The following is a 57,671-nucleotide window of genomic DNA, read 5'->3' on the forward strand; positions in this document are numbered from 1 at the left end:
GCCACTGGCTCCTAGCAAACAGACAATCTGCCCTTGTTCTACCTCAAGAGACAATGATTCGAGTACAGTTTGATCGTCATATTGGCACGTTAGGTTTTTAATTGATAATGCACAGCTCATCAGTGATTTTGCTCCAGTGAACGGTTAACAACAACAAGCGGGATCAACCCAACAAGAACCAACAGAACCGCTGGCAAAGCGGCCAATTCTAAATGCTCATCCGAGGCGAAGTTATAAACGTATGTGGCTAGTGTTTCAAAGTTAAACGGACGAAGTAACAAAGCCGCATTAAGCTCTTTCATCGACTCGATAAACACTAATAAAGCCGCAATCAGTGCACCGCGCTTAACCAGCGGAAAGTGCACGCGCCACAGCATGGCATTGGGCTTACAACCCATAGTGCGCGATGCCATATCTAACGACGGAGAAATTTTATTTAAATTACTTTCGATACTACCAATCGCTACCGCGGAAAAGCGCACAACCATGGCAAATACTAGTGCGAACATGGAACCAGAAAAGATAAGTCCCGGCCTTCCCCACTCCATGGCTTTAGCAACATCGTTGACACGATGATCCATAAACAGCACAGCGACCATCACACCGATGGCTAGTACCGTTCCTGGTACTGCATAGCCCATAGAAGAAAGACGCATAAATGCCAAGCTTTCTCGTTTACCACTGACTCGATGGGTAAAGTTAACGATCAGTGCGACAGCAACACCAATAATCGCAGCAATAACAGACACAACTAAGCTATTCCATGCGTATTCACGAAACTCTGAGGTCCAACTCTGCGCAAAATAAGTGATCGCATAATCAATCAGCTGTAGTAGCGGCAAAATAAAAGCGACTGAAACCAAGCCCCAACACCAAACCAGCGCGGTCCACTTTTTCCAGCCCGTCAACTCGTAACGAAAATCTTCGTGACTGTTAAATTGGCTTTGAAAAAGCTTTTGTTTACGGCGGCTGTATCGTTCGGCACTAAGAAGCAGTACTACAATGACGAGCATCATGGCAGAAATCTTGGCTGCCGCATTAAGATTAGAGTACCCCAACCAAGTATCGTAGACCGCTGTGGTTAACGTATTCACCGCGAAGTAACTTACCGTACCAAAGTCACCGATGGTCTCCATTGCGACCAATGATAAACCTACTGCGATAGAGGGTCTTACTAACGGCATCGAGATGCGCCAAAAGCTTTCCCATGGAGAGCACTTGAGCAAACGCGCGCTTTGCAATAAAGATACATTTTGCTCCATAAACGCAGCCCGGCACAATAAATACACGTAAGGATACAACACCAAAGCCAACACAAAGGTCGCACCAGGCAACGTACGAATGTCAGGGAACCAATACTCGCCAGGTCCCCATCCGGTTACATCACGCAAAAAGATCTGAATCGGGCCTGCAAAATCAAACCAATCAGTAAAAATATAACCAATGATATAACCTGGCATTGCAAGAGGTAGCACCAATGCCCACTGCAACCATTTTTCGGTCGGCAGTTTACACATGGCCATTATCCAAGCGCTTGGAATACCAAGAATTAAGGACAGCACCATTACGCCAACAGTTAGCGCAACCGTGTTAAAAATATAAGTCGGCATGACCGTTGCCATTAAATGAGCAAACAAATCATCCGTTTCACCAATTGCGGTGTAGAAGATCGCTAAGATCGGCAAAACCAGTAGCAGAGTTATTACCCCACTACTGGTTTTCCATAAAGAGTGTTTATCTTTCATCGCCTAATTACTGCAGGCTGTATGAAATACAAATGCTGTTGCAAATACATCTCATATCCTTTAATCAAATGGGGGTACTGTTATACCCCCACAAGGAATTAAAGGTCAAATTTCACTTCATCTAATAGCTTAATTGCCGCTTCGTGGTTGGCTGCAATATCGTCTAGAGAAAGCTTGTCTGCTTTAAAGTCACCCCAAGATTCCACAAGCTCAGAACGCTTCACGCCTTCTTTAACTGGGTACTCGTAGTTAACTTCTGCGTACATTTGCTGCGCTTTGTCACCCGTTAGGAATTCCATTAGCTTCACAGCATTGTCTTTGTTTGGAGAGTACTTAGCCATCGCCATACCAGAGATATTCACGTGAGTGCCTGTAGTCTCTTGGTTAGGGAAGTTGATGTAAACTGCATCAGCCCAAGCTTTTTGCTCTTTGTCGTTAACCATTTTACCTAGGTAGTAGCTGTTACCTAGAGAAACATCACATAGGCCTTCTTTGATCGCTTTAACTTGTGCACGATCGTTGCCTTGTGGTTTGCGAGCAAGGTTTGCTTTCACGCCTTCTAACCACTCTTTGGTTTCTGCTTCGCCATTGTGAGCAATCATTGCTGAAACTAGAGAAACGTTGTACGGGTGCTTACCGCTACGAGTACAAATTTTACCTTTGAACTCTGGCTTAGCTAAGTCTGCGTAGTTGAAATCTGCGCCTAGTTTACCTACGCGATCACGTGATGAATAAACGCTACGAGAACGTAGAGTTAGAGCAAACCACTCATTCTCTTTATCTTGGTATTGAGCAGGTACGTTTTCTTCAATGATTTTGCTATCGACTTTCTGAACTAAACCTTTGTTTGTCAGTTCAGCTAGACGGCTGATGTCTGTCGTAAGAATAACGTCAGCAGGGCTGTACTCACCTTCTTGAGCTAGCTTTTCTGCTAAGCCTTTTTTAGCAAATTTTACGTTTACTTTGATACCAGTTTCTTTAGTGAACTCATTGAACATAGGTTCAACTAGGAAAGGTTGACGGTAAGAGTAGACGTTCACTTCTTCAGCAGCCATTGCTGTTGGAGCTAGAGTAGCGCAAGTTAGTGCTGAAAGAGTTAGCAGTTTTTTCATTGTTTAATCCTTTACCATGCTAATGATAACGTTTATCAGTTGCGTTATTATATGTATGTTCAATAAGAAGACAATGACGAATATTAAAAAACCTGCTCATCGGAGCAGGTTTTATTGTGTTAAGTGTGTAACCATTTATTACAAGCTAATGATTATTTCACCGTAACAAACTCTGGGTAAGCACCAACACCACAATCATGCATGTCCATGCCTTCCATTTCTTCATCTTCTGTAACGCGAATCCCAACGGTTGCTTTCAAGATTGCCCACACAACTAGGCTGGCACCAAATACCCAAGCAAAGATAACTACGGCACCTAAAAGCTGTGCACCAAACGTTGCATCACCGTTGCTCAGTGGCACTACCATTAGGCCGAAGAAACCACACACACCGTGAACTGAGATAGCACCTACTGGATCGTCAATTTTAAGTTTATCTAGAGCAATGATACTGAATACAACTAGTGCACCCGACACTGCACCAATCGCAACCGCGTACAGTGGTGATGGCGATAGAGGGTCTGCAGTGATGGCAACCAAGCCAGCTAGCGCGCCATTGAGGATCATCGTTAAATCGGCTTTACCCCAAGTAGTTTTACAAACGAATAGCGCCGCAATTGCACCGGCAGCCGCTGCTGCGTTAGTGTTTAGAAAGATCTGACCTACCGCTGTAGCATTCTCAAAATCTGAAACCATCAACTGAGAGCCACCGTTAAATCCAAACCAGCCAAACCAAAGGATAAAAGTACCCAACGTTGCCAAAGGCATGTTAGAACCTGGAATCGGATAGATTTCACCATTTTTACCGTACTTACCCTTACGCGCGCCAAGCAGTAACACACCAGCAAGAGCAGCAGAAGCACCAGCCATATGTACGATACCAGAACCCGCAAAGTCACTAAATCCAGCTTCTGCTAGGAAGCCTCCACCCCATGTCCAGTAACCTTCCATTGGATAGATAAACGCAGTTAAAATCGCAGAGAAAATCAAGAAAGACCAAAGCTTCATGCGCTCAGCTACCGCACCAGAAACGACGGACATGGCAGTTGCAACGAAGACAACTTGGAAGAAGAAGTCAGACTCTAAAGAGTGGTCGGCCCCTTCACCTTGAGTACCAATTAACGTACCAAATGAAGGTAACCAGCCTCCTTCTCCATTATCGACATACATGATGTTATAACCGACAATCAGAAACATCGTACATGCGATGGCGTACAAACAGATGTTCTTCGTAAGAATTTCTGTTGTGTTTTTAGAGCGCACAAGGCCAGCCTCTAGCATCGCAAAGCCTGCTGCCATCCACATTACCAACGCACCGGAAATGAGGAAGAAAAAGGTGTCAAGTGCGTAACGTAACTCGGTTACTGTTGTTGCTAATTCCATAATAAGTATCTCCAATCCTTTGAATTCTTAAAGTGCTTCTGCGTCCATTTCGCCAGTTCGGATACGCACCGCTTGGTTCAGATCGTAAACAAAAATTTTACCGTCGCCGATTTTTCCGGTTTGCGCAGCTTTTGTAATTGCTTCAACAACACGATCTACATTGTCTGCGTGAGTCGCGATTTCAATTTTCACCTTTGGTAGGAAATCAACTTGATACTCTGCACCGCGGTACAATTCCGTATGACCTTTTTGACGACCGAACCCTTTAACTTCTGATACTGTCATCCCTTCGATACCGACATCAGCCAATGCTTCTCGTACATCGTCTAATTTAAACGGCTTAATAATGGCATTGATTATTTTCATTGAGTTATCTCCGAAGCTTTCATCCTGAAACACTTCTTATAATCCAATCTACGTGCCAAGTTTCTAAGTCATTGAATAATAAAAGCTAACCTCAATTTACATATCTATAAACAAAAAGAGCGCACCATATCGGTGCGCCCTTTTCACAAATTTAAAGCAACGGCAGAGAAGTTACCCAAAACTGTGCATTAAATGTTCAAAAAGTCTTTCCATTGTTCGATAAGTGTCATGAAATCCTCTATCCCACAACTTGCTGTACTTTCTGCATTGTAGAAGTCGAACTCACTTTCCATCTCGACATCATATTCATGGGCTAATGCGTTTTCTTGTACAAGAACTTCGTCGCCCTGAATCATCAAGCTAATTTCCGTGCCTGTTAGGTTATGCTCCTGAGAAGGCGCTAAAAATGACTGCTCAATTAGCTTTTCAACTTGTGCAATCTTCATCGGATCTTTGCCAATTTCTTCTTGCAACCAGCGCCCTACAATCTCATGTCCCATGCTACATTTTACGTAGTACTCGCCCATCAACGTGTTACGAATGAATTCAAATTCCACCGAGATTGCCTATTTCGTATCAATTTGGTGCGAGTATAGCGAATTGCTCCCATAAAAAAAGCACCTCATATGAGGTGCTTTCGAATTGTGCATTTCTGATTATGCCGGTTCTTGGAAGATCACTTCGTCCGCTTTCTTGGTATATTGATCCATTTTATGGAAGTTCAAGTAGCGGTACGTATCCGTTGCCGTAGCGTCGATTTGCTTCGCGTATTCTAGGTATTCTTCTTTGGTTGGAATCTTACCTAGGATTGCACCTACTGCAGCTAGCTCAGCTGACGATAGGTAAACATTCGCACCAGTACCCAGACGGTTCGGGAAGTTACGCGTTGAAGTCGACATTACTGTTGATTTATCTGCAACACGCGCTTGGTTACCCATACAAAGTGAACACCCTGGCGTTTCAATACGCACCCCTGCACGTCCGAAGATACCGTAGTAGCCTTCTTCAATCAGTTGGTCTTTATCCATCTTTGTTGGTGGCGCTACCCAAAGGCGCGTCGCTAACTGGCCATTGAACTTATCAAGCAATTTACCTGCTGCGCGGAAGTGACCGATGTTCGTCATACAAGAACCGATGAACACTTCATCAATCGCTGTGCCTTGTACTTCAGACAACAAACGAGCGTCATCTGGGTCATTCGGTGCACATAGTACTGGCTCATTGATTTCAGCCATATCGATTTCAATCACATGTGCGTATTCAGCGTCTTTATCTGCTTGCATCAACTCAGGGTTTGCTAGCCACTCTTGCATTGCAGTAATGCGGCGCTCGATAGTACGGCGATCACCGTAGCCTTCAGAGATCATCCACTTCAGCATCACGATGTTAGAGTTTAAGTACTCTTCGATCGACTCTTGAGACAATTTCACAGTACAACCTGCCGCCGAACGCTCTGCAGATGCATCAGAAAGCTCAAATGCTTGCTCAACCGTTAGAGTTTCTAAACCTTCAATCTCAAGGATACGGCCAGAAAATTCGTTGATCTTGCCCGCTTTTTCTACCGTTAGTAGACCTTGCTGAATCGCGTAGTAAGGGATGGCATGAACAAGATCACGCAGTGTGATACCCGGTTGCATTTCACCTTTAAAACGAACCAAGATTGACTCTGGCATGTCTAGCGGCATAACGCCTGTCGCAGCTGCAAAGGCAACCAAGCCCGAGCCAGCTGGGAATGAAATACCCAGAGGAAAACGAGTATGTGAGTCACCACCCGTACCGACAGTATCCGGCAGCAGCATACGGTTTAGCCATGAGTGGATAATACCGTCACCAGGACGAAGAGATACACCACCGCGGTTCATAATAAAGTCCGGAAGTGTATGGTGAGTGTTAACGTCTACTGGTTTTGGATAAGCCGATGTGTGACAGAAAGACTGCATGACAAGATCAGCAGAGAAGCCGAGACACGCCAAGTCTTTAAGTTCATCACGAGTCATAGGGCCAGTAGTATCTTGCGAACCTACTGTCGTCATTTTCGGCTCACAGTAGGTACCAGGGCGAATGCCTTCTACGCCACACGCTTTACCAACCATTTTCTGTGCAAGCGTGTAACCCTTGCCAGAATCTGCGATTTCACCAGGTTTACGGAATACATCCGAAGGCTCAAGACCTAGCGATTGACGCGCTTTGTCTGTCAAACCACGACCGATGATCAATGGGATACGACCACCAGCACGAACTTCATCAATCAGTACTTCTGTTTTTAGCGAGAACTCAGCTAGAACCTCACCAGTTTCGTGGTTGCAAACTTTACCTTCATATGGGTAAACATCGATAACATCGCCCATGTTGAGCTTAGTTACGTCAACTTCAATTGGTAGTGCGCCAGCATCTTCCATTGTGTTAAAGAAGATAGGGGCAATTTTGCCACCAAGCACATACCCACCAGCTCGTTTGTTTGGAACGTAAGGGATATCATCACCCATAAACCAAAGCACTGAGTTGGTTGCAGATTTACGTGAAGAGCCAGTACCAACAACATCACCAACGTAAACCAATTGATGGCCTTTGTCTTTTAACTCTTCAATTTGCTTGATCGGGCCAATAGTACCCGGTTGATCAGGGTTTATTCCTTCACGCTCGTTTTTAAGCATCGCCAGTGCGTGTACTGGGATATCAGGGCGAGACCAAGCGTCAGGTGCAGGTGAAAGGTCATCCGTGTTCGTTTCACCTGTTACTTTAAATACGGTTAGAGTGACTTTTTCTTCAAGCTTAGGCTTAGAAAGGAACCACTCAGCATCAGCCCATGATTGAAGTACTTTCTGTGCATGCGCATTGCCTGCTTTCGCTTTCTCTTCTACGTCATAGAAAGCATCAAACATCAGCAGCGTATGAGACAGCGCTTTTACTGCGATCTCTGCCAGTGCTTCATCATCCAATAGCTCAACTAGCGGTTCGATGTTGTAACCACCTTGCATAGTGCCTAGCAGTTCAGCCGCTTTTTCACGACTCACTAATGGTGATTTAACTTCACCTTTTGCTACTGCTGTTAGGAAACCCGCTTTTACATAAGCAGCTTCATCAACACCTGGAGGGATACGGTTTTCAAGTAGGTCAAGAATGACTTTTTCTTCACCTTGCGGGGGATTTTTCAGAAGTTCTACAAGTCCAGCAACTTGTTCTGCGTCTAGCGGTTTAGGAACAACTCCTTCAGCAGCACGCTCTTCGACGTGTTTACGGTAGGCTTCAAGCACGACTTTTTCCTCTCATTGCGGTTCCTCCTCTATTATTACTATTGTTAAAGTAAAGGAGTGAACATCCTTGGAAACTTGGCTCTCCATTGCCCTTGTTTTCATTCAATTATGATTGAGAAACAGCGCCGTAGAGGCCAAACTGTGGGCAAAATAATAGCAAATTTAACCTTAAATTAAAATCTTATCATTTTGACCAACATAGCAACTTACGACTAAAGTTCTGCTAATTTTGACCAAATATGCCAAGTTTTTGCTTTCTCATACCCGATTAATTAAACGATGTTCCTACGATCAAATACACAGCATCCAAATCTTGCTCGGTACGACCGTATGCCAACATTATTGGTCCTATTGGTGAGTCAACACCAAAGAAGATGGAGCCAGCATTGTAAAGCGGCGCTTCGTTTAGTTTCAGATCATTATCAGACCAAACACCGCCATATTCGACCGATGCGCCCAGGTAGACTGGAGCTTCAAACAATCCGAAATCATTATCAAACCACTTATATCGGTACACCAAACTGCTGAAAAATAAGTTCTGTCCGATCAGGCTATTTCTTGGGATTCCCGATAGGCTTAAGAAGCCGCCCAACTCTCTGGGATCAAGCGGTAAAGATGAGTTTTTACTCTCTACAAAACTATATTCAGCATGTCCGACTAAAGTATGACGCTGATGACTCACTGCACCTTTAAATCGTGCAGAGATTTCATAAACGGTATCTTCAATAATTTTGTCAGTTTCTAAAAGGCTAACGCCTTGAGGACTTTGATCATGAGACACTAAATATTCGAGATCGACTAAAAGCCCACGAGTCGGAAATGCGAAATCATCAAGTGTATCTAGGCGATAATTGGCAAACAGGCCACGACGTTCAAAATCCAATTTACCAGCAGAAGCCAAAGTAGAAAGCTCAATATCTCCGGTTGAGTAGCGAGCGCCAAATCGAAGTTCTTGCCACAATGTGGGTTGGATACCTATCGCTAACTCTGTTGTAAAATCATCGTAAGTGACCGGAAAAAAGTCATTTACTGACTCTAAATCTGGTGCTTGAGGCTCTGTTAAAGGTAAGTTTCGGCTCTCACTACCATAGGAAATTCGCCCCGATACAAAAAGTTCTTGGCTAGATAAAACAGGGGAATACAACTCAGCTTCAATCAGCTTATCCGTGCCCATTTCTACGTTGAACGCCAACTCCGCGCCATGAGAGTTCAAGTTGGTAAAGTTGGTCGATATTCCTATGCCGTACTGGCTATCTGTATCGAAGTCATCTTCAAGAAAAAATCGGAAGTTGAGATAATTAGGCCCCCACGACTTCTCGTTAACATCAAAAACCAACAATGTCTCACCATCAACCTCTTCAAAGTGATAAGTGATGAGCTCGAACCGATCTAACGCGTAGAGGTTTTCAACGGCTTTCTCAATTTCGGCCGTTGAAATACGACGTCCGGTTTCTAATTCAATACGATTCGTCAACAACACATCGCTGTAGTGCGTGTTATTAACAATCACTATGTCATCAACCACACGCTGATCGCCATAAATCAAAGTTTTACGAACTTCTTGTTTGCGATCGATGTATTTTTGATAGTCCGCATTGGACAAGCGCAACCCTTTCAGCTTGTCTTTTAACTGCTTGGTAATATCGTACCCAGCTTGAAAAGCCCAAGGCATTTTGTCGAACTCGACAGTTTCCATGGTGCCCACATTGGGACGAATATAGATATCTTGAGGTTCAAGCTCGTCCACTTGCTGTTGTGTACTACGACGAACGAGATAGTTAGAGAGTTGGTCCGCGACAGTAAACAGCCCCGTAAATTCATCTTCGGTTTTGTAGTCGGTGCTAATATCGACGGCAATAACGACATCAGCCCCCATGGCGCGAGCCACATCGACAGGCATGTTATTGACGACACCGCCATCGACAAGCATATGGCCATTGAGCTTATAGGGAGGAAGCGCTCCTGGTACAGACATGCTAGCCATCATGGCGTCCACAAGGTAACCATTGCCCAGTACGACTTCTTCTAGGGCAAGAATATCTGTCGCAACAGAACGATAGGGAATGGCAAGATCATCAAAAGAATCGAATCGCCCTAAGTTCCCTGTAGTCTCACGCAATACTCGCAACATGTTCTGGCCTTGCACCACACCCGTTGGTGCTCGTACCTCACCGAACCTTAAGCCGAGATCGGTATTAATTTGATAGCGGTCTTCATACTCTTTGTCACGAACTCGACGTTGGCTACGGTCAACACGATCTCGATAACCGCTGCCCCAATCGACGGTGTAGATAAAACTCTCAATTTCATCAGCACTCATCCCCGTGGCATAGAGCCCACCCACATAGGCGCCCATACTGGTACCGGTCACAATATCGACAGGGATCTGCATTTCTTCCAATGCTTTTAAAACCCCAATGTGTGCCGCCCCTTTCGCTCCGCCACCAGCGAGCACAACCGCCACCTTTGGTCGAGGTTCCAAGTCATCCGTTTTTGTTAGAGAGTTTGCGAGGGAAACAGAAGGAGTGATCATCAAAAAGGTACTAACCCAAAGCGCAAAGTTGCGAACCGATGGGCTTGATAACAGCTTTTTGAACATTCACTTCTTCCTTTATTGAATATCTGATCAAGTAGGGCGTGCTAGCAGTACTGTACTAACACGCCCTAATATGTACTAAGAATTAATCAGATAAACAAGCTAATGTTGTTGATTTGGCGATGCTACCAATCAAATATGCTATTTAACCAGTTTGATTTCTTCTCACACTGTTGCTTTATCTGACCGGTTTTATCCCAAACCGGCAGTTTGTAATCACTACGGCAGTTCATTTCTAAACCTCCATCAGATGTAGGCTTGAACCCTAATGTGGTGATTTCTCTTGGCCATGGGAGCTCTAAACGCTCAGGAATACGCTGCTTCAAGTACTCTGCGTACACTCGTAATGCACCACTCGACCCTGTTAGATTCACGGGTTTATTATCGTCACGGCCTAGCCAAATTGTCGTCACCTCACGACCATCAACACCGACAAACCAACTATCGCGGTTGTCATTACTGGTACCCGTTTTTCCTGCCAATGCAGCCCAACCAAACTGGCTTTGTAAGAAGCGGCCAGTGCCTTGAGCAACCCCTTGTTTCATCGCGTAGGTCGTTAGCCATGCAGCTTGTTCATCCACGGCTCTTGATGAACGAGGCAAGGATTGATACAGCACATTACCTTCCATATCCATGACTGAGCGCAGAGCGGTCAGTTTTGCACGCTTACCTGAATTCGTCAGAGTCTGATACATCTGTGCAACTTCGAATGGCGTCAAAGAAAACGAACCCAAAAACATCGAAGGCACTGGGCGAATTTCGTCTTTGTTCACGCCCAAACGCTCTAAAGTATTGGACACTTCAGGAATGCCAAGTGCCATACCTAAGCGCACGGTCGGTACGTTAAGTGATTTCGCTAAAGCAATGTAAAGTGGCACATCACCACGATATTTTCTATCGTAGTTGCGCGGCGTCCACACGTTACCTTTACTGCTCTTCAGACTTAACGGCGTGTCGTGTAGCGTCGTGCCTAGGTTGTATTTATCCGGTTGTTCTAGAGCCGTTAAGTAAATCGCTGGTTTCACTAAAGAACCAATCGGACGACTGGCATTGAGCGCGCGGTTAAAGCCTTCATAACCGACACGTTTACCACCTACCATCGCACGGATTTCACCACTATGGCGATCAACGGCCACAGCTGCGGCTTCTAACTCTTTACCACCCCGTTTAGCTAGTTCTGGGATCTTTTTCGCGATAGCTTGTTCCATTTTGCTTTGCGATACTGGGTCCAGAGACGTAAATACGCGCAGTCCGGTCTCTGCCTTAAATCGCTCCCCAACTTTTTCTTTTAATTCAATACTCAATTGTTGGAAATAAGCTGGCTGACGGCTCGCAATACGTGGCTTGCTTTGCGTATCGAGTGGACGACTTACAGCTTGTTCATACTGCTCTGAAGTCAACATGTTTTGCTGCATTAACAGGCGCAGAACGAGATCACGACGCTCTTTCGTTCTCTCAGGGTAACGAATTGGGTTGTAGTAAGACGGTCCTTTTACCATCCCAACTAACATCGCCAATTGATCGATTCGCAACTCCTGAATTGGCTGCCCAAAATAGTAACGCGACGCCAAGCCAAACCCGTGGATCGCTTCACCTCCACTTTGACCTAGGTACACTTCGTTTAGGTAGGCTTCTAAGATACGATCTTTGCTGTAACGGTAATCCAAAATTAGCGCGATATACGCTTCTCGAACTTTACGCCACAGTGTTTTATCACGAGTCAAAAACAGGTTTTTTGCCAATTGCTGAGTCAGCGTACTACCACCTTGAACAGTACGACCCGCCTTAATGTTCGCAACCAATGCACGTGCAATCGCCAGCGGTGACACCCCGTCATGTTGATAAAAATCCCGGTCTTCGGTCGCAAGCAGTGCATCCACCAAAATTTCAGGGAACTGATCACGACGTAAGAAAAGGCGCTGTTCATCACGGTCTTTCTCCAGCATGCCCAACATCTTCGGTTCTAGGCGCAAGTAACCAAGGTCTCCTCGAGATTCTAAAGACTGAATACGTTGCAAGCCGGAATCAGAGAAATGCAGCATAATGTGACGATCCGGCTCGGGACCATCGGCAAACTCGAATGGACGACGAATCAATTCAATCCGAGTGGAAGAAGAGGAATATTCGCCTGGGTAACGAGGTTGACTCACTTTACGGTAATTCAACACATCTAGCTCGTTGCGCAGTTCTTGGATGGTGATATTCTCACCAGGGCTTAGATTCAAGATACGGGCATAAACCACCGTTGGCAGCTCAAACAGCTGACCTTCAAAGCGTTCTTTCACCACACTATCTAAGTAAATCCCAACAAACAGCAAAACAGCGGCAAGTGCAACGCCAGCTTTCCAGCTAAACGACCACAGAACTTTCAACCACGAACGTTTCTCGTTAGTCGGCTTTTTACTCGGCGTACGTCGAGTCTGTTTTGCGGTTCCTTTATTGGTTGTACTTTTCTTCGCTGGCGCTTTTTTCGCGCTAGGCTTCTTGCTGTCAGTCATTATTCAATTGTCTTTTTGTTTTCGTTGTTGCTACATGATTGGCAGGATCATCTGGCCAAACGTGTTTTGGGTAGCGCCCTTTCATCTCTTTTTGAACGTCTTTGTAGCTTCCGTTCCAGAAAGCCGCCAAGTCCGACGTTACTTGCAATGGACGTTGTGCCGGTGAAAGCAGTTCAAGCACCAAACGCTTGCGGCCAAGAGCTACCGTTGGGGAACCACTCTCCCCAAATACTTCTTGCATACGCACCGATAATATCGGCTCGTGGCCATATTGGTAACGGATACGCTTCTTTGAACCTGTGGGTAGTTGGTAATGCTCAGGTAACCATTCATCCAGTTGTTGATTGAGTGGCCAACCTAATAGAGCATTAAGCGCTTCGACCAAGTTTATCTTGCTCAGGTCTTTAACCGAGCTGACAGACGTCATGTATGGTTCTAACCACTCCTCTAATGAATCCAGCAAACTGGCTTCATCAAACACTGGCCATGACTGCTCAGGTAACCATTCCACCGCACAACGAATCCGAGCCAACAAGCTCTCCGCTGCCGGTGTCCAGTTTAGACTCTGTAAGCCCTGGCGGCGGACATACGTGAGTAAAGCTTGTGTCATTTTTTCTTTGCCCGGGCTTGGCAACGGCTCGCGTTCAACGACCAGCAGACCGAGTTTTGTTTGTCGCTCAGCTATTAGACGGCCTCTTTTTTCATCCCAGTCCACTACTTCTTCAGACGAAAATAGCGTATCAAAGGTCGTTCGCAATATATTGACATCCAATTCACATGCCGAATGAATTTGACTTGAATTAGAATGAGAACGCATTAAGTCAACGGCAACCAAATACTCACAGCCACCTAGCATGTCTTCCTGATGACATTCTGCACCATGACCATTAGCCAAAGTAAATCGCCCAAATTGATTTGTGCGCTGCTGCGCAATGCGATCTGGAAATGCCAAACTTAACACCAGCGGTAATGCATCTTCATCCACGCCTTTCAGGTCAAATACCGTATCCAATTTGTACGCCAGAGATTGAGCACGCTTGAACAACATCGACTTTTTTGGATGAGTACCAACAAGCCAACGATGCAAGCTATGAGCGATATTGGTAACATTTCTCTCTGGCTCTTCAATCAGTGCGACCGCCGCCAAAGCAGCATTTAACATCTTATCACTGTAAGATAGCGCTTTAATTAGCATCGCAGCCGCACGAGGCTCAACGCCTAGTTCATGCGCCTGTTTTCCTTCGGACGTTAATTGCCCTTTTTCCGTCAGTAGTCCCAATGACACCAATAGCTGCTTCGCTTGTTCCAATGACGCATTAGCGGGAACATCAAGCCACTTTAGATCGTGGATATCACCCGTTCCCCAAAAGGCAAGCTCCATAACTAAACTAGCCAAATCGAAGTGCAAAATTTCGGGTTGGGGAACCAGCGGTTGCTGCTTGAACTGGCTTTCAGAATAAAGACGAACACAAATGCCCTCTTCTATTCGTCCCGCTCGTCCTGCACGCTGAATCGCTGAAGACTGTGCAATGCGTGTTTGCTCTAAGCGTGTTAAACCGTTTTTCAAATCAAAGCGGGCAATACGCTCTAACCCAGAATCAACCACGAGGCGAATGCCTTCAATCGTTAGTGAAGTTTCTGCAATGTTGGTCGCTAGAACGACTTTACGCTTACCTTGTTCTGCTGGCGTAATCGCTTTTTGTTGATCTGCAAAGCTCAGTTGACCATAAAGTGGGCATACGTCGATATCATCCGCTAAATGAGACAACCGCTCTTCAACTTGTTTTATGGCACCAACACCCGGTAGGAAAGCTAACAAAGATCCAGATTCTTTGTTCATAAGACTTTCTATTGTTTTTGCCATACTCGTAGGTAAATGCTCGTTCACACCTAACGGCTGGTAGCGCATTGCCACATCAAAGCTCCGCCCTTCAGATTCAATGTAACTGGCTTCCGGCAACAACGATTGTAATGCTTGTTGGTCAAGCGTTGCCGACATTACCACCAGCTTGAGATCGTCTCGCAATGCCTCTTGAACTTCTAAACTGAATGCCAAAGCGGTATCGGCATGAATGCTGCGTTCATGAAACTCATCAAAGATCAGTAGATCAACCCCATCCAGTTCAGGGTCAGTTTGGATCATCCTGGTCATGATCCCTTCGGTCACGATCTCCAGCTGCGTTGCAGAACTTACCTTTGCCTCGCCACGAACTCGATAACCCACGCGTTGACCAACTTGTTCTCCCAATTGCTCAGCAAGATAACGGGCAATGTTACGCGCCGCGAGTCGTCTTGGCTCAAGCATGATGATTTTTCCAGCAACCGAATGATTTAAGAGTAACTGCAAAGGGAAGTAAGTCGACTTACCGGCACCAGGCGCCGCTTTTAAGATCACTTGATGTTGATTTTTGACCGCCGTCAGCAACTCAGGCATCACGGCTTCAATCGGCAATTGTGACAAAGGAAATACCTTATGGTGTAATGGTGGCAACATTGTACATAAAAAATTTTTTGTCTAAATAAGCAAATGCATTTCACACCCGCTTTAGAGTCCGCCACTCTACTCAAACGTTATAAACGCTTTCTTGCCGATATCGAGCTCGATACTGGTGAAATCCGTACAATCCACTGCGCAAATACAGGTGCAATGACGGGTTGTGCAACGCCCGGAAACAAAGTTTGGTTTTCTACTTCCGACAACCCGAAACGAAAATACCCCAATAGTTGGGAGTTGAGTGAGACCGAACAAGGCCACCGTATTTGTATCAACACCGCGCGTGCCAATCAATTAGCCGTAGAGGCTATTGAAAATAATGTCATTTCAGAGCTTTATGGTTATGACACACTTCAAACTGAGGTGAAATACGGCAATGAAAATAGCCGAATTGATATCTTGCTCAGCGCAGACGACAAGCCAAAGTGCTATATAGAAGTGAAAAGCGTCACTCTTCTTGATGAGACCGACTCTACTGGACAAGGATACTTCCCAGATGCGGTCACGACTCGGGGACAAAAACACCTGAGAGAGCTCACAGAAATGGCACAAAATGGAAGTAGAGCCATACTTTTATTCACTGTTTTACATTCAGGTATTGAAAAAGTATCCGCGGCGCACCATATAGACGCGAAATATTCACTATTACTCAAACAAGCACAAGACGCTGGAGTGGAAGTTCTCTGCTACAAAGCTGAACTGAGCGATACTGGAATGAAGCTGATTTCCGCTATTGATTTTATCAATTAAGAGAAAAAATGATGTCGTCTTCACATTGACGATAACTTTGCGATTCAGTATTTGCTTGCACCGCCTCTTTTTGCTATAGATACCCGCCTTAAATTGACTGCGTAGCAGTTGACTAGGTGTAAGTAGGAGATGCTGTATGCCAGAATCAAAGAAGAAAACGATAGGCATCCTAGCCATTGCCGGCGTGGAGCCATATCAGGAAAAACCTGGTGAAGAGTACATGTCACCAGAGCAGGTTGAACACTTTACGAAAATCTTAACAGCTTGGCGCGACCAGCTAAGAGCTGAAGTGGATCGTACTGTTCACCACATGCAGGACGAAGCAGCAAACTTCCCAGATCCAGTTGACCGCGCCTCTCAAGAGGAAGAGTTCAGCCTAGAACTGCGTAACCGTGACCGCGAACGCCGTTTGATCAAGAAGATTGAAAAGACTTTGGATAAAATCAAAGAAGACGATTTTGGCTTCTGTGAGTCTTGTGGCGTAGAGATTGGCGTTCGCCGTCTTGAAGCACGTCCAACCGCTGACCTTTGTATTGACTGTAAAACACTTGCAGAAATCAAAGAGAAGCAAATGCAAGGTTAATCACCCAGCATTATGATTGTTGAAGGGAGCTCAGGCTCCCTTTTTGTTTTGGCTATCTTCGCACCCTATTTGTTTACTAAATTCGAGATACACGCATGACACGCTATGTAGGTCGATTCGCCCCATCTCCTTCTGGTCCACTGCATTTTGGTTCACTGATTGCCGCTCTTGGCAGTTATTTTCAAGCGAAAGCACAAAACGGAGCTTGGTTAGTACGTATTGAGGACTTAGACCCACCAAGAGAAATGCCAGGTGCAGCGCAACTTATCCTAGAGGCACTCAAGGCCTATCAGCTGCATTGGGATGGAGAAGTGGTATACCAGAGCGAACGTCACGACCTTTACCAAGCTCAAATAAACAAATGGCTCGAAAATGGGGAAGCCTATTATTGCCAATGTACTCGTAAGCAAATTAAAGAGCATGGCGGTTTTTATCCTGGCACTTGCCGCGATAAAAACTTGAAAGACGGCGCGATTCGCCTAAAAATGACCAAGCCTGTCGCTCATTTCCTCGACCAAAAGCGGGGAACCATTACTATTCCAGAGCAACTCGTTAATGAAGATTTCATTATTAAACGTCGAGATGGATTATTTGCTTATAATCTTGCGGTAGTATTGGACGACATCGACCAAGGCGTCACAGAAGTCGTGCGAGGTGCAGACTTAATCGAGCCGACAGGGCGTCAAATTAGCCTGTACCAAATACTTGGTCAGCCTGAAGTTAGCTACTTGCATTTACCATTGGCGATGGACAACAACGGCAATAAATTGTCGAAACAAAATCACGCGACGGCTATTGATATAGATACACCAAAACCTACTCTATTGCGCGCCATGACATTTTTAGGTTTCGAGATACCTGAAACCGTAAGGGCGGCCAACATAGAAGATATTCTTCGTTGGGGCTGCGAAAACTGGCGCTTGGAACAGCTTCCAGCAGAGATCGAGATCACACCGTGATTCTCAAATGGCATTGTGTAGGCTATCATTAGCCGCAAATTAGGCCCTAGAGGCGTATAAAACTAACCAAAGCAAGATTGGATTAAACCCAGTTATTGCCAGATGCACATGAATACAAACGACTATACACCAAGCGAACCTGCCACAATTCCAGAGCTCGCTCTCAATGTAATAACTCGTGAAGAGCACAACATTTCGCGTAAGCAGATCAGTGATAATGCGCTGAAGGTACTGTACCGCCTAAATGGTGCTGGTTTCGATGCTTTTCTTGTGGGTGGCGGGGTTCGAGACTTACTGCTTGGACAAAAACCAAAAGATTTTGACATTGCGACCAACGCAACGCCGGAACAGATCAAACAGCTATTTCGTAACTGCCGTTTGATTGGTCGCCGCTTCCGCTTGGCTCATATTATGTTTGGCCGAGACATCATTGAGGTTGCGACATTCCGTGGTCACCACCAAGAGCAAAAGAATAAGAGCATTTCTCAGCAATCAAAAGAGGGTATGCTGCTGCGTGACAACGTCTACGGCACCATCGATGAAGATGCTGAGCGCCGTGATTTCACGATTAACTCGATGTACTACAACATCGCAGATTACTCGATTCACGACTACGCACGTGGTATTGAAGATTTAGAAGATCGCCTAATTCGACTGATTGGTGATCCAGAAACACGCTACCGTGAAGACCCTGTGCGCATGCTGCGTGCGGTTCGTTTCGCGGTAAAACTAGACTTTGATATTGAAGAAGACACCGCAGCGCCAATCGAACACATGGCACCGTTGCTCGGTGACATTCCGTCAGCGCGTCTTTTTGAAGAGTCACTCAAATTATTGCAATCCGGTCATGGCTTAGAAACCTACCACCTACTGCGTGAGTACAACCTATTCCAGCAACTATTCCCGACGATTGCAGCGCACTTTACAGAAGATTACTCCTCTCACACTGAGCAGATGTTGGATCTTGTCCTAGATTCTACCGACATGCGCATCGAAGATGGGAAACGCATCAATCCAGCATTTATGTTTGCTGCAATGCTGTGGTACCCACTGTGTGCGAAAGCCGATGAACTGATGGAAGAGCGCAACTTAGGCCATTACGACGCCATTATGGAAGCGAGCAACATCATTCTTGACGAGCAAGTTCGCACAATTGCCATTCCAAGACGCCACACCGCAACCATTCGCGAGATTTGGCAGTTACAGCTTCGTCTTCCACGACGTAACGGTAAACGTGCATTCCGTCTTATGGAGCTCAATAAATTTAGAGCTGGCTTTGATTTTCTTGAAATGCGCGGTGAAATTGAAGGTGGTGACACTCAGAAGCTTGCCAAGTGGTGGGAAACTTTTCAAAATGCAGGCCGAGAAATGCGTCAAGCAATGGCTGCCGACTTAGACGGTCAATCACCGAAAACAGGCCAGCGCCGCCGTAAAACTTATCGCAAGAAAAAGAGTAAGCCCAAATCATGATTACAGCGTACATTGCGGTAGGCAGTAACTTGGCTGATCCTGTCAGCCAAGCAAAGCAAGCGATTGAAGCATTAAAAACGCTGCCTAAATCAGAGTTTGTTCAAGCTTCTTCGCTATACAGCAGCACGCCAATGGGGCCACAAAACCAACCGGATTACATCAATGCGGTTGTGTCTATTAACACCAGTTTGACGCCTATTGAATTGCTCAATTGCACACAAGCTATAGAGCAAGAACAAGGTCGTGTCCGTAAAGACGAACGCTGGGGACCAAGAACCTTGGACCTCGACATTGTGCTTTATGGCAATGAGGTGATTAATTCCGAGAGGCTGATCGTTCCTCATTATGGAATGAAAGAGCGTGAATTCGTACTCTACCCTCTTGCGGAAATTGCACCAAGTTTACAACTCCCTGATGGGACCGAGGTCTCTGAACTACTGGAACAAGTAGATAGAAACGGCCTCAGTATCTGGCAGTCATAGCCAACTCCTAGTAAGGATAAAACCATGAAAAAAATGACCATCAACGACCTAATCAAGTGGAAGCAAGAAGGTCGTAAATTTGCTACTTCAACCGCTTATGATGCGAGCTTTGCCCAACTGTTTGAAAGCCAAGAAATGCCAGTACTTCTTGTTGGTGATTCTCTAGGTATGGTTTTGCAAGGTCACAACGATACTCTGCCAGTAACGGTCGATGATATCGCTTACCATACTCGTTGCGTACGTGCTGGTAGCCCAAATTGTTTGTTGATGGCAGACATGCCATTCATGAGCTACACCACGCCAGAGCAAGCTTGCGAAAATGCGGCTAAACTGATGCGTGCTGGTGCCAATATGGTAAAAATTGAAGGTGGTGACTGGCTTGTCGACACGGTGAAAATGCTCACTGAACGATCAGTTCCAGTTTGTGCTCATCTTGGTTTAACTCCTCAAGCTGTTAATATTTTTGGTGGTTACAAAATCCAAGGTCGCGATCAAGAAAAAGCAGACCGCATGGTAAAAGACGCATTAGCGCTGCAAGAAGCAGGCGCTCAAATCGTCTTACTAGAATGCGTACCAGCTGAGCTTGCTGAACGTATTACGCAAGTGCTTGACGTTCCTGTTATCGGTATTGGTGCAGGTAACGTAACAGATGGTCAAATTCTCGTAATGCATGATATGTTTGGTATTTCTGCCAACTACATGCCGAAATTCTCCAAAAACTTTCTTGCTGAAACAGGTGATATGCGCAAAGCCGTTACTAAATACATTGAAGATGTAGCCAACGGTGTATTCCCAGACGACGCTCATACCATTGCCTAGAGGATAAATGCATGCAAACTTTTGCGGAAATCTCAGCAGTTCGTGAACACCTTAAAACCTTTAAACGTGAAGGTCGTAAAGTGGCGTTTGTCCCTACCATGGGCAACCTTCACGAAGGCCACTTAACTTTAGTGCGTAAAGCACGCGAATACGCTGATATCGTTGTCGTAAGCATCTTTGTTAATCCGATGCAATTTGATCGTGCTGACGATTTAAATAATTACCCACGCACGCTAGAGGAAGACTTAAGCAAGTTAACCTCTGAAGGGGTCGATGTGGTATTTACGCCAACACCAGAAGTTATCTACCCAGAAGGTCTGGATAAGCAAACCTTCGTCGATGTCCCTGGCCTATCAACAATTCTCGAAGGCGCGTCTCGACCAGGTCATTTCCGTGGCGTGACGACGATTGTGAATAAGCTGTTTAACATCGTACAACCGGATGTCGCGTGCTTCGGCGAGAAGGACTTCCAACAACTTGCTGTTATCCGCAAGATGGTTGATGACCTAGCAATGGACATTGAAATCATCGGTGTACCAACCGTACGTGAAATGGACGGTTTAGCAATGAGTTCACGCAATGGCTTGCTTACGCTGGACGAGCGTCAACGTGCGCCTGTACTTGCTCGTACAATGCGTTGGATCAGTAGTGCCATTCGCGGTGGCCGCGATGACTACGCATCGATCATCGAAGATGCAAGCGACCAACTTCGAGCTGCAGGTCTGCACCCTGATGAGATCTTCATTCGTGATGCTCGTACATTACAAGTGATCACACCAGAAACGACACAAGCTGTCATTCTGATGTCTGCGTTCCTAGGCAAGGCTCGTCTTATCGATAACCAAACGGTAGATATGGTTGTCGAAGCGAAGGAAGAAGCTGAATCTAACAATACAAACTCAGAGAGCGCAGAGTAAGCTCTGAGTCATAAAAGTAAAAAGGTCGACTCTTAGTCGACCTTTTTTATACTCTACGTATAGACGCAATCTAACCCTTCAGGGCGAGTTTTAAACCGCTTGTGCAGCCACATCCACGCTGGAATATCACGTTTTATCATTTTCTCAAGCTCTTGGTTCAAGATGCTTGCCGCTTTAACCGCATTACGTCTCTCGAAACACTCGCTAATGTCTTTTCCAATGTACAGCGTGTAATGGTGATTTTTACTCACTGTAACGCCAGATATAACCGCGCACTTTGTTGCATCAATGAGAACACTAGACCCGACGGTACTCGCCGCTTGTTCAACAGCAAAAAACGGCGCAAAAACAGAATGGTTAACGCCATAATCATGGTCGGGCAAATACCAAAGTCGATGACCACTCTTCAGAACTTTGATCATTGATTTCACGTCTTTTCGATCAATCATTTGATGTCCAAAACGAGTTCGACCTCGATGTTGAATAAACTCATAAGCAGGATTCGAATTTGGGCGATAAACGCCATAACCTTGGGCAAACCGGCTAAAAATACGAGCGGTTATCTCCAAGTTTAAATGGTGACTGCACACCACCAACACACCACGTCCATTCTTTTCCTCAGCGAGTAAACGATCTTTTCCAACAATAGAGGTTATCCGACGTATCCGCCAATCTGGCCAAAACCAGGCGATACCGGTTTCGATGATCGCCATTCCAGTATATTGAAAGTTTTTTCGTACTACGTCCTTACATTGCCAATCCGTAAAATCAGGGAAACACAGCTGGAGATTACGCAGAGCGATCTTGTGTCGGCGCTTCATTACATGCATCGCAATACAGCCGATGCTTCTACCTAAGATTCGTAATACTACGTATGGCAGTACATTAACAAGAATCGCTAAAGATCCAAATGCCAGCCATACAGACCAATATTTGGGCTTAAGTAATTGATAGGAGAAAGGCGGCGGCGGGACAATATTCATAGGATCACTCATTTATTACAAATGATTGAAACCTACCATGATAAAAACCGAAAAATTGTATGGGTATGTATTGTTATGCACGCGAAAGAGCAGCATGAGTCGCTGCTCTTTGCTTTATGAGAATGGCTTAGCTTCTTAGGCCAATCCCTTTGGTTACTAGGTAATGCGCAATGGCATACAGTGCAACAACAAACACTGCAAGTACACTAAATGAAGTGACAATGCCCACATCCGAGACACCTAAAAAGCCGTAGCGGAACGCATTCACCATGTAGACGATTGGGTTGATCTTAGAAACGCCTTGCCAAAATTCAGGCAGCAGACTGATCGAATAAAAGACTCCTCCCAAGTAAGTTAAAGGAGTCAATACAAACGTAGGGATGATCGAAATATCATCAAACGTTTTTGCGTAAACCGCATTGATCAAGCCACCGAGAGCAAATACAACCGAAGTCATGAAGACAGTCGCGACAATAATGCCCCAGTGCTCCACGTGCAAATCAACGAACAAAAGTGACACACAAGTAACAATTGCACCGACCAACAAACCTCGAGTCACGCCGCCCATCACATAGCCAGCAATAATCACATAGTTTGGTACCGGTGCCACCAGCAGTTCTTCAATATTCTTCTGTAGCTTTGCACTAAAGAATGACGACGCCACGTTCGAGTATGAGTTAGTGATCACCGACATCATGATCAAACCTGGAACAATGTACTCCATGTAACTAAAGCCGCTCATCTCACCAATTCGAGAGCCAATAAGATTGCCGAAAATGATGAAGTACAACGTCATCGTAATGGCTGGCGGCACTAAGGTTTGCACCCAAATACGTGTAAAACGAGTGACTTCTTTGCTCAGCAAGCTGCGAAATGCCGTCCAATATAAACCGTACATTTAATTACTCCCCTCTCTTACAATGCTGACAAACAACTCTTCAAGTCGGTTGGCTTTGTTACGCATTGAGAGAACTTTAATGCCATGCTCTGTTAACTGACTGAATACCGAATTCAATCCTTGGCTTTTATCTAGTTCTATCTCTAAAGAGCCATCAACAATACTTTGTCGATTAACACCTTCAAGCTCAGGCACCTCGACTTCTGACTCAATATCCAAGATAAATGTCTCGACGCTTAGCTTACCTAGTAACGCCTTCATGGTGGTATTTTCAATCAGCTCACCACGATTAATAATGCCGATATTTCGACACAGCATCTCCGCTTCTTCTAGGTAGTGTGTCGTTAAAATAATCGTAATTCCTTGCTCTTGGTTGATCTCTTTCAGAAACCCCCACATTGAGCGGCGTAGTTCAATATCCACTCCAGCCGTTGGTTCATCTAAAATGAGTAATTGCGGCTCGTGCATCAAAGCTCTTGCGATCATTAAACGACGCTTCATCCCACCGGATAGGTTACGAGCACGTTCTTGGCGTTTTTCCCATAAATCCAATTTTTTCAGGTATTTTTCTGCTCTTTCTTTGGCTAACACTTTAGACACACCGTAATAGCCAGCTTGCTGCATCACAATTTGCTCAACGGTTTCAAACTGGTTGAAGTTGAACTCTTGTGGCACCAAGCCTAAATTCTGCTTGGCCAATTCGAGGTCGGTATCAATGTCATAACCGAAAACTTTCGTCGTTCCTGAGGTTTTATTCACTAAGGAGGAGATGATGCCAATCGTGGTCGATTTTCCTGCACCATTGGGACCCAGAAGCGCGTAGAAGTCACCCTTTTTCACTTGGAGACTTATACCTTTTAACGCCTCAAAGCCACCTGCATACGTCTTGCGCAGTTGTTCAATTTCTAATGCGTACATAAGGTCTTGATTGCCGTTTGTTTGTGATTACTAATACCGACTCATATTTAGCAGCGGTTTACTACAAAATCGCCTTGGGTATCGTATTGGAGGTCCATCAGTTTATCGTTGAATGACGATGATTACAAATAAACCTTTCGATAATATTGGAAATATAACCCTTACCTCGTAAAGGTTATCTCTGAGTAAGACAAAATAGAGCATAAAAAAACGCAACAGGACACTGTTGCGTTTTTAACTGTCAGAATGATTACGCCGTTATGCGCTGATACTGGTCTGCCTCAACATGTGCCACCGCCGCATTCAATGCTTCGTAACGGAATTGGTACATATTTTCATCAGGCACAAGGTCAATCACATGGAATTTCTCTAGCTGTTCTCGTGTTCGCTCATTCGGGCATAATAAATACACGGCACAATTGGCATCGAGAGCATCCTTAATCGCATTCTCTAACGCCAAACCGACGGTCACATCAATCATTGGTACATCCGTAAGATCGAGAATCATCACGTCATAGTCCGAAATACTAGAGTGCTGACGTGAAATGGCTTTAGAAACACTAAAGATCATCGGACCGGAAAGATAAAAGAACAGCACTTTACCATTAGCACGATCCAACAAACCACGCTCGCTGTCAGTCAGCGGCACATCATCTTCATCCGCGTCGCTGATCGCTTTTACTTGTCGCGCCTGCTCTCGGCTCAAACGCTCGATGATGATAATGTTCGAGATAAAGACGCCTAAACCCACCGCAACGATAAGATCAACGAATACTGTAAGCAACATAACGCCATACATCACCGCCATTCCGGAAAAGCTTACCTTATGTGCCCTCTGAATAAAGCTCCAGTCTAGGATGTTAAAGCCAACATACACCGCAATGCCTGCTAACACAGCCATCGGGATTGGCTCTGTTAACCCGCCAGCAACCAGTACAACCAACGCCAACATTAGTGCACGAATCACACCAGATAATGGCGAACGAGCCCCAACTTGGATATTCGTTACCGTCCCCATGGTAGCCCCCGCCCCCGGCAGCGCACCAAACAAGCCTGAGATCATGTTAGCTAACCCTTGACCTCGCAGCTCTTTATCTGAGTCGTGTTCTTTACGAGTTAATGAGTCACCGATAACCGCCGTTAACAAAGTATCAATACAACCTAATGTGCCGAGCACTAATGCATCAATGACCATCTCGACAAACATATCTGTGTCAATATAAGGGGCGACGAGAGAAGGTAACCCAGCAGGAATTTCACCGATACGACGAATATCTTCTGTATCAAAGAGAATCACAGACAATAAAGTCACCGCGACCAATGCCACGAGCTGTGCAGGAACGTATTTACGATATTGCTTAGGGAAGAAAAAAAGAATCCCCAAAGTCAGTAGTCCCAAAAACAACTCACTGAACTTAAGGTTAGAAATGGTCTCCGGCAAAGCAGATAACGTTCCGAGTACTCCCCCTGAAGGCGCAGCATGCCCCATCAAAGGCGATAACTGCAGAATGATAAGAATCACACCAATGCCAGACATAAACCCGGAAATAACGCTATAAGGCATTAAGGTAACGTATTTACCCAGTTTTAACGTCCCCAATAGGATTTGGAACGCGCCAGCCATCATGACAACCGTGAAAGTCATAGCCATGCCCGTTTCTGGGTATTTCGCCATCATACTGGTTAATACTGCGGTCATGATTACCGTCATTGGCCCTGTCGGTTCTGATATTAACGTATTAGAACCACCAAATAACGAGGCAAACAAACCGACCATTATTGCTCCCCAAAGGCCGGCCTCAGCACCGGCTCCGGATGCAACACCAAACGCTAACGCCAGAGGGAGAGAGATAATCGCCGTGGTTACCCCGCCAAATACATCCCCTTTGAAATTGATATCTTCAAAACGACTACCGAACACTGCTGATTTTCCCTGCATTCAATTTTAAAAAGTAAAATATCACTACTTTAACGAGCTAGGCGAAAATTTAAACCATAAATAGATTAAGGCTAAATTCACACCACAAATAGTTTCACCAGATTTTACTTTTTTCTTAATGAAAACTAGTCAGATGAGTCCTATCTGACGAATATTTAACGAGATCAAAATTGTAACATTGTGTATAGTTACAACACTGATCGCTTGCATGTGCACACAAACAGCGGCAGCGATTTTGTCTTTTAAGGGAAGTAGTTTGCAAAATGCCGGAAATAAAACAGTTATTTGAAAACAATTCGAAATGGTCTCAAGAGATCAAATCTGATCGACCTGAATACTTCGCAAAACTCGCTGAGGGGCAAAAGCCTGATTTTCTTTGGATTGGCTGCTCTGATAGCCGCGTCCCTGCCGAGCGACTAACCGGACTATACTCAGGTGAACTCTTTGTTCATCGGAATGTTGCAAACCAAGTTATCCATACTGATCTCAACTGTCTATCCGTCGTCCAGTACGCCGTAGACGTTCTTAAGGTTAAACACATCATTGTCTGTGGACACTATGGATGTGGTGGCGTAAATGCAGCCATTGATAACCCTAAGCTAGGTCTTATTAATAATTGGCTGTTACATATCAGAGATATCTATTTCAAACACCGCACTTACCTAGATCAAATGCCGCAACAAGATCGAGCGGATAAACTAGGCGAGCTTAATGTTGCAGAGCAAGTGTACAACTTGGGTAACTCAACCATCCTGCAAAACGCTTGGGAGCGTGGACAAGATGTTGAAATTCATGGTGTGGTATACGGAATTGAAGATGGTCGCTTAGAGTACTTAGGCATTCGTTCTAACTCTAAGGAAACCGTAGAAGCGTCTTACCAGAAAGCTCTTTCGACGATTCTAAATACAGATAACAAGCTGCTTTGTCGCTAAGTTATATCTAAAAGTTGAACAAAAAACGCCCATCTGAGATGGGCGTTTTTTTATATTTTTAATGCTGCTCTCAATGATTATTCTTGAGGTACAACTTTACCGATGTATGGTAAGTGGCGGTATTTCTGCGCGTAATCAATACCCACACCAACGACAAACTCATCTGGGATTTCGAAACCAATCCAATCCACAGGAACATTCACTTCGCGACGAGATGGCTTATCTAGGAGCGTACAAATCGCGATAGACTTCGGCTCACGCAGCGATAAGATCTCACGGATTTTATTTAGTGTGTTACCTGTATCAATGATGTCTTCAACAAGCAAAATGTCTTTGCCTTTGATGTCATCATCCAAATCTTTCAAGATACGAACGTCACGTGAACTTTCCATTGTGTTGCCGTAGCTTGACGCAGTCATAAAATCAACTTGGTGAGTCAGTTCGATAGCACGTGCCAAGTCTGCCATAAATACAAATGAGCCACGCAATAAGCCTACCAACACAAGATCTTCACTACCTTGATAACGCTCTGTAATTTGTTTGCCTAATTCACGAACTCGTTCCTGAACTTCTTGCTCAGAAATCATGACTTCTATTGTATGTTTCATACTGTGCTCAATCTAATTTGTGGGTTGAGGTAAGTCGCACGCAAACGATCACCTAATCTTACGGCGTGTAGTGTATCACCACGTTCATTGGGTTGAAAGTCACATCCTGTTGCCAAAAAATCTTGGAAGAAGGTCTTAGTTTTATAAAGTTCATAGCTAATTTTATCAATAATAATGACATTACTGTATATAAATTGTTCTACAGATGTTGACCTTGTTGATATGCACCATTACACTCATCACTGCTTTAAGCAACTATTAAAATAATCAATTAGGGGGTTACCCCCAATATCAACTCAAATGGCAAGGAAAATGGATATGGACTCAATTGCAAAGAGACCTAGAACTAGGCTTTCCCCGATTAAGCGTAAGCAACAGTTAATGGAAATCGCATTGGAAGTGTTTGCGCGCCGCGGCATCGGTCGTGGTGGTCACGCAGATATCGCAGAAATTGCTCAAGTTTCTGTGGCGACCGTTTTTAACTACTTCCCGACTCGTGAAGACTTAGTGGATGAAGTACTCAACCACGTCGTACGTCAGTTCTCGAACTTCCTATCGGATAACATTGACTTAGACTTACACGCACGTGAAAACATCGCCAATATTACTAATGCAATGATCGAGCTTGTCAGTCAAGACTGTCACTGGCTAAAAGTTTGGTTCGAGTGGAGTGCTTCAACACGTGACGAAGTATGGCCATTGTTTGTTTCAACTAACCGTACTAACCAGTTGCTGGTACAAAACATGTTCATTAAAGCGATTGAACGTGGCGAAGTGTGTGACCAGCACGATTCAGAACACTTGGCAAACTTGTTCCACGGTATTTGTTACTCACTGTTTGTCCAAGCGAACCGTGCAAAAAGTGAAGCGGAACTTAAGCACCTTGTTAGTTCATACTTAGACATGCTTTGCATTTACAACCGTGAACACTAAAGCTTAACTCGCAATATATGTCAGCCCACCGTTTGGTGGGCTTTTTATTGTCTGCTGTCAGCCGAGCACACGTTTATATTCCTACCTAACAAACATAAAAAAACCGCTGCAATGCAGCGGTTTCTATCATTAAGTCAGAAAAAGCTTACTTCTTCTTAACTGCTTTTTTGTTTGGCAGGTCAGTGATTGAACCTTCAAATACTTCAGCAGCTAGACCTACAGACTCGTGTAGAGTTGGGTGAGCGTGGATAGTCAGAGCGATATCTTCTGCATCACAGCCCATCTCAATTGCAAGGCCGATTTCACCAAGTAGTTCACCACCGTTAGTACCAACGATAGCACCACCGATTACGCGATGAGTTTCTTTGTCGAAGATTAGCTTAGTCATACCGTCTGCACAGTCAGATGCGATTGCACGACCTGATGCTGCCCAAGGGAATGTTGCCACTTCGTACTTGATGCCTTCTTCTTTCGCTTCTTTCTCAGTCTTACCAACCCAAGCCACTTCTGGCTCAGTGTACGCGATTGAAGGAATAACTTTAGGGTCAAAGTAGTGCTTCTTACCAGAGATAACTTCAGCAGCTACGTGACCTTCATGCACACCTTTGTGAGCAAGCATTGGTTGACCAACGATATCACCGATCGCGAAGATGTGAGGAACGTTAGTACGCATTTGCTTATCAACGTTGATGAAGCCACGCTCGTCAATTTCTAGACCCGCTTTTTCACCGTCGATTAGCTTACCATTTGGTACACGACCGATAGCAACTAGAACCGCATCGTAACGCTCAGCTTCAGCTGGCGCTTTCTTGCCTTCCATTGAAACGTAGATACCGTCTTCTTTTGCTTCAACTGCTGTTACTTTCGTTTCTAGCATTAGCTTGAACTTGTCTTTGATACGCTTAGTAAATACTTTCACGATATCTTTGTCTGCTGCAGGAATTACCTGGTCAAACATTTCAACAACTTCAACTTTAGAACCTAGAGAGTGGTAAACCGTACCCATTTCTAGACCGATGATACCGCCACCCATGATAAGCAGTTTTTCTGGCACTTCTTTTAGTTCAAGAGCGTCAGTGGAGTCCCAAATACGTGGGTCTTCATGCGGGATAAATGGCAGTTTGATTGGACGAGAACCAGCCGCAACGATTGCATTGTCAAAGTTAACAACTGTTGGCTCACCTTCGCCTTCTACAAGGATAGAGTTAGGGCCAGTGAACTTACCGTAACCGTTAACTACTGTAACGTTACGCATCTTAGCCATGCCGCTTAGGCCGCCAGTTAGTTGGTTAACAACTTTTTCTTTCCAGATGCGGATTTTGCTGATGTCTGTTTGAGGCTCACCGAACACAACGCCGTGGTCAGCCATCGCTTTCGCTTCCTCAATTACTTTAGAAACGTGAAGCAGTGCTTTAGATGGGATACAACCCACGTTCAGACATACACCGCCAAGCGTGCTGTAACGTTCAACTAGTACAGTTTCAAGACCTAAGTCCGCACAACGGAATGCAGCGGAGTAACCAGCAGGACCAGAACCAAGTACAACAACTTGGGCTTTAATTTCTTTGCTCATTTTGACCTCTTGTAGTCATTATCCCTAACAGGCTGAGTGGGTATCGATTTTTTATGTTTAAGAGAGATTTGTTTTAAACAGTTATTTTCAGACCGCTAACAGTTTACAGAGATGTTAATGGTGTGAAAAGTAAATCAATTTAGCCTGTGAGCTAGACAACAATTCGATTGTGAAAACCCTGAACGAAGCAAGGCTGATAACCAAATTGTCGGTAATTATGATTAGCAGAGGCGGCTAAGTTGCCGCCTCTCATTCATCTAATTTCTATTACAGAACTAGACGACGAATGTCAGATAGACATGAGTTTAGGTAAGTGATGAAGCGCGCACCTTCAGCACCATCGATCACACGGTGGTCGTATGATAGAGATAGTGGAAGTTGTAGACGCGGTTCGAACTCTTTACCGTTCCATACCGGTTTCATTTCTGACTTAGACACACCTAGGATACCAACTTCTGGCGCGTTTACGATTGGAGTAAACGCCGTACCGCCGATACCGCCTAGGCTAGAGATAGTGAAACAGCCACCTTGCATGTCTGCCGCAGTTAGCTTACCAGCACGTGCTTTCTTAGAAACAGCCATTAGCTCTTCAGATAGCTCGTAGATGCCTTTCTTGTTCACATCTTTAAATACAGGAACAACTAGACCGTTTGGTGTATCTACCGCGATACCAACATTCACGTATTTCTTCAGAATTAGGCTCTCACCGTCTTCTGATAGAGAAGAGTTGAACGCTGGGAACGCTTCAAGCGCTTTAGCTACCGCTTTCATGATGAACACTAGTGGCGTGATCTTCATGCCAGTGTCTTTCTTCGCTTCAATCGCGTTTTGCTCTTTACGGAATGCTTCAAGAGCCGTGATGTCTGCGTTATCCCACTGTGTAACGTGCGGGATCATTACCCAGTTACGGTGTAGGTTTGCGCCAGAGATCTTCTTAATGCGAGATAGCGGTTGAACTTCTGTCTCACCAAACTTGCTGAAGTCCACTTTTGGCCATGGTAGTAGACCAAGAGCCGCGCCGTCGCCTTTACCAGATGCTGCTGCACCTGCGCCAGACTCAAGACGCTTAAGTGCATCTTTCACGTAAGCTTGAACGTCTTCTTTTAGGATACGGCTCTTACGACCAGAACCTTTAACCTTAGAAAGGTTAACGCCAAATTCACGCGCTAGACGACGAACAACTGGAGACGCGTGAGCGTACTCGTCGTTCTCTTTGAAGTCGCCAGTCGCTGCTGGAGCTGCTGCCGCTGGAGCTTCTGCTTTAGGAGCCGGAGCCGCAGGTGCTGCTGCTTGAGCTGGAGCCGCTGCAGGAGCTGGAGCTGCGCCCGCCACTTCGAATACCATGATTAGTGAGCCAGTAGACACTTTGTCGCCAGCTGCAATCTTGATTTCTTTCACTGTACCAGCAAATGGTGCAGGAACTTCCATAGAAGCTTTGTCACCTTCAACAGTGATTAGAGATTGCTCTTCTTCCACTGTGTCGCCAACGGCAACCATGATCTCAGTAACTTCAACTTCGTCGCCGCCGATATCTGGAACGTTCACTTCTTTTGCCGCAGACGCTGCTGGTGCTGCTGCCGCAGGAGCTTCAGCTGCCGCTGGTGCTGCTGGAGCACCTGAACCTGCTGTTTCGAATACCATGATAAGTGAGCCAGTCGATACTTTATCGCCTGCTGCAACTTTGATCTCTTTTAGAATACCTGCGAATGGCGCTGGAACTTCCATAGAAGCTTTGTCGCCTTCAACAGTTAGAAGAGATTGCTCTTCTTCGATGCTGTCGCCAACAGCAACCATGATTTCAGTAACTTCTACTTCATCACCACCGATGTCTGGTACGTGAACTTCTTTTAGTTCTGCCGCTGCTGCTGGAGCTGGAGCTGCTGCTGGAGCTGCTTCTGCCGCAGGAGCAGGTGCAGCGTCAGCTGCACCCTCGGCTTCGAAAATCATGATTAGAGAACCAGTAGAAACCTTGTCGCCTTCTGCAACTTTGATTTCTTTAACGATACCCGCTTGAGAAGCAGGAACTTCCATAGAAGCTTTATCGCCTTCAACTGTGATCAGAGACTGCTCTTCTTCAACCTTGTCGCCAACGCTTACAAGAATCTCAGTAACTTCAACCTCATCCGCACCGATGTCTGGTACATTAATTTCGATTGCCATTTCTTATCTACCTTCTTAATTAAGCGTATAGCGGGTTTGTTTTCTCTGTGTCGATGTCGAATTTCTTAATTGCTTCTGCAACTACAGATTTCTCAACTTCGCCACGTTTCGCTAGTTCAGTTAGCGCTGCTACTACTACGTAACCTGCGTTCACTTCGAAGTGACGACGTAGGTTTTCACGGCTGTCTGAACGACCGAAGCCATCAGTACCAAGCACTTTGAAAGACTCAGCAGGAATGTATGCACGAACCTGCTCTGCGTAGTTCTTCATGTAGTCAGTTGCTGCGATAGCAGGCTCAGTACCCATTACTGTTTGGATGTAAGGTACTTTCGCTTCCGCTTCTGGGTGAAGCATGTTGAAACGCTCTGCATCTTGGCCATCGCGAGTTAGTTCGTTGAATGACGTTACCGAGTAAACATCAGAAGCAACACCGTAATCTTCGCTTAGGATTTGAGCTGCTTTACGTACTTCATTCATGATAGTACCAGAGCTCATTAGCTGAACTTTCGCTTTGTCGCCCGTGTAAGTTTCTAGCTTGTAGATACCTTTACGGATGCCTTCTTCAGCGCCTTCTGGCATTGCTGGCATTGCGTAGTTTTCGTTCATTAGCGTTAGGTAGTAGAACACGTTTTCTTGTTCTGGACCGTACATACGACGGATACCGTCTTGCATGATTACTGCTACTTCGTACGCGAATGTTGGGTCGTAAGAAATACAGTTAGGAACCGTACCCGCCAAAATGTGCGAGTGGCCGTCTTCGTGCTGTAGACCTTCACCGTTCAACGTTGTACGACCCGCAGTTGCACCTAGTAGGAAACCACGTGCTTGTTGGTCACCAGCCATCCACGCCATGTCGCCAACACGTTGGAAGCCGAACATTGAGTAGTAGATGTAGAACGGGATCATTGGTAGGTCGTTTGTCGAGTATGAAGTCGCAGCAGCAACCCATGAAGACATAGCACCTAGCTCGTTGATACCTTCTTGTAGAACCTGACCTGAAGTCGCTTCTTTGTAGTAAGAAACAACGCCACGGTCTTCTGGTGTGTAAGTTTGACCGTGCGGGTTGTAGATACCGATTTGACGGAACAGACCTTCCATACCGAATGTACGTGCTTCGTCAGCAATGATAGGAACGATGTTCTTACCAATGTTCTTGTTCTTAAGTAGAACGTTTAGTGCACGTACGAATGCCATAGTAGAAGAGATATCACGCTTCTGTTCTTCTAGTAGTGGCTTGAATTCTTCTAGCTCAGGAACGATGAATTCTTGAGTGAATTTTGGTAGACGCTGTGGCGTGTAGCCGTGTAGCGCTTTACGACGAGCGTGTAGGTATTCGTACTCTTTTGAACCTTCTTCAAGTTTCAGGTACGGAAGTTCTTTCACTGCTTCGTCAGTTAGGATGTCTTGAAGACCTAGACGATCACGTAGGTGTAGTACGTGAGTCATGTCCATCTTCTTAACTTGGTGCGCGATGTTCTTACCTTCAGCCGCTTCACCCATGCCGTAACCTTTAACAGTCTTAGCTAGGATTACTGTTGGACGACCTTTAGTTTCTGCCGCGTTTTTGTATGCCGCGTATAGCTTAGAAGACTCGTGACCACCTCGCTTAAGTGCGAAGATTTCGTCATCAGTCATGTCAGCAACAAGTGCAGCTGTCTCTGGATACTTACCAAAGAAGTGCTCACGTACGTACGCGCCATCTTTTGATTTGAATGTTTGGTAGTCGCCGTCGATCGTTTCATTCATAAGCTGTAGAAGCTTACCAGTCGTATCTTTAGCTAGTAGTGAATCCCAGTTGTTACCCCAGATTACCTTCACTACGTTCCAACCAGCACCTTTGAACAGACCTTCAAGTTCTTGAATGATCTTACCGTTACCCATTACAGGGCCATCTAGACGCTGTAGGTTACAGTTGATTAGGAAGCATAGGTTGTCTAGTTTCTCACGCGCAGCGAAAGAGATAGCACCACGTGATTCTGGCTCATCCATCTCACCGTCACCTAAGAACGCGTAAACGCGCTGCTCTGAAGTATCTTTAAGGCCACGGCCTTCTAGGTACTTAAGGAAACGAGCTTGGTAGATAGAAGCGATTGGACCTAGGCCCATCGATACTGTCGGGAACTGCCAGAATTCAGGCATCAGTTTAGGGTGCGGGTATGAAGGAATACCTTTGCCGTCTACTTCTTGACGGAAGTTGTCTAGCTGCTCTTCAGTTAGACGACCTTCAACGAATGCGCGTGAGTAGATACCTGGTGAAATGTGACCTTGGTAGTAAACTAGGTCGCCACCATCCTTCTCGTTTGGTGCACGGAAGAAGTGGTTGAAACATGTCTCGTAGAACGCAGCAGAAGACTGGAAAGACGCCATGTGGCCGCCTAGCTCTAGGTCTTTCTTAGATGCACGTAGAACGATCATGATAGCGTTCCAACGAATAATTGAGCGAATACGACGCTCAAGTGTTGTGTCACCTGGGTATGCTGGTTCTTGGTCTGCAGGAATCGTGTTGATGTAGTTAGTTGTGATACCTGTTGGCATATCAACACCGTCTAGACGTGCTTTATCTAGAACTTGCTCTAATAGGAATTGAGCACGCTCTAGACCTTCTTCACGTACAACTGACTCAAGCGCTTGTAGCCATTCTTGAGTTTCCAGTGCATCTACGTCATGCTTCATATCAGACATGGCGATCTATCCTTCTGTTGGTTGGATCTACTTATTTAAGTAACGCTCTTACGAGTCATTACCCTGCTGAATTCGACGTAGAGAACGCTCTCGTCGAGACTCTTCTCGAGTCAAATCCAACAATGTTTCTTCGATGTAAGCCAAGTGCGAGTGGGACATTTCTCGCGCCTTTTCAGGCTGACCAGAAACAATCGCATCCACGATATTGGCTCGGTGTTTACTGACTTTCTCGACCGCTTCTGGGCGGCGACGTAGTAATTTAAAATTTTGTAGAATATTTTGCTCAAGCAAAGGTGCTAAGCTTCGAACAATGTGCAACAAAACCACGTTGTGCGCGGCTTCTGTCAAAGCGATCAAAAATTGCATCACTTCCGCAGATTCAGCTTCGATATCGTTGTTTGCTTGCTCTTGGCTAATGCGCTCAAGGCAACCTTGAATACGCGCAAAATCTTCTTCGGTACCACGTAAAGCTGCAAAGTAGGCTGAAATTCCTTCCATCGCATGACGAGACTCAAGCACATCAAGCTGGGTTTCAGAATGACTAGACAACAAATTCAACAAGGGATCTGAAAAGCTCTTCCAGATATTCTCACTTACGAATGTTCCGCCACCTTGGCGACGAGTCAACAAACGCTTCGCTTCCAAGCGTTGAATGGCTTCTCGGACTGAAGGACGAGACACATCGAACTGTTTTGCCAGTTCACGCTCTGGAGGCAGTTGTTGCCCCGGAGACAATGTTCCTTCCACTATCAACCTTTCTAACTCTTGTTCTATAACATCAGAGAGTTTTGGCTGACGAATCCTTTGATAAGCCATAATTTATTGTTCTTCTACTCTTGCAGGTAATTGGTAATACCAATTTTAAGTTGGTGCAGAAATTAACATAATTAAAACGCCACTGTCCAGCCGAAAATTGACCTAAATCATAGAACGAGCTTACTTCCAACACTCTGATAACAATCGACTGTTAAAACAGCAATAGAATTGGTATGACCAATTACATAAAGCATACAAATGGGAAGTCGACGTGCTAGCAGTTTTGGAAAAGAAATACAGAAAATGACAAAATTATCAGTCTATTTATTCACCAAAACGGCATGTGCGAGCGTAAAAATGTAGTTAACTTTTAACAATCATTAATATTTCTGGTATCAAAAAAAGGCATACCTGATCGTATGCCTTATTTATTTCGCTTTTTTGAATTTACACTTTCGCTACAAATCAACGCTGTATAAGCTGTCTGTATTTCACCCAATCAAAGCTTAGACCAGGATCGCTTTTTCTCAAGGGCGCAATATATTGATGACCGGTAATTCGTGGCGGGGTGATTTGAGGATAAGATTGCATAATCACCTCAGTGATCTCTGCAAGTGATTGATATTGCGCTTCTGTGTAGGCAGTAAATTCTGTCCCTTCAAGCTCGATACCAATGGAATAATCATTACAACGCTTCCTGCCCGCGAAACTGGATTGACCGGCATGCCATGCTCTATCGAGAAAAGAAACAAATTGAACAACCTCGCCGTTTCTTTTAATCAAGCAATGTGCAGAAACGCCCATTTTGTGAATAACTTCAAAAAATGGATGTGCATTTGGGTCTAGCTTGCCAGTGAAGAAGTCCTCAATATACGTTCCACCAAACTGCCCAGGAGGCAAACTGATGTTGTGTACCACCAGCAGAGAGATGTCGTTTGTATCAGAGCGAGCATCAAAAAATGGTGACGGAACATGCTTTGCCTGTGTCAGCCAGCCATTCTCGATAATTGGGCGCATATCAACCTCTCTACTTTGCAAATTAACTGCTGAAATTATTGACATCGGAGAGTATCATTCGTTGCCATCTCCCTTTCAAGACAAGATTTGCGATGAAGAACACACACAACATTCAAGAACGCCTAGAATACCTTAAACAACAACTCCCTTTAGAGATCACTCGCTCTGTCGCTGATACCTTAAAAGAAGATCTAGGTGGCAGTGTCGACGCAGATAACGACATTACTGCATCTTTGATCCCTGCCGATGCGGTTAATACCGCAACGATTATTACTCGTGAGCATGGTGTGTTCTGTGGTCAAGCATGGGCTGATGAAGTTTTTAAACAGCTCGGTGACAAGGTCAGTATTGAATGGCACGTAAAGGACGGCGATAAAGTCGAGCCTAACCAAACCCTTTGCACGCTGACAGGCCCTGCTCGTGACTTGTTGACTGGTGAACGTAACGCAATGAACTTCATCCAAACGCTGTCTGGCTGCGCAACAGTTACCGCAGAGTACGCTGAAAAAATCGCGCATACTGAGTGCCGTCTACTAGACACACGCAAAACCATTCCTGGTCTGCGTAGCGCACTAAAATACGCCGTGACCTGCGGTGGTGGCTTTAATCATCGCATCGGTGTGTTCGACGCTTACCTTATTAAAGAAAACCACATTATTGCTTGTGGTGGCATCACTCAAGCCATCCAAAAAGCGAAAGAGCTTAACCCAGGCAAACCGGTAGAAGTCGAAACGGAAAGCTTAGAAGAGTTGAAACAAGCGATAGAGGCTGGTGCCGACATCATCATGCTCGATAACTTCACAAAAGAAATGATGCGTGAAGCCGTAGCGATTAACGCAGGTCGTGCCGCTTTAGAAAACTCCGGCAATATTACGCTAGAGACCATCGCAGAATACGCAGAAACCGGTGTCGATTACATTTCGGTAGGCGCGTTGACTAAGCATCTAAAAGCGATGGATCTTTCGATGCGCTTCAAATAATAAAAGCAACAAATCTGAAATTACTTCAACTAACTCAGTGAGTTGTGAGCAATTCATCATTTAAAAGGGCCAATTGGCCCTTTCTTTTTATCCACTAAAAAAATAGTACTACTCGCAAAACTCTGCATGCGATATGCAACTTTTCACCAAAGAGTTTTATCTCACTCGAGAGCCCATCCCTTCCCCATTTTCAACCCACCTTAACTCTCCATAATCTTTCGCCAATGCAAGAGCATTATTAATTTTTAGGAAAGGGTTAAAAATGAAAAACAGTAAACAGAAAAAACAGCAAGGTTTTACCTTGATTGAATTAATGATTGTCGTCGCGATTATTGGTATTTTGGCCGCATTTGCCGTGCCTGCATATCAAAATTACACCAACAAAACTCATGCTTCTGAAATGCTCAGTGCTGCATCAGCGATGAAAGCGGGTGTAGGCGTCTGCCTATTAAGTGGTGGCACTGATTGCGGAGCCGGACAGCCTAATGTTCCCGCAAGTCAAGAATTTGATAAAGGTGCCGGAAACCATTTTGCAGTTACCTCTGATGTCAAAGTAACTGCTGCAGCTACCTCGTCAGCAGCAGCTAGCATCACAGGAACCGTTACCGCAACAGTAGATGCAACTGACGGTAAAGCAGGTCTGAAAAAGAACGGGACCATAAATCTAGCGCCAAAATTGACTATGTCAGGGGTGACTTGGGAGGTTACCTGTGATCTTGGCAGCAATGACTACTGTCCTAAGAGCTAATGCTAACCAATCTCTCCACGGTTCTTCGCCAGGCCGGATTACTAACATTTTCCCAAGAAGAATCGTTGCTTGAGCAAGTCAAAGCTTCTGGCATTTCGATGCCAGAAGCTTTACTCAGTTCAGGGTTATTCACGTCAAGCGAACTCGCTGAGCACTTAAGCTCTCTCTTTGGTTTAAATCAGCCCGAGTTATCTCAGTACGAGTACGCTTCGCTTTGTCAACAACTCGGTCTACGTGAATTAATCACTCGGCATAACGCACTCCCACTCCAACGTACGCCTTCAACGTTATTATTAGCGGTTGCCGACCCCACGAACCAACAAGCAGAAGATGACTTCCGCTTTGCGACAGGGTTGCAAGTAGAACTTGTTCTCGCTGATTTTCGCGAGCTGACCGCTGCGATTCGGCGCTTATATGGCCGCGCACTTGGGCAGGAAAAGTCTGGGTTAAAAGAGATCAACCAAGAAGAGTTAGCCAACCTGGTTGATGTGGGCGCAGATGAAATCGACAACATTGAAGACTTGAGCCAAGACGAGTCACCCGTCAGCCGTTACATAAACCAAATTCTGCTGGACGCTGTGCGCAAAGGCGCATCCGATATCCACTTTGAGCCTTATGAAAAGATGTACCGCGTTCGCTTACGCTGTGATGGCATCTTAATTGAAACACAGCAGCCACCAAGCCACTTAAGTCGCCGCTTATCCGCTCGTATCAAAATCCTCTCTAAGCTTGATATTGCAGAGCGACGTTTACCACAAGATGGGCGTATAAAGCTCAAGTTGAATCAAGACACCGCGATTGATATGCGTGTATCCACACTACCGACTCTATTCGGAGAGAAAATTGTATTACGACTGCTCGACAGCAGCTCTGCGTCACTGGATATCGACAAGCTTGGTTATAGCGAACAACAAAAACAATTGTACTTGGATGCGCTCCGTCGCCCACAAGGCATGATTCTGATGACAGGCCCAACTGGGAGCGGGAAAACCGTTTCTCTGTACACTGGGCTGAGTATTCTCAATAAACCAGAAATCAACATTTCCACGGCAGAAGACCCAGTAGAAATTAACTTATCGGGCATTAACCAAGTTCAAGTTCAGCCTAAGATTGGTTTTGGTTTTGCCGAAGCCCTGCGCTCTTTCTTACGTCAAGACCCCGATGTAGTAATGGTCGGTGAGATTCGTGATTTAGATACCGCCGAAATCGCTATAAAAGCATCGCAAACCGGTCACTTAGTACTTTCAACCTTGCATACCAATTCTGCGGCTGAAACGGTGATTCGTTTATCAAACATGGGCGTAGAAAGCTTTAACTTGGCCTCATCTCTTAGTTTGATTATTGCCCAGCGCTTGGCCCGAAAACTGTGCTCGCACTGCAAACAGTCGCAAGAGCTTACCGTTCAGCTACAACATCTCGGAATTCAAACAAGCGACAACATTTTTAAAGCCAATCCCGATGGATGCAATGAGTGTACCCATGGTTATTCCGGCCGAACGGGGATTTATGAAGTGATGCGCTTTGATGAATTTCTTTCCGAAGCGCTTATTAAAGGCGCCTCGGTACATGAACTAGAAAAACTCGCCATCGCAAATGGTATGAGCACGTTACAAATGTCGGGCATAGAAAAACTCAAACAAGGGATCACAAGTTTTAGTGAACTACAGCGCGTACTTTATTTTTAATCCTTTAATCAGCAGTCACCTCTATGAAAAGCACTACACCACAACTTAAAAACTTCCGCTGGAAAGGCATCAACAGTTCAGGCAAAAAGACATCTGGGCAAACCCTCGCGATGACAGAAATTGAAGTACGCGAGCGTCTAGACGCACAGCACATCAAGATCAAGAAGTTAAAGAAAAGCAGTATTTCGTTTCTCACTAAACTCAGCCATCGCGTGAAAGCCAGAGACATCACGGTGTTTACCCGTCAGATTTCGACGATGTTGATAACCGGTGTACCCTTAGTTCAGGCTTTAAAATTGGTATCAGAAAATCACAAAAAAGCAGAGATGAAATCCATTTTGATGAGCGTGACACGCGCCGTTGAAGCGGGGACGCCCATGTCAAAAGCCATGCGCACTGCAAGTGAACACTTTGACCCACTCTATACCGATCTTATCGCCACAGGTGAGCAATCCGGTAACTTAGCGGAAGTGTTCGAGCGCTTAGCCACCTACCGAGAAAAAAATGAACAACTCCGTGCGAAAGTGATCAAAGCACTGATCTACCCAGCGATGGTAGTACTAGTCGCGTTAGGCGTGTCGTTTATCATGCTCACCAAAGTCATTCCCGAGTTTGAAAAAATGTTTGTTGGTTTTGGTGCTGACTTACCTTGGTTTACCAGGCAAGTATTAGATCTTTCCGCCTGGACACAAAACTGGAGTCCGTTTATCGCACTAGGCTCCATTAGTTTATTCATCTCGGCGAGAATCCTCTCTAAGCGTTCAGATTCTTTTCGCTTAACGCTCAATCGATCTGTGCTTAAATTTCCTGTCCTTGGGCCTGTATTATCAAAAGCAGCGATCGCCAAATTTAGTCGAACACTCGCCACAAGCTTTACAGCGGGCATTCCAATTTTAACCAGTTTAAAAACTACATCAAAAACATCAGGAAACTTGCACTATCAACTCGCCATAGAAGAAGTTTACCGTGATACCGCCGCAGGTATGCCAATGTATGTAGCTATGCGCAACTGTAATGTGTTCCCTGAATTGGTGTTACAAATGGTTATGATCGGTGAAGAGTCTGGTCGACTTGACGATATGCTCAATAAAGTTGCAACAATCTACGAGTTTGAAGTCGACAACACCGTCGACAACCTTAGTAAAATTCTAGAGCCACTAATTATCGTTTTTTTAGGTATCGTTGTTGGCGGATTAGTGACAGCAATGTACTTGCCAATCTTTAACTTAATGAGTGTATTGGGCTAGAATGAGCTGTTAACTCCTTTAAAACAGCATCTTGCTGATTTCACTCATCGCTCAAGAGACAAATATGGAAGTATTCCAGTACTACCCTTGGCTATTCGTTGTGTTTGCCACCATCTTCGGTCTGATCGTGGGTAGCTTCCTCAATGTGGTTATTTATCGACTACCTAAAATCATGGAACTAGAATGGCGACGCGAATGTGCCGAGTCATTTCCTGAATACAAAATAGAACCTCCTAAAGAAGTGCTGACCTTGAGCGTCCCACGCTCCTCCTGTCAGAAGTGCGCAACGCCGATACGTATTCGAGACAACATCCCTGTGATTAGCTGGCTGCTTTTAAAAGGCAAATGCCACAACTGTCAGACAGCCATTAGCGCACGCTATCCACTGATTGAACTGCTCACTGCGTTCTGCTCAGGCTTTGTCGCTTACCACTTTGGTTTTAGTTACTTTACCGTTGCCCTACTCTTTTTCACTTTTATCTTAATCGCCGCAACATTTATCGATCTCGATACTATGTTGTTACCTGACCAATTAACATTACCATTAACTTGGGCTGGCATTGTCTTAGCATTAGTCGAAATAAGTCCTGTTACTCTACAAGATTCTGTCATTGGTGCTATTGCTGGTTACCTATGTCTCTGGTCCGTTTACTGGGGCTTTAAGCTACTTACTGGTAAAGAAGGAATGGGGTATGGTGATTTTAAACTACTGGCGGCACTAGGAGCTTGGCTAGGTTGGCAGTCACTGCCGATGATCATTCTACTTTCTTCTGTGGTTGGCATCGTATTTGGCATCATTCAACTACGCTTGCAAAAGCAGGGAATTGAAAAAGCTTTCCCTTTCGGTCCTTACTTAGCAATTGCTGGTTGGATAAGCTTAATTTGGGGCGACCAGATTTTAAACTGGTACTTTACTTCAGTTCTAGGAGTGTAAATGGCTTTGGTTATTGGTTTAACAGGTGGTATCGCTAGTGGAAAAACAACCGTCGCGAATCTGTTCAAACAACAATTTAAAATCGATATCGTCGATGCCGACATTGTAGCAAGAGAAGTTGTCGAGCCAGGTACTCCCGGCCTAAACGCGATTATTGAACACTTTGGTCACGATATCGTTCGTGAAGACCAAACTTTAGATCGCGCAAAGCTGAGAGAAAAAATCTTTTCGAATTCAGATGAAAAAGCATGGCTCAACGCACTGTTGCACCCGATAATTCGTGAAAAAATGATCGAAGATTTGCAGCAAGTCACTTCAGAGTATGCGTTACTTGTGGTGCCGTTGCTCGTAGAAAACAGGCTAGATAGTTTGTGTGATCGCGTTCTTGTCGTCGATGTAGAACCGAATACACAGATATCTCGCACGATGAAACGAGACAATGTGAGTGAAGATCAAGTTCGCGCCATCCTTGCCTCTCAAGCATCAAGAGAGCAAAGGCTCGCGCTTGCAGACGATGTGGTTAAGAATAATCCAAGTGACCCTGATCTTTTGCTTCAAATCACAGATTTGCACGAAAAGTACCTAGCCATGTGTAAGAAAAATCTGCGAAAATAGGAACGAAACTCACAAAGGCTTATGTCGATGACCACGCACAAATTTGAACATCCGTTAAATGAGAAAACTCGTATTTATCTAAGAGTGGAGTCTCTGCTGCGTCAGGCTCACTTGGCCTCTGGGTTTAGCGAAAATCATCAGTATCAACTGTTTTTCCGTGCGTTATTCGATATGGTTGAGATCTTCGAACAAATCCAACTGAAAAGTGAACTGGCTAAAGATCTTGAGAAGCAACGGCTGTCGTACCGCCATTGGCTAAATATTGATGGTGTCGATCAAGACGCATTAAATACCTTGCTACAAGAGATAGATGTCGTTCATAGCCAACTAATGGGTGCTGAACGTTTTGGCCAAGCATTAAAAGAAGATCGCTTCTTAAGCTCTATCCGCCAACGCTTTAATCTACCGGGTGGTTCATGCTGTTTTGATTTGCCAGCGTTACATTACTGGCTTCACCTACCCATTGAACGTAAAAAGCATGATGCGCAGCAGTGGCAAGCAAGCTTAAAGCCCTTATCTGATGCGCTTTCGTTATGGTTAAAGCTCACTAGAGAGACCGGACATTTCAAAGCTCAAATCGGTCGTGCAGGTTTCTTCCAAAGTGACGCTGATGAAGCCAACATTCTAAGACTTCACATCCCAATGGAATATGGCGTGTATCCTATGATTTCAGGCCATAAAAACCGCTTTGCGATCAAGTTCATGTCGTTTGAAAACGGTCAAGCGTGCACACAAGATATTGAATTTGAACTTGCTGTGTGCAGCTAAGACGACACTACGCCTCGCCTCCATAATCTAAAATTCAACGCTTTATTGCGCTTATATTTGATAAAATTTCGTAGCAGCAATAGCGCGTTGAATAAGCCATCTTTAATTCGTTTAGGTATACTACCCTTTAACACCAATTAGTAATGGGACGCTCAACTATGTCTAAAGTTACCATCGTTCAATGTCCACAATGTGGCGCCGACGTAGAATGGGGAGAACAAAGTCCTCATCGCCCTTTCTGCAGTAAACAATGCCAAATGATTGATTTTGGTGAATGGGCAGATGAAGAAAACACCATCCCAGGCGCACCCGATATGTCCGATAGTGATGGCTGGTCTGAAGATCAGTACTAAATTGAGACCTAGGGTAAAGGAAGATCCTAGGTTCCTTCTTGGGGAATCTGAATCACGCTCCTTCGTCGCTGTCCAGAATGACGAATTTTAACCACGGTACTCTATAATCTTTGACCATCATTTCCTGTCATTCCGAGGAGCCATAGCGGCATCAGGAATCTACGCATAGCAAGGATGAAGCTAACAACGTAAACAATTGCATGCTCGACTAGTAGATTCTGAATCACGCTCCTTCGTCGCTGTCCAGAATGACGAATTTTAACCACGGTACTCTGTAATCTTTGACCATCATTTCCTGTCATTCCGAGGAGCCATAGCGGCATCAGGAATCTACTCATAGCAAGGATGAAGCTAACAACGTAAACACTTGCATGCTCGACTAGTAGATTCTGAATCACGCTCCTCCGTCGCTATTCAAAATGACGAATTTTAACCGCGGTACCCTGTAATCTTTGGCCATCATTTCCCGTCATTCAGAGGAGCTATAGCGACATTAAGAATCTACTAACAGCAAAGATGAAGCTAACAACTTAAACAATTGCATTCTCGACTAGTAGATTCAGAATCACGCTCCTCGTCGCCTTCAAAATGACGAATTTTAACCACGGTACTCTATAATCTTTGACCATCATTTTCCGTCATTCCGAGGAGCCATAGCGACATCAGGAATCTATTCACAGCAAGGCAGAGGCGTGGAGTGTACATCAGTGCATGAGCATCGACAGTTCAGGTCGGGTGAAAAGAAACGAGCAAGCTAATTACACAAATAAAAAAACGGAGCCCTAAAAGGACTCCGTTTAAGATGAGAACGCTAGTTATAGCATTACTTCTTAGCAAGTTTCTCTTTGATACGAGCAGACTTACCAGAACGCTCACGTAGGTAGTACAACTTGGCACGACGTACTGCACCACGGCGTTTAACTTCGATGCTATCAACGATTGGAGAGTGTGTTTGGAACGTACGCTCAACACCTTCACCGTTAGAGATCTTACGTACAGTGAAAGCAGAGTGTAGACCACGGTTACGGATTGCGATTACAACGCCTTCGAAAGCCTGTAGACGCTCACGGTCACCTTCTTTTACCTTAACTTGAACTACAACAGTGTCACCTGGTGCAAATTTAGGTAGGTCTGATTTCATTTGCTCTTCTTCAAGAGCTTTGATGATGTTACTCATTTTTTAAATTCCTAGAATAAACTGATACTAAATAAATTAGGTTACTTTGCGTTATGTTCTTTAATGGCTTTATGCTCATTAACAAACTCAGCAAGTAATTGTTCCTGTTCGTCAGTCAGAGCTAGGTTTTCCAGGAGCTCTGGTCTTCTTAGCCAAGTACGGCCCAACGACTGCTTGAGTCGCCATTGACGAATATCCTTGTGATTGCCTGACATCAGTACCGCTGGTACCTCTTTGTCATCCAATACTTCTGGACGCGTATAGTGAGGGCAATCTAACAAGCCATTTGCAAAAGAGTCTTCTTCTGCTGACGCGAAATCCCCTAGTACACCCGGAACAAACCGAGAGACAGCGTCGATTAACGTCATGGCTGGTATCTCACCACCCGTCATCACAAAATCACCAATCGACCATTCTTCGTCGACTTCAGATTGAATGATGCGCTCATCTACCCCTTCATAACGACCACAAATCAGAAGCAAGTTCTCATTCGTTGCCAGTTCTTCCACTCCTTTCTGGTCGAGCTTGCGACCTTGAGGAGAAAGGTAGATGACTTTCGTCTTGCCCGGTGAGGCTGCTTTCGCGGTATGAATGGCATCGCGCAAAGGCTGAACCATCATTAACATACCAGGGCCACCACCGTAAGGTCGGTCATCGACTGTGCGATGTTTGTCGTGAGTGAAATCTCTAGGATTCCAAGTTTCAATCGACAAAAGACCTTTTTTAACCGCTTGACCTGTTACTCCAAAATCAGTAACAGAACGGAACATTTCTGGAAAAAGGCTAATAACGCCAACCCACATGTTTATCTCGCTCTGTAATTTTGGAGATTAGAATCCAGGATCCCAGTCAACTTCGATCCGTTGAGCTTCGCGATCAACATTAATGATCACTTGCTCTTCAAGGAACGGGATTAATCGTTCCTTCTGCCCGAAAGCATCTTTAAGATTTGCTTTAACAACCAGAACATCGTTTGAGCCAGTTTCTAGCATGTCAGTAACAACACCTAGATCGTAACCTTTAGTGGTTACAACTTGCATCCCAAACAATTCGCGCCAGTAGAACTCATCTTCTGACAATTCAGGAAGTACCGCAGGGTCAATAGCAATTTCAAAGTTCGTCATTAGATGCGCGTCTTCACGAACATCCATGCCTTCCAGCTTAGCCACCATACCTTTGTTATGGCGCTTCCAGCTTTCTACTTTGTACTCAACCCACTTGCCCTTTTGGTTAATGTACCAAGGGCTGTAATCGAAAATGCTTTCAGCATTGTCTGTGTAGGAAAAAACCTTAAGCCAACCACGAATGCCGTAAGTAGCACCAAACTTGCCTACAACAATCTTTTCGTTGCTCATTGTTTCTTTACCTTTCATCGACATAAACTAGTTTCTACTTTTCAAGTAAAAAATTAAGCCGCTTTTTGAGCGTCTTTAACTAGCTTAGCAACACGGTCAGATACTGACGCGCCTTGACCAACCCAGTGGTTAACGCGGTCTAGGTCTAGACGTAGACCTTCTTCTTGACCTTTAGCAGTTGGGTTGAAGAAACCAACTTTCTCGATGAAACGGCCAGTTGCAGCGTTGCGGCTGTCCGCTACTACGATTTGATAAAATGGACGCTTTTTAGCGCCGTGACGTGCCAAACGAATGGTTACCATGTCGTCCTCTTTGCTTTCTCAAAAATAAAATTAACCCCAAAAACCATTCAAGAAATTAAACAGTTTGGGGTCTCGTGCCAAAATAAAGCTCCGGAATTTTACTCTTCTCCCGGAGCAATGCAAGGAGTTTAGTTACTTTTTCACCAACATAAATTGAATTTAAAGTTTGTGACGAACCTAACACCCTGAATCTATGCGTGATCGATTAATTAACGACCAAATGGGTTGAAGCCACCGCCGCCACCCATGCCGCCCATCATGCCTTGCATGTTGCGCATCATGCCTTTCATGCCACCTTTTTGCATCTTTTTCATCATTTTCTGCATTTGGGTGAACTGTTTTAGTAAGCGGTTTACATCTTGAACCTGCACACCAGAACCAGCCGCGATACGCTTCTTGCGCGAGCCCTTGATAATTTCTGGGCGTTGACGTTCTTTCATTGTCATGGAGCTGATGATCGCTTCCATCTGTTTGAACATCTTGTCATCGACTTTGTCTTTCACATTGTCTGGTAGCTGGGACATTCCTGGAAGCTTATCCATCATCCCCATCATGCCGCCCATGTTTTGCATCTGGCCTAGCTGTTCACGGAAATCTTCAAGGTCGAAACCTTTCTTCTCTTTGAACTTCTTCGCTAACTTTTCTGCCTTTTCTTGGTCAACGTTGCGTTGTAGGTCTTCAATCAAAGACAGAACGTCACCCATGCCAAGAATACGTGAAGCAACACGATCTGGGTGGAACGGTTCTAGCGCGTCAGTTTTTTCACCGACACCCAAGAATTTGATTGGTTTGCCCGTGACATGGCGTACTGAAAGTGCCGCACCACCACGAGCATCACCATCAACCTTAGTTAGAACTACACCGGTAAGAGGTAGCGCATCGCCAAAGGCTTTTGCTGTATTTGCTGCGTCTTGACCCGTCATGGCGTCAACAACAAATAGCGTTTCTACTGGGTTGATAGCTGCGTGAAGATCTTTGATCTCCCCCATCATCTCTTCATCAATTGCCAAACGACCTGCGGTATCGACAATCAATACGTCGTAGAATTTTTTCTTCGCATGGTCAATCGCTGCATTGGCGATATCAATAGGCTTTTGGTCTGGTGATGATGGGAAGAAGTCAACACCGATGTCTGATGCCAGTGTTTCAAGCTGCTTGATTGCCGCAGGACGGTAAACGTCGGCAGACACAACCAAGACTTTCTTCTTGTCACGTTCTTTTAGAAGCTTAGATAACTTACCTACCGATGTGGTTTTACCCGCACCTTGTAGACCAGCCATAAGAAGCACAGCAGGTGGTTGAGCAGCAAGGTTTAGCGCCTCATTCGACTCACCCATTACGGCTTCAAGTTCTGTTTGAACGATCTTGATAAATTCCTGACCTGGAGTCAGAGATTTAGAAACTTCTACGCCCACCGCTTTTTCTTTAACGCGGTTCACAAATTCACGAACGACCGGAAGCGCAACGTCAGCTTCAAGTAGAGCCATTCGGACTTCACGTAGGGTTTCTTTAATGTTGTCTTCGGTCAGACGACCTTTACCACTGATATTTTTCAGCGTTTTGGATAATCGATCCGTTAAATTCTCAAACATCTTTGTCTCTTCGCTAAAATGGCGATTAATTAGTGTGAGTATACATTAGCCAAGGTCTGAGTCATACCCGTACCGCTGTCCTATTCTTGTCTCTATTTATATATGGTGCGGTAACTTATTAATTTCAATATCTCATCTCTCACGATTGATGTCGGATATAACGTAGCCCCAAAGTGTAATGCAAGGTATAATTTCTCCATCGTGCACAATAATATTTAGGATTCATGGATAGCTTAATAGCCATCGCGGCCGCCATACTTTATGTCTTGGCGATTGCGACCATCATACCCGGACTCTCACAACAGTCAGGAATCAAAGCAAAAACAGTGTTTGCTAGTGCTGCCTGTGCGCTTGTTTTTCATGCGTGGATTTTGAGTGATCTGATCTTTGATGGTTCAGGTCAAAACCTGAGTATTCTCAACGTGGCTTCTTTGATCAGTTTTATTATTTCTCTGGTCATGAGCCTTGCTATGTTGAAAAACCGACTGTGGTTTTTATTGCCTGTCGTTTATAGCTTTGCTGCCATCAATTTATCTGCTGCCACATTTTTGCCAAGCACGTTTATAAAGCACCTAGAGAATGACCCTAAGCTACTCATTCATATTTCATTTGCGCTCTTCTCATACGCGACTTTAACTATCGGGGCACTATATGCGCTTCAGTTGGCTTGGCTAGATCACAAACTGAAAGCAAAAAAATCTTTGGCGATTAACCCAAACCTGCCGCCTCTATTAATGGTGGAGCGTCAACTCTTCAAAATTATTTTGATCGGTAACTTATTGTTAACTGCCACGCTCATTACTGGCTTTGTCTTTGTGCAGGATATGTTTGCCCAAGGTAAGGCACATAAGGGCATTCTTTCTTTCATCGCTTGGGTGGTGTACTCAATACTGCTTTGGGGTCACTATCAAAAAGGCTGGCGTGGTAGAAAAGTCACATGGTTCGCTGTTGCAGGAGCAACACTGTTAACTCTGGCATATTTTGGCAGTCGCTTTGTAAAAGAAGTCATCTTGAATTAAGGAGCTCTAGGGCTCCTATCCTTTATATTTTAGGCTAGATAAAATACAGTACGCCTTAACTCTTTGACTTAACGGACTTACTCAACCGTTATATAACCCAATACTTACAAGGAACAGCAACGTTTTGGACGACATCTCTACGGGTATCTTGTTTGCGCTACTCGCGTGTCTTATCGTCATATCAGGTTACTTTTCCGGTTCAGAAACAGGGATGATGTCTCTGAATCGTTATCGCTTAAAACACTTAGCCAAAAACGGGCATAAGGGTGCTAAGCGAGTCGAAAGACTATTAGACCGTCCAGATCGTTTGATTGGTCTTATTCTTATCGGCAACAACCTCGTTAATATTCTCGCGTCCGCGATCGCGACCATTATTGGTATGCGTTTGTATGGTGATTTAGGTGTCGCTATCGCAACCGGTGCACTAACTATGGTTGTATTGGTTTTTGCCGAGGTTACCCCTAAAACAATTGCAGCGCTTTACCCTGAACGTGTGTCCTACGCGAGCAGTATATTATTGACCATACTGATGAAGTTACTGTCGCCTTTAGTGATGCTTGTTAACTTTATTACGAATGGCTTTATCCGCTTACTTGGTGTAAGAGCGGATCACTCAGCAGAAGATCATCTTAGCTCCGATGAGCTGCGTACGGTGGTAAATGAAGCTGGCGGTTTGATCCCTCGCCGACACCAAGACATGCTAGTGTCTATTTTAGATCTTGAGCACGTCACCGTGAACGACATTATGGTCCCACGCAATGAAATTACCGGTATTGATATTAACGACGACTGGAAATCCATTGTTCGCCAGCTAACACACTCACCACATGGACGCATAGTTTTCTATCGTGACCAAATTGATGAAGTGGTTGGCATGCTGCGCTTGCGTGAAGCTTATCGTCTGATGTTGGAAAAGAACGAATTCAACAAAGAAACGCTATTACGTGCTGCTGATGAGGTCTATTACATCCCAGAAGGCACACCACTGAACGTGCAAATGTTGAAATTCCAACGCAACAAGCAACGTATCGGTCTGATCGTGGATGAGTACGGTGATATCATCGGTCTAATCACTCTTGAAGATATTCTGGAAGAGATCATTGGTGAGTTCACGACGTCAATTTCTCCAAGCCTCTCTGATGAAATCAGTCCTCAAGGTGACGGAAGCTTTCTTATTGAAGGCAGCACCAATATTCGAGATATTAACAAAGGCCTGAAATGGGATTTACCAACGGATGGCCCAAGAACGTTAAACGGTCTTATTTTGGAGCACCTGGAAGATATTCCAGAGAGCCATTTAAGCGTGAGAGTAGCGGGTCACCCAATGGAACTTGTTGAGATTGAAGAGAACCGAATCAAGCTCGTTCGTGTTTATCCGAAGAAGAAAAAATCGACATCCAAATAACCAAAAGAAAAGCCTGACTCATGTCAGGCTTTTTTACTTATTGGGGCAATATGCTTCTTAATGAGCACCTAGTCGATGCGCAACTCTTTTAACATCGACTCAGGCAAAGCAAGTTCATCATTTTTGTTCACCGAAACACCAGCATCCAAAATGTTCTTTGCGATCTGTTGTGCTTCTTTTAAAGAGTGCATTGCTGCCGTGCCGCATTGGTATTCGTTAAGTTCAGGGATCTTATTCTGACTTTCTACCTTCAGCACATCTTCCATTGCTGCAATCCAAGCATCTGCGACTTGCTGCTCTGATGGTGTGCCAATCAGGCTCATGTAAAAACCTGTGCGGCAACCCATAGGCGAAATATCGATGATCTCAACAGAATCATCGTTTAGGTGATTACGCATAAAGCCTGCATAAAGGTGCTCTAGGGTGTGAATACCTTTTTCAGAAAGAATGTCTTTGTTTGGCGCAGTAAAGCGTAAGTCGAAAACAGTAATCGTATCCCCTTTTGGGGTCTGCATGGTTTTCGCCACTCGTACAGCGGGTGCATTCATACGAGTGTGGTCCACGGTAAAACTATCGAGTAAAGGCATTACATCTCTCCTGATTGTAACTCCAGTACCTTTCGGTAATGGATAAATGTCATTCATCCCTACAGCACATGAACTGACTGTGGGCTAAAAGAACCAGCTGCTGTTGTCTTCTAATTCCTGACGACATTGCTTCAGCTGCCAGCCATAAGTTTTCGCTGTTTGTTCAACACGTCGAGCGACTTTGATTAAACTAGGCTTTCGATTATAAGTACCTCGCTTATACCCACCTCGCCCTTCATGATAAGCCAGATACTGGTTATAGGGATCCCATAATGAAATCCCTAGCTGACGCCGTGTTTCATGAGTATACCAACCGACAAACATCATAGAATCATCGAAGTTGGTACGAGAGCCACCCTGACCTGTGGCATCTTGGAAGTCTTCCCAAGCAGGGTCTTGAGCTTGAGCGTAACCATACGCACTGCTGACTCGTCCCCAAGGAATAAACCCTAGCAAATAATCTTTAGGTGGTTTTGCATCGTGCCGAAAGCTGCTTTCTTGTTTAATGATGGCCATAGCGACATGAATAGGGGTCCCCCATTCATCTTCCATATCTTTGGCATCATCGTACCAACCGGATTTCTCTCGGAATATCTCGCATAAGTTATTCTGCTGCTTTGGCGGTGCCGTAGCACAACCTGCAAGTAACACGCTTCCAAGTACCGCTACTACTGACGACTTAATGTTCAACCGCACCAATCCTTAGTTAGTCATTACTGCTTCAGGTAAGCAAAGTAATCTTCCAAAAAATCATTAAAAGAAAGCGTGTCACTCTGCTCTGCTTGCTTTTGTTTTTCCACGGACGACGCTACTTCCGTTTCCATCGTATCTTGTGAGTAGTACTGATAACCGTGAGCTAGGTTTTCATCACGGTACTTCATACCAAGAGTACAACCAACTTTACCTAGCCCACCCAGCTCTTTCGTTAGCTCTAATAGTTGACCAGAGATCGTTAGTTCTGGGTTATCAATCCATGTCTCGAGTTGATTACACACATCTTGGTATGCACTGCCACCAGCGGTCATATCCATTTGCTGTGCTATTTGACGTAACTCGACGAAAACTCGGTGTGCCCAATCTTGTAGAGATAGACGCTCACCTTGGCAACCAATTTGCAGCATTAGACCTTTTTCACGGCCTGAAACAATGACTTTATTCCAGTTATCGCGCCAACACTCTAATTCACAGTTATCCATAGGGTCTGAGTCTGACAAGGCCGCCCAGGTAAGGAAGAGATCCAAGAATCGTACTTGCTCTTCATTTAAGCCCACTGCGCTGAATGGGTTAACATCTAGAGAACGAACTTCAATGTATTCGACACCACCGCGTCGTAACGCATCTGAAGGCTTCTCACCACTTTTCGATACACGTTTTGGACGAATCGGAGCGTACAGTTCATTCTCAATTTGTAAGATATTGGAATTAAGCTGGCGGTATTCACCATCCACTTTTACCCCAATTTTCGCAAACTCTTCTGATGGGTGGCGAATCGCATCACTCAAACCATCGAGGTATTGGTCAATGCTGTTAAAACCAATTTTCAGCACACTTTGAGCACTATTGGTATAGCCAAGATCGCTCAAACGCAAAGACGTCGACTTCGGCAAATATAATGTCCCGCCAATCTTCTCGAATGGCAGATCGGTTTCACGACCTTGAATAAAAGAGCCACATAACGCTGGTGATGCACCAAAGAAGTAGGGAATCATCCAGCCAAAGCGGTAGTAATTACGGATCAACGCAAAGTACGCATCAGACTTAGCATCTTGGCGGGCTTGTTCATCTTGCTCGCCATAGAGCGCATCCCAAAATGTTTCAGGAAACGAGAAGTTAAAATGGACACCTGAAATAATTTGCATCAGGCTGCCATAGCGACGCTTTAGGCCTTCTCGGTACAGCGTTTTCATTTTCGCTGCATTCGAAGAGCCATACTGGGCTAACTGAATATCATCCTCTGAGCCTACGTAGCAAGGCATTGATAGTGGCCACATTTTCTCTTCACCCATTTTGGTTTGAGTGAAATGATGGATATCTTTCAGCTGTGCCATCAGTTCTGGAATTTCATGTGACACAGGCGTAATGAACTCTAACAATGATTCCGAAAAATCCGTTGTGATCCATTGATTTGTGAACGCAGAGCCTAACCCTTCAGGATGAGGAGTTGTAGCTAGATGTCCATCCTGACGATAGCGCAAAGTTTCTCGCTCAACACCGCGTCCAAACTGCTTAAATACTTCGGGGTTTGATGCAACTTTTTTTAGTCGCGCAGCAAAATCAGTCAAAATGAGGTTCGCTTATATTGGGAGCAGGACACTTGTCACATAACACAAGTGTAAGCTAAGTTATTGATAGTTAATGCATCTAGATAAATAACCCACGAAAAGTTGCTTATCTAGATGAATAGCGGAGAAACGTTTCTCCGCTATTAAATGTGTACTCTATCGAATGATTTCAAGCTCTTCTACGTCTTTCCCCAACTTTTCTAATTGAGGACGCAACGATTTAGCATCACCAACGACGATAATTTGATAGTCATTTGGATCAAACCATTTCTGAGCCAGCGCATTCAACGTCTGCTTATCGACTTTTTCTACGATAGCGTTTCTTTGCTGCAAGTAATCATGATCGAGGTTGTACTTAAGAATATCACTGATGAGCTCCGCTTTTTGTGTTGGCGTTTCATATTTCAGTGCATCTTTTTGACCGACCGCTTGACGCATAAATTTCATCTCTTCATCAGTAATACCTGACTGCGAGTATTCATTTAGCTCATTTTCCATCTCAATGATCGAAGCAACCGTTGCATCCGCTCGTACTTGCGCGGTGAAAACCACCGAGCCTGTTTCTGGATTACCAGAGAAGTAGCCGTAAGCACCGTATGTGTAACCCTTGTCTTCACGTAGATTTTGGTTAATGCGGCTATTGAAGTTCCCAGCTAAGTTGAAGTTTGCCAGTTGGCTTAGGTAAAAATCGCCCGTTGCGTCGTAAGGCATACCTTGACGAACCATCATGACCACACTTTGCGGCGCTCCTGGTTTATCAACAAGATGGATCTTTTGCCCACCTAATGCAGCAATGCTTTGCGGTGCATACAATGGCGCAGCTTCATCTTGCCAGTTTTTCCAGAACGTCAGTTGCTGCTCAATTTCCTGTTTATTGATGTCACCAACAACGACGATTTGCGCACTTTGTGGCGTGTAATGCTTCGAGTAGAATTCACGGACATCATCCAACGTTAATGCACTGACACCTGCTTGCGTGCCGTCTTTTGGTCGAGCAAAAACCGAATCCCCATAGAGCACCTGACGACTCGCTTGTGACGCCATCCAACTTGGATTTTGGTGCTCATATACCAGGCCTTCTAGCGCTTGCATTTTTACACGCTCGAAATCATCTTGATTAAATGCAGGAGACAGCAACATCTCTTCGACAATTTTTAACGTCGGCTCTAAGTTCTTTTCTAGAGCAGAAACACTGATGTTTGTTGTATAACCTGTGGCATTAACAGAGATAACACTACCCAGTTTATCAAGCTCAGCTTGAATCTCTTCGACACTGCGTTTCGTTGTACCTTCTTGCAACATCGCAGCGGTCAATTGGGCAAGACCTTCTTTACCCTTTTCAACAAAACGTGTCCCTGCAGGCAGACTAAATTGCATCATCACCGTCGGCGTTTCATCGCTAACTGCACCAAGCAGCTCTGAGCCATTCTTGAAATGTAACTCGTACAGCTCTGGCATCGTCGCTTTCACTGGTTCTCCTACTGGCGGTTGCACTGAGCGATCGAAGTCATCGGTCGCACGACGATACGCCAATTGGTCATCGGAAATTTTTTCATATTCTGGCAGCGTACGCTTTGGCGTCACAAAGGTCGCAGGTTTTACGACAAGGTCTGTTTTTCCTTTTGGGACCACGCTTAGGGTCACTTTGTTCTTACCTTGGATAAAGTCCGTATACGCTTTTTCTACCGAAGTCGGCGTAACTGCACGGATTTGCTCAAGCTGTTGCTCAAGACGATCAGGATCGCCGAAAAATGTCTCGTTGGAAGCCAACTGAGTCACTTTACCTTTAACGCTTTCTAGCGCAAAAATAGCATCCGCTTCCGCTTTACCCTTCAACTGCTCAAGGCGATCCTCTGTCACGCCTTTTTCCGCAAACTGATTTAGTGATTGTAAAAGCTCGTCGTACAGTTTTGATAGGTCGCCTTTGTCTCCAGAATCACCCATTGCGTAAACGTAAAAGTTACACGCCAGTTCAGCACAGTCATGGAATGAACCAGCATCGACCGCTTTTTGAGTCTTCACTAGGTCTTGATAGAGCACGCTGTTGGTACCGCCACCCAATACTTCCGATAATGTATCGAGAGACGCTTGGCTTTCTTCGCCGTTGTAGGTTGTTGGCCACGCGATCATCACCATAGGTTGTTGAATACGATCTTCTAGCGTGATGTATTTGTCTTCTTGCAGTTTTGCAGGTTGTTTCGGCGCATTTTCAACCTCAGGACCACGAGGAATCGAACCGAAGTACTTATTTACCCACTCTAGAGTTTGTTCAACGTCTAAATCACCACCGATCGTGATAGTCGCATTGTTTGGGCCATACCAACGCAAGAAAAACGCTTTGAGGTCGTTCACATCAACACGATCAAGATCTTCAACATAACCAATGGTTTGCCACGAATACGGATGACCTTCAGGATATAGCGCTTCGGACATGCGCTCCCAAATTAAGCCATAAGGACGATTATCGTAACGCTGAGCTCGCTCATTTTTTACAGTAGAACGCTGAATTTCAAATTTGCGTTGAGAAACCGCATCCAACAAAAAGCCCATACGGTCAGACTCTAACCACAGCATTTTCTCGAGCTGGTTAGCAGGGACAGTTTCAAAGTAGTTAGTACGATCGCGGTTTGTTGTACCATTTAACGTGCCGCCAGCCTCTGTGATGATTCTGAAGTGCTCTTGGTCACCAACGTTCTCTGAACCTTGGAACATCATGTGCTCAAAGAAATGCGCAAAACCAGACTTACCCACTTCTTCACGAGCTGAACCAACATGGTAAGTCACATCCACATGGACCAATGGGTCAGAATCTTCAGGAGCTAAGATCACCGTTAAACCATTATCGAGTTTATACTTTTGGTATGGAATCTTAACTTTGCCTTCTTCAGCTTTCGATGACTCAACGAAAGTTACCCCTTTCGGCAGTGATGAAACTGGCGTATTTGATGCACAGCCCGTGATCACCAACAGTGAACACGCGCCAACCCAAAACATCTTCATGTACTTTCCTTAAAATAATCCGAGATAGATGGCCGCAAGTAAGCTATACCTAGCAGCCTTTCCTAAAAATGTTAAAATCACGCAAGGCAGAAACTTCATTCTTAGCCACCCTGCGGCTAAACACAGCGGGTCTCCTATTACAGGTAACCAGCTAAAAAACAACCCCCAATAGCCATACTTAGAGAGCCACTTTAATGCGGTATGACCGTGCTTTTCCTCTTGTGCTTTGTTGGGAATCCACAAGCCAAGCCAATAATTTGTTAAGCCACCAAGCGTATTACCGATAGTAGCGACCATAACAATTGAAGAAACGGAGTATTGATTTAATGAGAGAGTGGCAACTAAGCCCGCCTCAGAACCACCAGGCAACAACGTGGCACTGAGAAAACCGGTCATGAAAAGCACCCATAATGCTGAATCTGAAAACCAAAGCGCTAAACTTTCAAAACTCGTGTTAAATGCTTCTAGCATGTCATATCAAGCAACACCTTGCCTCTGGTTCTTCCTGATTCGACCTGCTGGTGAGCACCAATGACATCACTCATAGGATAAACCTGTTGAATTTCAGTCTTCAGTAAGCCAACGCCCACCATGTACAACAAGGTATCTAACTGCGCAGGGTCTGGTTCAACCAACATGCCACTAGCCTCAAAGCCTAGGAGTTTGGCCTTTTCACAAATCAGCTCAGCAGTTATGGTTGGAACGGTGATGACTCTCGCATTGTCTTTCAGGCATTTAAGCGCATCTAACGCAGCATCTCCGCCTACTAAATCAATCAAAACATCAACATCTTCA

At 44.9% G+C, this 57,671-nt stretch carries 50 protein-coding genes (2 of these 50 cut by a window edge); 19 read left to right on the forward strand and 31 right to left on the reverse strand.

All coding sequences use genetic code 11. From position 1 onward, the window contains the following. The 10 genes from R7Q46_RS07885 to hrpB all read right to left on the reverse strand — a co-directional run. Window positions 1–120, reverse strand: the 5' end (the start) of a protein-coding gene (locus R7Q46_RS07885) for an ABC transporter ATP-binding protein (protein ID WP_005380055.1). The gene continues 912 nt to the left of window position 1, outside the view; 120 of the gene's 1,032 nt are visible here — the first part of the coding sequence; the start codon lies at window positions 118–120; the stop codon falls past the left edge of the window. Beyond that, window positions 120–1,745, reverse strand: coding sequence for an ABC transporter permease (locus tag R7Q46_RS07890; RefSeq protein WP_025768193.1), 1,626 nt, complete (start codon window positions 1,743–1,745; stop codon window positions 120–122). Before R7Q46_RS07890 ends, R7Q46_RS07885 begins: the two co-directional genes overlap by 1 nt. A 98-nt stretch (window positions 1,746–1,843) precedes the next feature. Then, on the reverse strand, window positions 1,844–2,857 hold the full coding sequence (locus tag R7Q46_RS07895) for a Fe(3+) ABC transporter substrate-binding protein (protein ID WP_005386566.1): 1,014 nt from the start codon (window positions 2,855–2,857) through the stop codon (window positions 1,844–1,846). 152 nt (window positions 2,858–3,009) lie between these two features. Beyond that, window positions 3,010–4,239: an ammonium transporter gene (locus R7Q46_RS07900; RefSeq protein ID WP_047102648.1), complete on the reverse strand. Its 1,230-nt coding sequence runs from the start codon at window positions 4,237–4,239 to the stop codon at window positions 3,010–3,012. 27 nt (window positions 4,240–4,266) lie between these two features. Further along, a complete protein-coding gene (locus R7Q46_RS07905) occupies window positions 4,267–4,605 on the reverse strand; it encodes a P-II family nitrogen regulator (RefSeq protein WP_005386570.1) in 339 nt (112 codons plus the stop codon). Window positions 4,606–4,793: 188 nt separating this feature from the next. Further along, the gene (locus tag R7Q46_RS07910) at window positions 4,794–5,162 is read right to left on the reverse strand and encodes a YacL family protein (protein ID WP_064368753.1); all 369 of its coding nucleotides are present in this window, start codon (window positions 5,160–5,162) and stop codon (window positions 4,794–4,796) included. Window positions 5,163–5,261: 99 nt separating this feature from the next. Next, window positions 5,262–7,859, reverse strand: a complete 2,598-nt coding sequence (acnB, locus tag R7Q46_RS07915; RefSeq protein ID WP_047102649.1) for a bifunctional aconitate hydratase 2/2-methylisocitrate dehydratase — start codon at window positions 7,857–7,859, stop codon at window positions 5,262–5,264. A 268-nt stretch (window positions 7,860–8,127) separates the two neighbouring features. Next, complete coding sequence (locus tag R7Q46_RS07920; protein WP_005380018.1) at window positions 8,128–10,458, reverse strand: patatin-like phospholipase family protein; 2,331 nt, start codon at window positions 10,456–10,458, stop codon at window positions 8,128–8,130. Window positions 10,459–10,580: 122 nt separating this feature from the next. Continuing rightward, window positions 10,581–12,953: a penicillin-binding protein 1B gene (gene mrcB / locus R7Q46_RS07925; protein WP_005380020.1), complete on the reverse strand. Its 2,373-nt coding sequence runs from the start codon at window positions 12,951–12,953 to the stop codon at window positions 10,581–10,583. Continuing rightward, a complete protein-coding gene (gene hrpB, locus R7Q46_RS07930) occupies window positions 12,946–15,414 on the reverse strand; it encodes an ATP-dependent helicase HrpB (RefSeq protein WP_213871668.1) in 2,469 nt (822 codons plus the stop codon). The genes mrcB and hrpB overlap by 8 nt, the downstream gene beginning before the upstream one ends. 66 nt (window positions 15,415–15,480) lie before the next feature. Between hrpB and sfsA the strand changes: the two genes are divergently transcribed. The 7 genes from sfsA (at window position 15,481) to panC (ending at window position 21,427) form a co-directional block, all read left to right on the forward strand. Continuing rightward, on the forward strand, window positions 15,481–16,197 hold the full coding sequence (sfsA, locus tag R7Q46_RS07935; RefSeq protein WP_005380023.1) for a DNA/RNA nuclease SfsA: 717 nt from the start codon (window positions 15,481–15,483) through the stop codon (window positions 16,195–16,197). Window positions 16,198–16,333: 136 nt separating this feature from the next. Then, a complete protein-coding gene (dksA, locus tag R7Q46_RS07940; protein WP_005386584.1) occupies window positions 16,334–16,780 on the forward strand; it encodes an RNA polymerase-binding protein DksA in 447 nt (148 codons plus the stop codon). A 95-nt stretch (window positions 16,781–16,875) separates the two neighbouring features. Beyond that, window positions 16,876–17,739 carry a tRNA glutamyl-Q(34) synthetase GluQRS gene (gene gluQRS, locus R7Q46_RS07945; protein WP_005386586.1) on the forward strand — a complete coding sequence of 288 codons (864 nt, stop codon included), beginning with the start codon at window positions 16,876–16,878 and terminating at the stop codon, window positions 17,737–17,739. Between the two features lie 102 nt (window positions 17,740–17,841). Continuing rightward, complete coding sequence (gene pcnB, locus R7Q46_RS07950) at window positions 17,842–19,209, forward strand: polynucleotide adenylyltransferase PcnB (protein WP_005386589.1); 1,368 nt, start codon at window positions 17,842–17,844, stop codon at window positions 19,207–19,209. Continuing rightward, a complete protein-coding gene (gene folK / locus R7Q46_RS07955) occupies window positions 19,206–19,691 on the forward strand; it encodes a 2-amino-4-hydroxy-6-hydroxymethyldihydropteridine diphosphokinase (RefSeq protein ID WP_017635910.1) in 486 nt (161 codons plus the stop codon). The genes pcnB and folK overlap by 4 nt, the downstream gene beginning before the upstream one ends. Window positions 19,692–19,715: 24 nt before the next feature. Then, window positions 19,716–20,510 (forward strand): 3-methyl-2-oxobutanoate hydroxymethyltransferase, encoded by a 795-nt coding sequence (gene panB, locus R7Q46_RS07960; RefSeq protein WP_005386592.1) that lies wholly within the window; start codon window positions 19,716–19,718, stop codon window positions 20,508–20,510. An 11-nt stretch (window positions 20,511–20,521) separates the two neighbouring features. After that, entirely contained in the window at window positions 20,522–21,427 is a 906-nt protein-coding gene (gene panC / locus R7Q46_RS07965; protein ID WP_005380005.1) for a pantoate--beta-alanine ligase, read from the forward strand. Window positions 21,428–21,480: 53 nt separating this feature from the next. Here the strand turns inward: panC and R7Q46_RS07970 are convergent, their stop codons facing one another. From R7Q46_RS07970 to R7Q46_RS07985, 4 genes are all read right to left on the reverse strand, one after another. Beyond that, complete coding sequence (locus R7Q46_RS07970) at window positions 21,481–22,410, reverse strand: Kdo(2)-lipid IV(A) acyltransferase (protein ID WP_213871669.1); 930 nt, start codon at window positions 22,408–22,410, stop codon at window positions 21,481–21,483. Window positions 22,411–22,537: 127 nt separating this feature from the next. Continuing rightward, window positions 22,538–23,308, reverse strand: a complete 771-nt coding sequence (locus R7Q46_RS07975) for an ABC transporter permease (protein ID WP_256895663.1) — start codon at window positions 23,306–23,308, stop codon at window positions 22,538–22,540. After that, the gene (locus R7Q46_RS07980) at window positions 23,309–24,226 is read right to left on the reverse strand and encodes an ABC transporter ATP-binding protein (protein ID WP_005380000.1); all 918 of its coding nucleotides are present in this window, start codon (window positions 24,224–24,226) and stop codon (window positions 23,309–23,311) included. A gap of 250 nt (window positions 24,227–24,476) precedes the next feature. After that, window positions 24,477–26,147, reverse strand: coding sequence for a SulP family inorganic anion transporter (locus R7Q46_RS07985; protein ID WP_005379997.1), 1,671 nt, complete (start codon window positions 26,145–26,147; stop codon window positions 24,477–24,479). A gap of 281 nt (window positions 26,148–26,428) precedes the next feature. Between R7Q46_RS07985 and can the strand changes: the two genes are divergently transcribed. Continuing rightward, window positions 26,429–27,097, forward strand: coding sequence for a carbonate dehydratase (can, locus tag R7Q46_RS07990; protein WP_005379996.1), 669 nt, complete (start codon window positions 26,429–26,431; stop codon window positions 27,095–27,097). Between the two features lie 77 nt (window positions 27,098–27,174). Here can and hpt read toward each other — a convergent pair whose 3' ends face one another. Beyond that, a complete protein-coding gene (gene hpt / locus R7Q46_RS07995; protein ID WP_005379995.1) occupies window positions 27,175–27,705 on the reverse strand; it encodes a hypoxanthine phosphoribosyltransferase in 531 nt (176 codons plus the stop codon). Window positions 27,706–28,023: 318 nt separating this feature from the next. Here hpt and opaR point away from each other — a divergent pair, with 318 nt between their 5' ends. After that, a complete protein-coding gene (gene opaR / locus R7Q46_RS08000) occupies window positions 28,024–28,638 on the forward strand; it encodes a transcriptional regulator OpaR (RefSeq protein WP_031780576.1) in 615 nt (204 codons plus the stop codon). Between the two features lie 145 nt (window positions 28,639–28,783). Here the strand turns inward: opaR and lpdA are convergent, their stop codons facing one another. From lpdA to ampD, 5 genes are all read right to left on the reverse strand, one after another. Then, window positions 28,784–30,211 carry a dihydrolipoyl dehydrogenase gene (gene lpdA, locus R7Q46_RS08005; RefSeq protein ID WP_005379993.1) on the reverse strand — a complete coding sequence of 476 codons (1,428 nt, stop codon included), beginning with the start codon at window positions 30,209–30,211 and terminating at the stop codon, window positions 28,784–28,786. A 267-nt stretch (window positions 30,212–30,478) separates the two neighbouring features. Continuing rightward, window positions 30,479–32,371 carry a pyruvate dehydrogenase complex dihydrolipoyllysine-residue acetyltransferase gene (gene aceF / locus R7Q46_RS08010; protein ID WP_318077432.1) on the reverse strand — a complete coding sequence of 631 codons (1,893 nt, stop codon included), beginning with the start codon at window positions 32,369–32,371 and terminating at the stop codon, window positions 30,479–30,481. A 19-nt stretch (window positions 32,372–32,390) separates the two neighbouring features. Beyond that, entirely contained in the window at window positions 32,391–35,054 is a 2,664-nt protein-coding gene (gene aceE / locus R7Q46_RS08015) for a pyruvate dehydrogenase (acetyl-transferring), homodimeric type (protein WP_005386612.1), read from the reverse strand. Between the two features lie 48 nt (window positions 35,055–35,102). Further along, entirely contained in the window at window positions 35,103–35,870 is a 768-nt protein-coding gene (pdhR, locus tag R7Q46_RS08020) for a pyruvate dehydrogenase complex transcriptional repressor PdhR (RefSeq protein ID WP_005379989.1), read from the reverse strand. A 405-nt stretch (window positions 35,871–36,275) separates the two neighbouring features. After that, window positions 36,276–36,827 carry a 1,6-anhydro-N-acetylmuramyl-L-alanine amidase AmpD gene (ampD, locus tag R7Q46_RS08025; protein ID WP_206970628.1) on the reverse strand — a complete coding sequence of 184 codons (552 nt, stop codon included), beginning with the start codon at window positions 36,825–36,827 and terminating at the stop codon, window positions 36,276–36,278. A gap of 92 nt (window positions 36,828–36,919) precedes the next feature. Here ampD and nadC point away from each other — a divergent pair, with 92 nt between their 5' ends. The 8 genes from nadC (at window position 36,920) to yacG (ending at window position 44,157) form a co-directional block, all read left to right on the forward strand. Further along, complete coding sequence (gene nadC / locus R7Q46_RS08030) at window positions 36,920–37,807, forward strand: carboxylating nicotinate-nucleotide diphosphorylase (protein ID WP_206970627.1); 888 nt, start codon at window positions 36,920–36,922, stop codon at window positions 37,805–37,807. 262 nt (window positions 37,808–38,069) lie between these two features. Next, entirely contained in the window at window positions 38,070–38,555 is a 486-nt protein-coding gene (locus R7Q46_RS08035) for a pilin (protein WP_005386619.1), read from the forward strand. Further along, entirely contained in the window at window positions 38,555–40,240 is a 1,686-nt protein-coding gene (pilB, locus tag R7Q46_RS08040; RefSeq protein ID WP_213871672.1) for a type IV-A pilus assembly ATPase PilB, read from the forward strand. Before R7Q46_RS08035 ends, pilB begins: the two co-directional genes overlap by 1 nt. A gap of 23 nt (window positions 40,241–40,263) precedes the next feature. Next, window positions 40,264–41,487 carry a type II secretion system F family protein gene (locus R7Q46_RS08045; RefSeq protein WP_172563498.1) on the forward strand — a complete coding sequence of 408 codons (1,224 nt, stop codon included), beginning with the start codon at window positions 40,264–40,266 and terminating at the stop codon, window positions 41,485–41,487. A 64-nt stretch (window positions 41,488–41,551) separates the two neighbouring features. Continuing rightward, a complete protein-coding gene (locus tag R7Q46_RS08050; protein ID WP_172563497.1) occupies window positions 41,552–42,421 on the forward strand; it encodes a prepilin peptidase in 870 nt (289 codons plus the stop codon). Further along, window positions 42,422–43,036: a dephospho-CoA kinase gene (coaE, locus tag R7Q46_RS08055; RefSeq protein WP_213871673.1), complete on the forward strand. Its 615-nt coding sequence runs from the start codon at window positions 42,422–42,424 to the stop codon at window positions 43,034–43,036. Between the two features lie 27 nt (window positions 43,037–43,063). After that, complete coding sequence (zapD, locus tag R7Q46_RS08060) at window positions 43,064–43,804, forward strand: cell division protein ZapD (RefSeq protein ID WP_213871674.1); 741 nt, start codon at window positions 43,064–43,066, stop codon at window positions 43,802–43,804. Between the two features lie 158 nt (window positions 43,805–43,962). After that, entirely contained in the window at window positions 43,963–44,157 is a 195-nt protein-coding gene (gene yacG / locus R7Q46_RS08065; RefSeq protein ID WP_017635922.1) for a DNA gyrase inhibitor YacG, read from the forward strand. An 823-nt stretch (window positions 44,158–44,980) separates the two neighbouring features. On the opposite strand, the gene rplS is transcribed toward yacG, so the two are convergent. The 5 genes from rplS to ffh form a co-directional block, all read right to left on the reverse strand. Beyond that, the gene (rplS, locus tag R7Q46_RS08070) at window positions 44,981–45,334 is read right to left on the reverse strand and encodes a 50S ribosomal protein L19 (RefSeq protein ID WP_005379971.1); all 354 of its coding nucleotides are present in this window, start codon (window positions 45,332–45,334) and stop codon (window positions 44,981–44,983) included. A 41-nt stretch (window positions 45,335–45,375) separates the two neighbouring features. Next, window positions 45,376–46,137: a tRNA (guanosine(37)-N1)-methyltransferase TrmD gene (gene trmD, locus R7Q46_RS08075; protein WP_017635923.1), complete on the reverse strand. Its 762-nt coding sequence runs from the start codon at window positions 46,135–46,137 to the stop codon at window positions 45,376–45,378. Window positions 46,138–46,164: 27 nt separating this feature from the next. Then, a complete protein-coding gene (rimM, locus tag R7Q46_RS08080) occupies window positions 46,165–46,713 on the reverse strand; it encodes a ribosome maturation factor RimM (RefSeq protein WP_005379964.1) in 549 nt (182 codons plus the stop codon). Window positions 46,714–46,742: 29 nt separating this feature from the next. Further along, window positions 46,743–46,991, reverse strand: coding sequence for a 30S ribosomal protein S16 (gene rpsP, locus R7Q46_RS08085; RefSeq protein WP_005379962.1), 249 nt, complete (start codon window positions 46,989–46,991; stop codon window positions 46,743–46,745). A 209-nt stretch (window positions 46,992–47,200) separates the two neighbouring features. Next, window positions 47,201–48,583, reverse strand: a complete 1,383-nt coding sequence (ffh, locus tag R7Q46_RS08090) for a signal recognition particle protein (protein WP_005385423.1) — start codon at window positions 48,581–48,583, stop codon at window positions 47,201–47,203. Window positions 48,584–48,807: 224 nt separating this feature from the next. Here ffh and R7Q46_RS08095 point away from each other — a divergent pair, with 224 nt between their 5' ends. Both R7Q46_RS08095 and R7Q46_RS08100 read left to right on the forward strand, forming a co-directional pair. Next, window positions 48,808–49,602, forward strand: a complete 795-nt coding sequence (locus R7Q46_RS08095) for an inner membrane protein YpjD (protein WP_318077433.1) — start codon at window positions 48,808–48,810, stop codon at window positions 49,600–49,602. Between the two features lie 124 nt (window positions 49,603–49,726). Continuing rightward, the gene (locus tag R7Q46_RS08100; protein ID WP_005379948.1) at window positions 49,727–51,007 is read left to right on the forward strand and encodes an HlyC/CorC family transporter; all 1,281 of its coding nucleotides are present in this window, start codon (window positions 49,727–49,729) and stop codon (window positions 51,005–51,007) included. Between the two features lie 68 nt (window positions 51,008–51,075). Here R7Q46_RS08100 and luxS read toward each other — a convergent pair whose 3' ends face one another. The 6 genes from luxS to R7Q46_RS08130 all read right to left on the reverse strand — a co-directional run. Then, complete coding sequence (gene luxS, locus R7Q46_RS08105) at window positions 51,076–51,594, reverse strand: S-ribosylhomocysteine lyase (RefSeq protein ID WP_005379945.1); 519 nt, start codon at window positions 51,592–51,594, stop codon at window positions 51,076–51,078. A gap of 84 nt (window positions 51,595–51,678) precedes the next feature. Further along, window positions 51,679–52,284, reverse strand: a complete 606-nt coding sequence (locus R7Q46_RS08110) for a hypothetical protein (RefSeq protein ID WP_005379943.1) — start codon at window positions 52,282–52,284, stop codon at window positions 51,679–51,681. 23 nt (window positions 52,285–52,307) lie between these two features. Continuing rightward, the gene (gshA, locus tag R7Q46_RS08115; protein WP_318077434.1) at window positions 52,308–53,876 is read right to left on the reverse strand and encodes a glutamate--cysteine ligase; all 1,569 of its coding nucleotides are present in this window, start codon (window positions 53,874–53,876) and stop codon (window positions 52,308–52,310) included. A 156-nt stretch (window positions 53,877–54,032) separates the two neighbouring features. Next, the gene (locus R7Q46_RS08120) at window positions 54,033–56,876 is read right to left on the reverse strand and encodes a pitrilysin family protein (RefSeq protein ID WP_318077435.1); all 2,844 of its coding nucleotides are present in this window, start codon (window positions 56,874–56,876) and stop codon (window positions 54,033–54,035) included. Window positions 56,877–56,885: 9 nt separating this feature from the next. Next, entirely contained in the window at window positions 56,886–57,347 is a 462-nt protein-coding gene (locus R7Q46_RS08125; RefSeq protein ID WP_318077436.1) for a YqaA family protein, read from the reverse strand. Continuing rightward, window positions 57,341–57,671, reverse strand: the final stretch of a protein-coding gene (locus tag R7Q46_RS08130) for an NADP-dependent oxidoreductase (protein ID WP_137282360.1). Its footprint extends 620 nt past the window's final position; the window shows 331 of its 951 coding nt (coding positions 621–951); its start codon lies beyond the right edge, outside the window; the stop codon is at window positions 57,341–57,343. Before R7Q46_RS08130 ends, R7Q46_RS08125 begins: the two co-directional genes overlap by 7 nt.

This window comes from Vibrio sp. 811, from assembly GCF_033339195.1.

What these genes read in the sequence shown, in the direction of transcription:
- R7Q46_RS08120 (WP_318077435.1), bottom strand. Translation starts at nt 56,876, where the DNA reads ATGAAGATGTTTTGGGTTGGCGCGTGTTCACTGTTGGTGATCACGGGC.
- lpdA (WP_005379993.1), bottom strand. Translation starts at nt 30,211, where the DNA reads ATGAGCAAAGAAATTAAAGCCCAAGTTGTTGTACTTGGTTCTGGTCCT.
- opaR (WP_031780576.1), top strand. Translation starts at nt 28,024, where the DNA reads ATGGACTCAATTGCAAAGAGACCTAGAACTAGGCTTTCCCCGATTAAG.
- yacG (WP_017635922.1), top strand. Translation starts at nt 43,963, where the DNA reads ATGTCTAAAGTTACCATCGTTCAATGTCCACAATGTGGCGCCGACGTA.
- R7Q46_RS08045 (WP_172563498.1), top strand. Translation starts at nt 40,264, where the DNA reads ATGAAAAGCACTACACCACAACTTAAAAACTTCCGCTGGAAAGGCATC.
- dksA (WP_005386584.1), top strand. Translation starts at nt 16,334, where the DNA reads ATGCCAGAATCAAAGAAGAAAACGATAGGCATCCTAGCCATTGCCGGC.
- R7Q46_RS07970 (WP_213871669.1), bottom strand. Translation starts at nt 22,410, where the DNA reads ATGAATATTGTCCCGCCGCCGCCTTTCTCCTATCAATTACTTAAGCCC.
- can (WP_005379996.1), top strand. Translation starts at nt 26,429, where the DNA reads ATGCCGGAAATAAAACAGTTATTTGAAAACAATTCGAAATGGTCTCAA.
- R7Q46_RS07920 (WP_005380018.1), bottom strand. Translation starts at nt 10,458, where the DNA reads ATGTTCAAAAAGCTGTTATCAAGCCCATCGGTTCGCAACTTTGCGCTT.
- R7Q46_RS08035 (WP_005386619.1), top strand. Translation starts at nt 38,070, where the DNA reads ATGAAAAACAGTAAACAGAAAAAACAGCAAGGTTTTACCTTGATTGAA.
- R7Q46_RS07895 (WP_005386566.1), bottom strand. Translation starts at nt 2,857, where the DNA reads ATGAAAAAACTGCTAACTCTTTCAGCACTAACTTGCGCTACTCTAGCT.
- aceE (WP_005386612.1), bottom strand. Translation starts at nt 35,054, where the DNA reads ATGTCTGATATGAAGCATGACGTAGATGCACTGGAAACTCAAGAATGG.
- ampD (WP_206970628.1), bottom strand. Translation starts at nt 36,827, where the DNA reads ATGCGCCCAATTATCGAGAATGGCTGGCTGACACAGGCAAAGCATGTT.
- ffh (WP_005385423.1), bottom strand. Translation starts at nt 48,583, where the DNA reads ATGTTTGAGAATTTAACGGATCGATTATCCAAAACGCTGAAAAATATC.
- R7Q46_RS07890 (WP_025768193.1), bottom strand. Translation starts at nt 1,745, where the DNA reads ATGAAAGATAAACACTCTTTATGGAAAACCAGTAGTGGGGTAATAACT.
- rimM (WP_005379964.1), bottom strand. Translation starts at nt 46,713, where the DNA reads ATGTCGATGAAAGGTAAAGAAACAATGAGCAACGAAAAGATTGTTGTA.
- rpsP (WP_005379962.1), bottom strand. Translation starts at nt 46,991, where the DNA reads ATGGTAACCATTCGTTTGGCACGTCACGGCGCTAAAAAGCGTCCATTT.
- hpt (WP_005379995.1), bottom strand. Translation starts at nt 27,705, where the DNA reads ATGAAACATACAATAGAAGTCATGATTTCTGAGCAAGAAGTTCAGGAA.
- pilB (WP_213871672.1), top strand. Translation starts at nt 38,555, where the DNA reads ATGCTAACCAATCTCTCCACGGTTCTTCGCCAGGCCGGATTACTAACA.
- pdhR (WP_005379989.1), bottom strand. Translation starts at nt 35,870, where the DNA reads ATGGCTTATCAAAGGATTCGTCAGCCAAAACTCTCTGATGTTATAGAA.
- rplS (WP_005379971.1), bottom strand. Translation starts at nt 45,334, where the DNA reads ATGAGTAACATCATCAAAGCTCTTGAAGAAGAGCAAATGAAATCAGAC.
- mrcB (WP_005380020.1), bottom strand. Translation starts at nt 12,953, where the DNA reads ATGACTGACAGCAAGAAGCCTAGCGCGAAAAAAGCGCCAGCGAAGAAA.
- gluQRS (WP_005386586.1), top strand. Translation starts at nt 16,876, where the DNA reads ATGACACGCTATGTAGGTCGATTCGCCCCATCTCCTTCTGGTCCACTG.
- folK (WP_017635910.1), top strand. Translation starts at nt 19,206, where the DNA reads ATGATTACAGCGTACATTGCGGTAGGCAGTAACTTGGCTGATCCTGTC.
- R7Q46_RS07980 (WP_005380000.1), bottom strand. Translation starts at nt 24,226, where the DNA reads ATGTACGCATTAGAAATTGAACAACTGCGCAAGACGTATGCAGGTGGC.
- R7Q46_RS08095 (WP_318077433.1), top strand. Translation starts at nt 48,808, where the DNA reads ATGGATAGCTTAATAGCCATCGCGGCCGCCATACTTTATGTCTTGGCG.
- nadC (WP_206970627.1), top strand. Translation starts at nt 36,920, where the DNA reads ATGAAGAACACACACAACATTCAAGAACGCCTAGAATACCTTAAACAA.
- trmD (WP_017635923.1), bottom strand. Translation starts at nt 46,137, where the DNA reads ATGTGGGTTGGCGTTATTAGCCTTTTTCCAGAAATGTTCCGTTCTGTT.
- R7Q46_RS08050 (WP_172563497.1), top strand. Translation starts at nt 41,552, where the DNA reads ATGGAAGTATTCCAGTACTACCCTTGGCTATTCGTTGTGTTTGCCACC.
- coaE (WP_213871673.1), top strand. Translation starts at nt 42,422, where the DNA reads ATGGCTTTGGTTATTGGTTTAACAGGTGGTATCGCTAGTGGAAAAACA.
- R7Q46_RS07905 (WP_005386570.1), bottom strand. Translation starts at nt 4,605, where the DNA reads ATGAAAATAATCAATGCCATTATTAAGCCGTTTAAATTAGACGATGTA.
- R7Q46_RS07900 (WP_047102648.1), bottom strand. Translation starts at nt 4,239, where the DNA reads ATGGAATTAGCAACAACAGTAACCGAGTTACGTTACGCACTTGACACC.
- aceF (WP_318077432.1), bottom strand. Translation starts at nt 32,371, where the DNA reads ATGGCAATCGAAATTAATGTACCAGACATCGGTGCGGATGAGGTTGAA.
- panB (WP_005386592.1), top strand. Translation starts at nt 19,716, where the DNA reads ATGAAAAAAATGACCATCAACGACCTAATCAAGTGGAAGCAAGAAGGT.
- pcnB (WP_005386589.1), top strand. Translation starts at nt 17,842, where the DNA reads ATGCACATGAATACAAACGACTATACACCAAGCGAACCTGCCACAATT.
- zapD (WP_213871674.1), top strand. Translation starts at nt 43,064, where the DNA reads ATGACCACGCACAAATTTGAACATCCGTTAAATGAGAAAACTCGTATT.
- sfsA (WP_005380023.1), top strand. Translation starts at nt 15,481, where the DNA reads ATGCATTTCACACCCGCTTTAGAGTCCGCCACTCTACTCAAACGTTAT.
- R7Q46_RS08125 (WP_318077436.1), bottom strand. Translation starts at nt 57,347, where the DNA reads ATGCTAGAAGCATTTAACACGAGTTTTGAAAGTTTAGCGCTTTGGTTT.
- luxS (WP_005379945.1), bottom strand. Translation starts at nt 51,594, where the DNA reads ATGCCTTTACTCGATAGTTTTACCGTGGACCACACTCGTATGAATGCA.
- panC (WP_005380005.1), top strand. Translation starts at nt 20,522, where the DNA reads ATGCAAACTTTTGCGGAAATCTCAGCAGTTCGTGAACACCTTAAAACC.
- R7Q46_RS07975 (WP_256895663.1), bottom strand. Translation starts at nt 23,308, where the DNA reads ATGTACGGTTTATATTGGACGGCATTTCGCAGCTTGCTGAGCAAAGAA.